General features: G+C 40.3%; 46 protein-coding genes. 14 read left to right on the top strand and 32 right to left on the bottom strand.

Annotated elements, in window-relative coordinates:
* Positions 1-368: 368 nt before the first annotated feature.
* The 6 genes from A9479_RS12745 (at position 369) to A9479_RS12720 (ending at position 7,626) form a co-directional block, all read left to right on the top strand.
* Positions 369-1,625, top strand: coding sequence for an efflux RND transporter periplasmic adaptor subunit (locus tag A9479_RS12745; protein ID WP_028835080.1), 1,257 nt, complete (start codon positions 369-371; stop codon positions 1,623-1,625).
* Positions 1,626-1,660: 35 nt separating this feature from the next.
* Entirely contained in the window at positions 1,661-2,371 is a 711-nt protein-coding gene (locus A9479_RS12740) for an ABC transporter ATP-binding protein (protein ID WP_013465175.1), read from the top strand.
* A gap of 3 nt (positions 2,372-2,374) precedes the next feature.
* A complete protein-coding gene (locus A9479_RS12735) occupies positions 2,375-3,688 on the top strand; it encodes an ABC transporter permease (RefSeq protein ID WP_064663592.1) in 1,314 nt (437 codons plus the stop codon).
* 14 nt (positions 3,689-3,702) lie between these two features.
* Positions 3,703-4,908, top strand: coding sequence for an ABC transporter permease (locus tag A9479_RS12730; RefSeq protein WP_028835078.1), 1,206 nt, complete (start codon positions 3,703-3,705; stop codon positions 4,906-4,908).
* An 85-nt stretch (positions 4,909-4,993) separates the two neighbouring features.
* A complete protein-coding gene (locus A9479_RS12725) occupies positions 4,994-6,322 on the top strand; it encodes a sigma-54 dependent transcriptional regulator (RefSeq protein ID WP_064663591.1) in 1,329 nt (442 codons plus the stop codon).
* Positions 6,322-7,626, top strand: a complete 1,305-nt coding sequence (locus A9479_RS12720) for a PAS domain-containing sensor histidine kinase (RefSeq protein ID WP_064663590.1) — start codon at positions 6,322-6,324, stop codon at positions 7,624-7,626. Before A9479_RS12725 ends, A9479_RS12720 begins: the two co-directional genes overlap by 1 nt.
* Before the next feature lie 201 nt (positions 7,627-7,827).
* Here A9479_RS12720 and A9479_RS12715 read toward each other — a convergent pair whose 3' ends face one another.
* Complete coding sequence (locus tag A9479_RS12715; RefSeq protein ID WP_008113155.1) at positions 7,828-8,166, bottom strand: Grx4 family monothiol glutaredoxin; 339 nt, start codon at positions 8,164-8,166, stop codon at positions 7,828-7,830.
* Between the two features lie 264 nt (positions 8,167-8,430).
* On the opposite strand from A9479_RS12715, the gene A9479_RS12710 reads away from it, so the two are divergent.
* From A9479_RS12710 to A9479_RS12690, 5 genes are all read left to right on the top strand, one after another.
* Positions 8,431-9,012 carry a superoxide dismutase gene (locus tag A9479_RS12710; protein ID WP_010388603.1) on the top strand — a complete coding sequence of 194 codons (582 nt, stop codon included), beginning with the start codon at positions 8,431-8,433 and terminating at the stop codon, positions 9,010-9,012.
* Between the two features lie 209 nt (positions 9,013-9,221).
* Entirely contained in the window at positions 9,222-11,144 is a 1,923-nt protein-coding gene (locus A9479_RS12705; protein WP_013465180.1) for a PrkA family serine protein kinase, read from the top strand.
* Positions 11,145-11,175: 31 nt separating this feature from the next.
* On the top strand, positions 11,176-12,459 hold the full coding sequence (locus A9479_RS12700) for a YeaH/YhbH family protein (RefSeq protein WP_064663589.1): 1,284 nt from the start codon (positions 11,176-11,178) through the stop codon (positions 12,457-12,459).
* 18 nt (positions 12,460-12,477) lie between these two features.
* Complete coding sequence (locus A9479_RS12695; RefSeq protein WP_028835074.1) at positions 12,478-13,992, top strand: SpoVR family protein; 1,515 nt, start codon at positions 12,478-12,480, stop codon at positions 13,990-13,992.
* A 5-nt stretch (positions 13,993-13,997) separates the two neighbouring features.
* A complete protein-coding gene (locus tag A9479_RS12690; protein WP_013465183.1) occupies positions 13,998-14,879 on the top strand; it encodes a universal stress protein in 882 nt (293 codons plus the stop codon).
* 10 nt (positions 14,880-14,889) lie between these two features.
* Here the strand turns inward: A9479_RS12690 and A9479_RS12685 are convergent, their stop codons facing one another.
* Positions 14,890-15,861: a diguanylate cyclase gene (locus tag A9479_RS12685; RefSeq protein WP_013465184.1), complete on the bottom strand. Its 972-nt coding sequence runs from the start codon at positions 15,859-15,861 to the stop codon at positions 14,890-14,892.
* 6 nt (positions 15,862-15,867) lie between these two features.
* The gene (locus A9479_RS12680) at positions 15,868-16,872 is read right to left on the bottom strand and encodes a response regulator (protein ID WP_013465185.1); all 1,005 of its coding nucleotides are present in this window, start codon (positions 16,870-16,872) and stop codon (positions 15,868-15,870) included.
* A 221-nt stretch (positions 16,873-17,093) separates the two neighbouring features.
* Here A9479_RS12680 and tpx point away from each other — a divergent pair, with 221 nt between their 5' ends.
* Positions 17,094-17,675 (top strand): thiol peroxidase, encoded by a 582-nt coding sequence (tpx, locus tag A9479_RS12675; RefSeq protein ID WP_064663588.1) that lies wholly within the window; start codon positions 17,094-17,096, stop codon positions 17,673-17,675.
* Positions 17,676-17,750: 75 nt separating this feature from the next.
* Here tpx and adk read toward each other — a convergent pair whose 3' ends face one another.
* The 21 genes from adk to A9479_RS12580 form a co-directional block, all read right to left on the bottom strand.
* A complete protein-coding gene (gene adk / locus A9479_RS12670) occupies positions 17,751-18,395 on the bottom strand; it encodes an adenylate kinase (protein ID WP_013465187.1) in 645 nt (214 codons plus the stop codon).
* A 362-nt stretch (positions 18,396-18,757) separates the two neighbouring features.
* Positions 18,758-20,671, bottom strand: a complete 1,914-nt coding sequence (gene htpG, locus A9479_RS12665; protein ID WP_028835071.1) for a molecular chaperone HtpG — start codon at positions 20,669-20,671, stop codon at positions 18,758-18,760.
* Positions 20,672-20,801: 130 nt separating this feature from the next.
* The gene (locus tag A9479_RS12660; RefSeq protein WP_064663587.1) at positions 20,802-21,515 is read right to left on the bottom strand and encodes an RluA family pseudouridine synthase; all 714 of its coding nucleotides are present in this window, start codon (positions 21,513-21,515) and stop codon (positions 20,802-20,804) included.
* A gap of 180 nt (positions 21,516-21,695) precedes the next feature.
* Positions 21,696-22,130, bottom strand: coding sequence for a hypothetical protein (locus tag A9479_RS12655; RefSeq protein WP_028835069.1), 435 nt, complete (start codon positions 22,128-22,130; stop codon positions 21,696-21,698).
* 91 nt (positions 22,131-22,221) lie between these two features.
* Positions 22,222-23,442: a magnesium/cobalt transporter CorA gene (corA, locus tag A9479_RS12650; RefSeq protein ID WP_231485819.1), complete on the bottom strand. Its 1,221-nt coding sequence runs from the start codon at positions 23,440-23,442 to the stop codon at positions 22,222-22,224.
* Positions 23,443-23,508: 66 nt separating this feature from the next.
* Positions 23,509-23,724: a hypothetical protein gene (locus tag A9479_RS12645; protein WP_197487256.1), complete on the bottom strand. Its 216-nt coding sequence runs from the start codon at positions 23,722-23,724 to the stop codon at positions 23,509-23,511.
* A gap of 271 nt (positions 23,725-23,995) precedes the next feature.
* Positions 23,996-24,391 carry a hypothetical protein gene (locus tag A9479_RS12640; protein WP_064663586.1) on the bottom strand — a complete coding sequence of 132 codons (396 nt, stop codon included), beginning with the start codon at positions 24,389-24,391 and terminating at the stop codon, positions 23,996-23,998.
* 248 nt (positions 24,392-24,639) lie between these two features.
* Positions 24,640-27,078 carry a phosphoenolpyruvate synthase gene (ppsA, locus tag A9479_RS12635; RefSeq protein WP_064663585.1) on the bottom strand — a complete coding sequence of 813 codons (2,439 nt, stop codon included), beginning with the start codon at positions 27,076-27,078 and terminating at the stop codon, positions 24,640-24,642.
* 183 nt (positions 27,079-27,261) lie between these two features.
* Positions 27,262-27,465 (bottom strand): DUF2892 domain-containing protein, encoded by a 204-nt coding sequence (locus tag A9479_RS12630; RefSeq protein WP_028835065.1) that lies wholly within the window; start codon positions 27,463-27,465, stop codon positions 27,262-27,264.
* A gap of 102 nt (positions 27,466-27,567) precedes the next feature.
* Entirely contained in the window at positions 27,568-30,216 is a 2,649-nt protein-coding gene (locus tag A9479_RS12625) for a cation-translocating P-type ATPase (protein ID WP_082918334.1), read from the bottom strand.
* Positions 30,217-30,331: 115 nt separating this feature from the next.
* Complete coding sequence (hflC, locus tag A9479_RS12620; protein ID WP_064663584.1) at positions 30,332-31,315, bottom strand: protease modulator HflC; 984 nt, start codon at positions 31,313-31,315, stop codon at positions 30,332-30,334.
* Positions 31,312-32,412: an FtsH protease activity modulator HflK gene (gene hflK / locus A9479_RS12615; RefSeq protein WP_064663583.1), complete on the bottom strand. Its 1,101-nt coding sequence runs from the start codon at positions 32,410-32,412 to the stop codon at positions 31,312-31,314. The genes hflC and hflK overlap by 4 nt, the downstream gene beginning before the upstream one ends.
* Positions 32,413-32,605: 193 nt before the next feature.
* Complete coding sequence (locus A9479_RS20185; RefSeq protein ID WP_268746942.1) at positions 32,606-32,740, bottom strand: hypothetical protein; 135 nt, start codon at positions 32,738-32,740, stop codon at positions 32,606-32,608.
* 290 nt (positions 32,741-33,030) lie between these two features.
* A complete protein-coding gene (gene recR / locus A9479_RS12610; protein ID WP_028835061.1) occupies positions 33,031-33,639 on the bottom strand; it encodes a recombination mediator RecR in 609 nt (202 codons plus the stop codon).
* Between the two features lie 6 nt (positions 33,640-33,645).
* A complete protein-coding gene (locus A9479_RS12605; protein ID WP_013465191.1) occupies positions 33,646-33,972 on the bottom strand; it encodes a YbaB/EbfC family nucleoid-associated protein in 327 nt (108 codons plus the stop codon).
* A gap of 60 nt (positions 33,973-34,032) precedes the next feature.
* Positions 34,033-36,366 (bottom strand): DNA polymerase III subunit gamma/tau, encoded by a 2,334-nt coding sequence (gene dnaX, locus A9479_RS12600; RefSeq protein ID WP_064663582.1) that lies wholly within the window; start codon positions 36,364-36,366, stop codon positions 34,033-34,035.
* Positions 36,367-36,369: 3 nt separating this feature from the next.
* The gene (gene apt, locus A9479_RS12595) at positions 36,370-36,915 is read right to left on the bottom strand and encodes an adenine phosphoribosyltransferase (protein WP_013465193.1); all 546 of its coding nucleotides are present in this window, start codon (positions 36,913-36,915) and stop codon (positions 36,370-36,372) included.
* Between the two features lie 162 nt (positions 36,916-37,077).
* Positions 37,078-37,200: a hypothetical protein gene (locus A9479_RS20180; protein ID WP_255314607.1), complete on the bottom strand. Its 123-nt coding sequence runs from the start codon at positions 37,198-37,200 to the stop codon at positions 37,078-37,080.
* Between the two features lie 72 nt (positions 37,201-37,272).
* Positions 37,273-38,025, bottom strand: a complete 753-nt coding sequence (locus A9479_RS12590) for a DUF2063 domain-containing protein (protein ID WP_036954349.1) — start codon at positions 38,023-38,025, stop codon at positions 37,273-37,275.
* 54 nt (positions 38,026-38,079) lie between these two features.
* Positions 38,080-38,937: a DUF692 domain-containing protein gene (locus tag A9479_RS12585; RefSeq protein ID WP_064663581.1), complete on the bottom strand. Its 858-nt coding sequence runs from the start codon at positions 38,935-38,937 to the stop codon at positions 38,080-38,082.
* A 68-nt stretch (positions 38,938-39,005) separates the two neighbouring features.
* Entirely contained in the window at positions 39,006-39,425 is a 420-nt protein-coding gene (locus tag A9479_RS12580; RefSeq protein WP_035113244.1) for a hypothetical protein, read from the bottom strand.
* A gap of 188 nt (positions 39,426-39,613) precedes the next feature.
* Between A9479_RS12580 and A9479_RS12575 the strand changes: the two genes are divergently transcribed.
* The gene (locus tag A9479_RS12575; protein WP_028835056.1) at positions 39,614-40,594 is read left to right on the top strand and encodes a tRNA-dihydrouridine synthase; all 981 of its coding nucleotides are present in this window, start codon (positions 39,614-39,616) and stop codon (positions 40,592-40,594) included.
* Positions 40,595-40,653: 59 nt separating this feature from the next.
* Positions 40,654-40,980, top strand: coding sequence for a TraR/DksA C4-type zinc finger protein (locus A9479_RS12570; RefSeq protein WP_013465198.1), 327 nt, complete (start codon positions 40,654-40,656; stop codon positions 40,978-40,980).
* A 14-nt stretch (positions 40,981-40,994) separates the two neighbouring features.
* Here A9479_RS12570 and A9479_RS12565 read toward each other — a convergent pair whose 3' ends face one another.
* The 8 genes from A9479_RS12565 to A9479_RS12530 all read right to left on the bottom strand — a co-directional run bounded on the left by A9479_RS12565 (position 40,995) and on the right by A9479_RS12530 (position 48,131).
* Positions 40,995-42,038 carry a hypothetical protein gene (locus tag A9479_RS12565; protein ID WP_028835055.1) on the bottom strand — a complete coding sequence of 348 codons (1,044 nt, stop codon included), beginning with the start codon at positions 42,036-42,038 and terminating at the stop codon, positions 40,995-40,997.
* Between the two features lie 61 nt (positions 42,039-42,099).
* Positions 42,100-43,359, bottom strand: coding sequence for a tetratricopeptide repeat protein (locus tag A9479_RS12560; RefSeq protein ID WP_028835054.1), 1,260 nt, complete (start codon positions 43,357-43,359; stop codon positions 42,100-42,102).
* 11 nt (positions 43,360-43,370) lie between these two features.
* Entirely contained in the window at positions 43,371-43,988 is a 618-nt protein-coding gene (locus A9479_RS12555) for an energy transducer TonB (protein ID WP_008109338.1), read from the bottom strand.
* Complete coding sequence (locus A9479_RS12550) at positions 43,988-44,392, bottom strand: biopolymer transporter ExbD (RefSeq protein WP_006792384.1); 405 nt, start codon at positions 44,390-44,392, stop codon at positions 43,988-43,990. The genes A9479_RS12555 and A9479_RS12550 overlap by 1 nt, the downstream gene beginning before the upstream one ends.
* Before the next feature lie 14 nt (positions 44,393-44,406).
* A complete protein-coding gene (locus A9479_RS12545; protein WP_008109346.1) occupies positions 44,407-44,931 on the bottom strand; it encodes a MotA/TolQ/ExbB proton channel family protein in 525 nt (174 codons plus the stop codon).
* Positions 44,931-46,295 (bottom strand): MotA/TolQ/ExbB proton channel family protein, encoded by a 1,365-nt coding sequence (locus A9479_RS12540; RefSeq protein ID WP_028835053.1) that lies wholly within the window; start codon positions 46,293-46,295, stop codon positions 44,931-44,933. The genes A9479_RS12545 and A9479_RS12540 overlap by 1 nt, the downstream gene beginning before the upstream one ends.
* A gap of 6 nt (positions 46,296-46,301) precedes the next feature.
* On the bottom strand, positions 46,302-47,072 hold the full coding sequence (locus A9479_RS12535) for a DUF3450 domain-containing protein (protein ID WP_013465204.1): 771 nt from the start codon (positions 47,070-47,072) through the stop codon (positions 46,302-46,304).
* An 855-nt stretch (positions 47,073-47,927) separates the two neighbouring features.
* On the bottom strand, positions 47,928-48,131 hold the full coding sequence (locus A9479_RS12530) for a cold-shock protein (protein ID WP_004588138.1): 204 nt from the start codon (positions 48,129-48,131) through the stop codon (positions 47,928-47,930).
* Positions 48,132-48,421 lie beyond the last annotated feature (290 nt).

Below are 48,421 nucleotides of genomic sequence, written 5' to 3'. Positions count from 1 at the left end.
TAAGCCACACCTTAATTTAACTGACGTAGAGCTCAACGCACTAGTTATCGCTTAAGCAGATCTCAGGTTAATTAACAACTTTCTTTGCTTTACGTTGAGGTAATCTCACCCCACAGCCAAATCAAAAAAGTGCCCGCAGCGGACACTTTTTATGTCCGCGGACACATAAAAAGAAAGTTTAAAAATAAAAAGTAATTAAATTCAACAAGATAAAAAATGGCACGCTATTCGAATATCCCATAACTATATAAATTTTGAGGGCATTTGAATGTTTACTATTGGCTTATTTTTAATTTCACCAATTATTCTGTTTATTGCCTCGCTAATGATTACTGTGTTTGAAAAACACTAAGCAAAGAGAACAAATAATGATTAAAGACACTAGCGGGCAAGACACGCAAATCTCACGACCTATAAATTTTAAAAAAAACATATGGCTGTTTATATTTACTGTGGGCTTAGTTGCTCTATGTGTATATGCATTATTAAATACTGATCAAGAAGGTACTATCTCGGTTGATAGAGTAAGCCTACAAATAGCCACAGTGGTGCGCCAATCACTAATACGTGATGTTGCAGCCAGCGGTAAAATTGTAGCCGCCAGAGCACCAAAAGTTTACAGCCCTGAACGAGGCTTTGTTTCATTGAAGGTAAATGCTGGTGACTCAGTCAAACTGAATGATGTAATAGCCATGGTTGAGAGCCCCGAGCTCACAAACGAATTAAAGCAGCAACAGTCTGTTTTAGCTCGTCTTGAGGGCGAGCTACAACGTAAACACCTTGAGGCACGCCGCCAATCATTAAGCTTAAATAAAGCGCTTGATCTAGCACAAGTAGAATTAAACGCTGCCGATAGAGAAAATCGCAGAGCGACTTTGTCAATGCAAAAAAATGTGATCAGTCAAATTGATCATGAAAAAGCCATTGATGAGCTTGCCCGTGCAAAACTTTCTTATAAACATGCAGAGCAAGAAGTTGAATTGTCCAAAGATACACTTGCTTTTGAACTACAGGCCGCTAAACGAGATGTCACTCGTCAACAACTGATTGTCGATGATCTACTTCGCAAAGTTAATAACTTAACAATTAAAGCCACTGTGTCAGGGATTGTAGGTAACTTACTAGTTCAACAAAGAGAAGTGGTAACACAAAGCCAACCATTAATGACTTTAGTTGATTTGAGTAATTTTGAAGCAGAACTACAAGTCCCTGAAAGTTATGCAAATGAGCTTGGTTTAGGTATGGACGTAGAGATAACAATGGGCGCTAGCAAAGTGATGGGTACCCTTTCTGCCATTTCACCAGAAGTCAATAATAGAGAAGTCACAACGCGTGTACGTTTTAACAAAGACATGACGGGCATCAGACAAAACCAACGATTAACCGCACGTATTTTATTAGAAAATCGTGACGATGTTTTACAGGTTAAGCGTGGGGCATTTTTACAACAAGGCGGCACACAGGTTTATAAAATTACCGGTGATACAGCTCAGCTCATTGATATTTCAATTGGTGCAACCAGCATTAATGCGGTTGAGTTAATTTCAGGGGTTCAAGCTGGCGATGAATTGATTATCTCAAGCTATAACAGTTTCAAACACACACACACGTTATTACTTCGCTAACAATCGCGTAGAACCAAATAATAAAAGGAAAAAGCATGTTAAAGATGAATAATATAAGTAAAGTATATCAAACTGAAATGGTGCAAACCCATGCATTACGTGACTTTAATCTGCACGTTGATGAAGGCGAATTTATTGCTGTAACAGGCCCTAGCGGGTCAGGAAAAACGACCTTTTTAAATATCGCTGGAATGTTAGAGCCCTTCTCCGCAGGTGAATACTTACTTGATGGAATTGATGTCGGTAAGTTAAACGATAACCAACGTGCAGATTGTCGAAATCAAAAAATAGGCTTTATCTTCCAAGGGTTTAATTTAATACCTGACTTAAACTTATATGAAAATATTGAAGTACCGCTACGCTATAGGGGTATTAAAGCCGCAGAGCGTAAACGTCGCATTGAAAAATGCTTAGAACAAGTTGGCCTTGCCTCTAGGGCAAAACATTTGCCTCAGCAACTCTCTGGCGGACAGCAACAACGAGTGGCCATAGCACGCGCGCTTGCTGGCGAGCCACGGTTTTTACTTGCCGATGAGCCAACCGGTAATCTCGACAGCCTTATGGCTCGTCAAGTAATGGAGCTGCTTGAACAAATAAATCGTGATGGCGCAACCATTGTCATGGTCACCCATGATGCAGAGCTTGCTCGGCGTGCCCCTCGGAACATTCAAGTTGTCGACGGTCAACTTGCCGATTTCACCTTGTACCAAGGTGCACAAAACCTTAAAAATGTTGCTGGAGCCTAAGCCATGCTATTACATTACCTCGATTTAAGTTGGCGCAGCTTCAAGCGCACGCCTTTAGTGAGCTTTTTAATGGTACTGGCGATTGCCATTGGTATTGGCATCACTATGACCAGTTTAAGCGTTTATCACATGATGTCGGCGGATCCCATTGCGCATAAAAGTAGCCAGCTCTATGCTGTGCAGCTGCAAATAATGGATGATGGCCACACTTGGTGGACGTCTGATAACCTCCCGCAACAACTAACTTATCAAGATGCTGCTAACCTATATAAATCAGAAATAGGTGGCCAGCGTTTAAAAATGGTGCGCAGTGGATTCTCTGTTTACATAGATTCTGACACAGTAAAACCATTTAGCCAAAGTGCAAGACTAACAACCCCAGAATTTTTTAATATGTTTGATCTTGAGTTTCTCTATGGTGAAAAATGGTCTCAGCAGCAAGAAGAAAACGCGGCTCCCGTTGTTGTGATCAGTGAAGAGTTAAATAATAAGCTTTTTGCTGGCGAAAATTCAGTGGGTAAAATTATTTACCTTGATGATGCGAGTTATGAAGTGGTTGGGGTTACTAGAAACTGGCCATTAACCATCAAATACTACGATTTAAATAATGGTTCATTTAATGACCCTGAACAACTTTTTATGCCATTTAGTCTTCTTGAAGCAAAACAGCTTGGTAATTGGGGGAATACCAATGGTTGGAAACATGAGGATGTTAGAAGCTTTAGTGCCAAGTTACAGTCAGAAATGGTGTGGATTCAATTCTGGGTTGAATTAACTAACGAACAACAAAAAAATGATTATGAAAATTATTTATTAGCCTACATGCAAGAGCAACAAAAGCTTGGTCGTTTTAATCGCAAAGAGTTAGCTTACAGTATTCGAGATGTTAACCAGTGGATGGCCTATAACAACGTGGTCAGTGAAGATAACAAAATTTTAGTCGCACTTAGTTTTATGTTTTTGGCTGTATGTTTGGCGAATATTCTCGGCTTATTACTTGCAAAATTTTTACGTCGAGCTCCAGAAGTCGGTGTACGCCGTGCACTTGGAGCCAGTAAGCGACAGATTTTTATGCAACATATTATCGAAGTCGCCATGCTAGGACTATTAGGTGGGCTACTTGGTATTGTCCTTGCCCAGTTTGGCTTATTGGGTGTTCGCCAAAGCTATAGCTACTACGAAAGCTTAGCGACCATGGATTTAACCATGTTATTGAGCGCCCCACTCATTGCAATTAGCACCTGCATAATAGCTTGGCTTTACCCTGCTTGGCTGGTATGTAAAACCAATCCTGCAATTTACCTAAAAAGCCAATAAGGACGAACACTATGATGTTAGAAATTAAACCTATTTTCCATGCACTGTGTCGATCTAAAGTTGGTGCGCTGCTGTTACTTATCCAAATAGCTATTACTACTGCTATTGTCAGTAACGCAGCGTTTATTATTCAAGATAGAATGACTTATCTTAATCAGGATACAGGATACCCCGAAGATGAAATACTTGCTTTTCATGTCATGCACTTTGGCAAAGATGTCAAAAGCCACCAACAATTTGAACTTGATGAAGCGATGTTAAGAGCTTTACCCGCAGTGAAAGACGCCGCCTATATAAACAACATCCCCTTATCGGGAAGTGGTAGCTCTTCTGACTTTAGTATAAATTCAGCCCCTGAGCCTGGGCTTTCTGCAAGAACTGCTTACTTTTTTACAGATGATCATGCAATTAACACGCTTGGGGTTGAACTTATTGCTGGACGCAATTTTAGAGAAGACGAAGTTGTTGTAACTAACGATAATGATCAGCGAGCCAATGTTACCATTGTGACACAGGCATTATTAAATGAGCTATTTCCTGATGAAGATGGATTAGGAAAAACAATATTCCTTGGTGATATTCCAATGAAAGTCATTGGTGTAATTAAACATGCAAAAGGCCCATGGCTCAAAGACAGCCGCCCAAATAATGTCGCATTAATTCCTTATATAAATCCTAATATCTCGGGGAATTTTTTAGTTCGCACAGCAGCCAATGAGCGGGCAAATATTGCTAAACGAATTGAAGACGAGATGCTAGAAAATTACAACAAACGTGTAATTATTCGAATTCGGGGCCTTGACCAAGATAAAGCCCAATACATGGCTGAAGACACATTGATGATGCGTATGTTAATTGTGCTCATAACCATACTGGTATTGGTAACCGCACTGGGCATTTTTGGTTTGACGCTATTTAATATAAATAAACGTACCAAGCAAATTGGAACCCGTCGTGCTTTAGGCGCTCGTAAATCTGCAATTGTTAATTATTTTTTAGTTGAAAATGCGCTGATTTGCATTGCTGGCTTATTTTTAGGTGCTATTTCAGCACTTTTACTCGGTCAGTTATTAATGCAACATTTTTCAATAGCGGCATTACCATCAAGTTATATTGCTGTCACGGCAATCATGGTGTTTACAATGAGTCTTTTGGCTGTATTTGGCCCAGCTAAACGCGCAGCAAATATTTCGCCGAGTATCGCAACCCGAACCATATAGCACAGCTCCCAACCTATGCTACACTGGCTAAACGCGGTGTAGCATTTTCAATATTTAAATAATAATAAACAGCGATTAAATTAACATGGAAAAAATACTTATCGTTGATGACAATCCTGCAATTTTAGATGCTCTGTCATTATTGCTAGAGATTCACGACTATAAAGTGGTTACTGCAAATAGCCCATTTGAAGCTATTCAAATTGTGCAATACCAGCGTATTGCACTTGTACTTCAAGATATGAACTTTAGTAACGACACAACTTCAGGAGAAGAGGGAAAGTTACTCTTTTATCAACTCAGAGAGCTAAATCCCCATCTGCCCATTATTCTGATCACTGCATGGACCGAGCTTGAAACAGCCGTTGAACTTGTCAAAGCCGGTGCGGCTGATTATTTACCAAAACCATGGGATGATGCCAAGCTTCTTACCTGTGTTAAAAACCTAATTGAACTAGGAAAGACAAAAAAACAAAATCAAACCTTATTGCGCCACCAGCAAGAGCGGGATGCATCTTTAGAAAATGCTAATTTAGTAGGTTTAATTTATCGCAGTACGGCCATGGAGCAATTAGTTAAAATGGCATTACAAGTCGCCAAATCTGATGTCTCAGTATTAATAACAGGCCCAAATGGCAGTAGTAAAGAGCGCATAGCACAAATTATTCAAGCAAACTCACCTCGCCAAAATGCTGCGTTTATTACGGTCAATGCAGGTGCCCTTCCCCATCAACTAATAGAAGCAGAATTATTTGGTGCAGAAGCAGGCGCTTTTACTGGGATCACAAAACAAAGGATTGGTCGATTTGAAGCAGCTGACGGTGGCACATTATTTTTAGATGAAATAGGTAATCTCCCTTTATCAGGGCAAATGAAGCTCCTACGGATTTTACAAACTGGAGAATTCGAGCGCTTAGGTTCAACCCAAACTCGAAAAGTTAATGTCCGTGTAATATCAGCGACCAATGAAAACCTAACAGATGCAATCAGTAAAGGGCTGTTTAGAGAAGACTTATACTACCGCTTAAATGTGATTGAACTTAACCTACCAAGTCTTAGCCAACGACCGGATGACATACTTCCTCTTATTCGTCATTTTTTAGAAGAACGTGAGCTGGATTTACAATGCGAAAACCTACTTTTAGCCCACCCATGGCCCGGTAATGTTCGTGAACTTGAAAATGCATGTAAACGTGTCAGTGTGCTCAAACCCAGCGGTGAGATAAGCATCGACGACTTTGGTTTAACTCCTATTACGTCTCAAACACACACTCAAAAAGTAGAGCCTAACAAACAACAAATTGAGGATGCTATGCGTTTACATAAAGGGGTGATTGCCAAAGTAGCACGTGAGTTTGGCCTTAGCAGACAAGCACTGTACCGTCGCCTTGATAAGTTTGAGATTGCCTACTGATGAAAAAATCAAGATACCGCTTCTCTTTAACGTCTAAAGTGATTTTAGTATGTGTATTTTCCTCTGTGATCCCTGTTTTTATCTGTTGTTGGCTGCTGGGTGTTGACGCTATAAAAACAGCACTAAGTGTTATTTTTACAGCCATTCTAAGTAGTTTATTGGCTCATCGACTCAGTGGTAAACTGGTTCAAGGTATTACTTCATTAGAAACTGGCTTATTAAATTTTAAGGATGGGGAACTATCGACTTTACTGGCCTATAACCATAATGATGAATTAGGTCATTTGTGCCTGCTTTATAACCAAACTGCAAAGCAATTAAGACAAGAAAAACAATGGGTTTACCAACGAGAGTTAATGCTTGATAAGGTATTACAAAACTCCCCTCAAGCTGTATTATTGGTTAATGATAATGATTTTATTGTTTATAGTAACCACAGTGCGAGAGATTTTTTTAATGCAAGTACAGCCCTTGAAGGCGAAAAAATCTCAGCATTATTGTCTAAAGCCCCTCAGCAAATAATTAATGCCGTTAATAAAGGCGTAGATGGTTTATTTATTCTTGATAAAACAGAACAAGAACCGCAAACATGGCACCTTTCAATGGGTCGCTTATTGCTTAACAACCAACACCATAGGTTGTTTGTTTTTAAACAATTGACCCGCGAATTGAGCCGCCAAGAAGTTGAAGTTTGGAAAAAGGTTATTAGGATCATTAGCCATGAACTCAATAACTCACTAGGGCCTATGTCATCCATGTTACATAGTGCACAACTGTTAACGCAAAAAGTGGATGAACCTCGTTTAAAGCGCGTTTTCACTACCATTGAAGAGCGAATAAAGCATTTAAACGAGTTCGTTCAAGGCTATGGTAGGTTTGCTAAACTTCCACCACCTAAAATAACAACGGTTGACTGGCATTCATTACTCGATCAATTACAAAGCCAATGGCAATTTAATTTCGACCTTCAAAAAGACATCACTACAAAAGCCGATCAAACCCAAATAGAACAATTGCTGATTAACCTGTTGAAAAACGCACATGAATCAGAGTCGCTAGCGGAGCATATCAGCTTAAAAGTAACACAAGATAGCCTCGGCACTCATATTAATGTGAGCGACAAAGGAAAAGGTATGAGTGAAACAGTTATGGCCAGTGCGCTTATCCCTTTTTATTCTACCAAGGTGGCAGGAAGTGGATTAGGTTTGGCACTGTGTCGAGAAATTGTTGAAGCCCATCATGGGCAAATTAGCCTACACAATCGAGACGTCGGCGGGATCAGTGTTTTTGTAAGTTTACCTTGAGAGTTGTTTAACTTTAAGGCTGAAAACTCATCCAATTTAGAAATGATACAATCGCGTTCTGAAGTTTATGACCTAGTGAGCTAAGTAAAAACCGCGAAAAGCTGCCTACTCATTCGGTACTGTCATCGTATAAGCAACTATGAGTAAATACTTTATAGACATAAAAAAAGCTGCAAATTGCAGCTTTTTTTACCTAAACGCTTATTCAGCGTCTGCAGGTTTATGCTTTGCAGCTGTTTCAGTGATCAGTGGTTGTAATTCACCACGTTGAAACATTTCAATGATAATGTCACAGCCACCAATTAACTCGCCTTCAACCCAAAGTTGCGGGAAGGTAGGCCAGTTAGCGTAAGCAGGAAGCTCTGCACGAATGTCTGGATTAAGTAAAATATCCACATATGCAAACGGTTCACCGCACGACATTAATGCTTGTGATGCTTGTGAAGAAAAACCACAATTAGGCAGTTTTGGTGATCCTTTCATGTATAAGATGATTGGGTTTTCAGCAATTTGCTGTTTAATTTTATCGATGGTTTCCATTTACAACCTCAAAATGACGATAGCGAACACATTAGGCCTTGAAAAAGTTTCACTGTGGCCTCAGATATATAGATTAACATAGGCAATAAAAGCCTCAATCTTAAATAGCTTTAGCAAGAGCATTGCTGTTTGCTAAAACTTGAGTAAAATACTCAACAATTATAGTAACACTATATTCCTGTTTGGTATAGATAAGTGCCCTGTTTGCGCAGGCATTACGTATTACTAAATAGACTATCAACCAAAAGAAGATGGAGATAAAAAATGGCATTTGAACTACCGTCACTACCGTATGCAATTGATGCACTTGAGCCACATATTTCGCAAGAAACGTTAGAGTTTCACCATGGTAAACACCACAACACTTATGTGACTAAACTTAACGGTTTAATCCCAGGCACTGAGTTTGAAGGTAAATCACTTGAAGAGATCGTATGTTCTTCAGAAGGCGGTGTATTTAACAACGCTGCTCAAATCTGGAACCACACTTTCTACTGGAACAGCCTATCTCCAAATGGCGGTGGCGCTCCAACAGGTGCAATTGCTGATGCAATTAACGCTAAATGGGGCTCATTTGACGCATTTAAAGACGCGTTAAACGACAAAGCAGTAAATAACTTTGGTTCAAGCTGGACTTGGTTAGTTAAACTAGCTGATGGTTCACTAGACATCGTTAATACATCTAACGCTGCAACACCATTAACAGATGCAGGTGTTACACCAATCCTAACCGTGGATTTATGGGAACACGCATACTACATTGATTACCGTAACGTGCGTCCAGATTACCTTAAAGGTTTCTGGTCACTCGTTAACTGGGAATTCGCGAACGCTAACTTCGCATAATTAGTTTTAAACTAATCTTTAAAAAGACGCTTAGGCGTCTTTTTTTATGTCCGCTACTTTATTTGATTAGGGTTATACGTAGGTTGTTTTCTAAAAGTGCATCATGATCATTTTTCATATAAATTTTTAATTTTATTGCACAAAAATTTAAATTCGTGACTAGACTTTAAATAGTGAATACATTTTCCAAGTAGGTTTCGGAGGTCATTATGACTATTTTTGATCACTACCAAGCACGTTATGAATCAACACAAGAAGAAGAGTACAGTGTTGCTGAGTTTCTAGAAATTTGTAAAACCGATAAGTCTGCTTATGCCAGTGCTCCTGAAAGATTACTGATGGCCATTGGCGAGCCTAAAATGGTAGATACCGCTACCGATACTCGTTTAAGTCGCTTATTTTCGAACCGTGTTGTTGCACGTTACCCTGCATTTGCCGATTTTTATGGTATGGAAGACGCCATTGAGCAAATTGTTTCTTATCTAAAACACGCCGCGCAAGGATTAGAAGAGTGTAAACAAGTGCTTTACTTGCTTGGTCCGGTGGGTGGCGGTAAGTCATCGATTGCTGAAAAGCTAAAGTATTTAATGCAACAAGTGCCTATTTATGCAATTAAGGGCTCCCCGGTTAATGACCATCCGCTGTCATTATTTGATCCCGTTGAAGATGCCAGCCTACTCGAAAAAGAATATGGAATTAAGTCTCGTTACCTCAAAACGGTAATGTCGCCATGGGCCGCAAAACGTTTACAAGAATTTAATGGTGATATTAGTCAATTTAGAGTGGTTAAACGCTTCCCATCAATTTTAAATCAAGTTGCGATTGCTAAAACAGAGCCCGGAGATGAAAACAATCAAGATATTTCTGCTCTTGTTGGTAAGGTCGATATTCGTCAACTTGAACACTTTGCACAAAATGATCCTGATGCTTATGCCTATTCAGGCGCATTATGTTTAGCCAACCAAGGCTTAATGGAATTTGTGGAAATGTTTAAAGCCCCCATAAAAGTGTTACATCCGCTTTTAACAGCTACCCAAGAAGGTAACTATAACGGCACAGAAGGCATAAGCGCCCTGCCATTTAACGGCATGATACTCGCCCACTCTAATGAATCAGAATGGCAAACCTTTAAAAACAATAAAAACAACGAAGCCTTTTTAGACCGTGTTTATATTGTTAAGGTCCCTTATTGCTTACGAGTGACCGAAGAAATTAAAATTTACGATAAGCTTATTGAACACAGTGAGCTTTACAACGCCCCCTGTGCGCCAGGTACACTTAAAATTTTAGCCCAATTTACCACTCTTTCGCGCTTAAAAGAGCCGGAAAACTCAAGTATTTACTCTAAGATGCGAGTTTACGATGGTGAAACCCTTAAAGACACCGATCCAAAAGCGAAGTCGTATCAAGAGTATCGTGATTATGCTGGTGTTGATGAGGGCATGACCGGTCTTTCAACCCGTTTTGCGTTTAAGATTTTATCGCGAGTATTCAACTTTGACACTACCGAAGTGGCCGCCAACCCTGTGCATTTGTTTTATGTGCTTGAGCAACAAATTGAGCGTGAACAATTTAGTGCCGAGGTTGAAGAACGTTATTTAAGCTTTTTAAAAGGCTATTTAATTCCACAATATGTTGAGTTTATAGGTAAAGAGCTACAAACCGCGTACTTAGAGTCATATTCAGAATATGGCCAAAATATTTTTGACCGCTACGTTATTTATGCTGATTTTTGGATTCAAGATCAAGAATACCGCGACCCTGATACAGGACAATTATTTGACCGTGATGCACTCAACGCTGAGCTTGAAAAAATAGAAAAGCCTGCAGGTATTTCAAACCCTAAAGATTTTAGAAATGAAATTGTTAACTTTGTACTGCGTGCTCGCGCTCATAACAATGGCAAAAATCCGCTGTGGACAAGTTATGAAAAACTACGCACGGTTATTGAGAAAAAAATGTTCTCAAACACGGAAGACTTACTCCCTGTTATTTCATTTAATGCAAAAACATCAGCTGAAGATCAGCAAAAGCATGAGGACTTTGTTAATCGTATGGTTGAAAAAGGCTACACGCAAAAACAAGTGCGCTTGCTATCTGAGTGGTATTTACGGGTTAGAAAATCGCAATAACCTTCATAATTGCAGTTTTTAGGAGGTCATTATGGCGCATTTTATCGACAGGCGTTTAAATGGCAAAAACAAAAGCACAGTTAACCGCCAGCGTTTTATTAGGCGTTATAAAAAGCAGATCAAAGAAGCGGTGTCTGATGCGATCAATAAACGCAGTGTCACTGATTCAAGCTCTGGAGAGAGTATCTCTATTCCGCAGCGTGATATTAGCGAACCTACTTTTCATCAAGGTAGAGGCGGCAATAGAGAGCAAATACACCCTGGGAACGATCAGTTCTCTACTGGCGACAAAATAGAACGCCCTAAAGGAGGCAAAGGCGGTGGCGCAGGCGAAGGTGAAGCAAGTGACTCTGGCGAAGGCCAAGATGAATTTGTTTTTTCTATCTCTAAAGATGAATACCTTGATTTGTTATTTGAGGATTTAGAACTCCCTAATTTGCAAGAAAATCAGCTTGATAAGCTAGTGCAAATGAAAACCCATCGCGCTGGGTTTTGCAGTGATGGTATGCCCAGTAATATTGATGTAGTGCGCTCATTACAAGGCTCTCTAGCTCGTCGTATTGCGATGACCGCAGGTAAAAAACGCCGCCTTAGCGAGCTTGAGGGGCAACTAGCACTGCTGCTTGAACAACCACACTGTGATAAAGCCGCTGTGGCCTTATTACAAAAAGAAATCGACACACTCAAACAGCAAATAAAAACCGTGCCCTTTATCGATAATTACGACTTACGTTTTCGTAACTACGACAAACAACCACACCCAACTAGTAAAGCGGTGATGTTTTGTATTATGGATGTGTCAGGTTCAATGGATCAAGCAACAAAAGACATGGCAAAACGCTTTTACATTTTGCTTTATCAGTTTTTAACTCGCAGCTACAAAGACATCGACGTTGTATATATTCGCCATCATACCCAGGCCAAAGAAGTTGATGAGCAAGAATTTTTTTATTCACAAGAAACAGGCGGTACCATTGTTTCAAGTGCACTAAAACTGATGAATGAAATAATAGCTGAGCGCTATAATGCTGATGAATGGAATATATACGCAGCACAAGCTTCTGATGGTGATAATTGGGCCGATGACACGCCCCAATGTGGACACATTTTACGTAATAAAATACTTAAAGCTGTTCGCTATTTTGCCTATATAGAAATTACCACACGTGCTCATCAAAGTTTATGGCGCGAGTATCAAAACATTAGTCAAACGAACAGTAATTTTGCCATCCAGCATATCCAAAGTGTTGAAGATATTTACCCTATATTTAGGGAGCTATTTAAAAAAGGTCGTCAACAGCAAGGGGCTGCATAGCCAAAGCGAGGTAGCATTATGAAAGATAATCGAATAAGTGATGGGCCCGATTGGACCTTTGAACTATTGCAACAATACCAAGACGAAATAGCGCGTGTGGCTGAGCACTATAAGCTAGACACCTACCCTAATCAAATTGAAGTGATCACCGCAGAACAAATGATGGATGCCTACTCAAGTGTAGGCATGCCCATTGGCTACACTCACTGGTCGTATGGTAAAAAATTTATTCAAACGGAGCAAAATTATAAACGCGGCCAAATGGGACTTGCGTATGAAATTGTGATTAATTCCAACCCTTGTATTGCTTACCTAATGGAAGAAAACACCCTTCCGATGCAGGCACTGGTTATGGCACATGCTTGCTATGGGCATAACTCATTTTTTAAAGGGAATTATTTATTTAAAACTTGGACTGATGCAGGCTCAATTATTGATTATTTATTGTTTGCTAAAAACTATATTAGCCGCTGTGAAGAAAAGTACGGTATTTCCGAAGTAGAAAGCATACTCGACTCATGTCATGCATTAATGAGTTACGGTGTTGATAGGTACAAACGTCCACAACGAATTTCGTTATTTGAAGAGCAAAAGCGTCAGCAAGAACGGGCTGAGTATTTGCAATCACAAGTTAACGAATTATGGCGTACCATTCCTTCTCAACAGCAAGAGTCAAAAAAACACGAACGCCACTTCCCTCAAGAGCCACAGGAAAATATTCTGTACTTTATTGAAAAAAATGCCCCTTTACTCGAGTCATGGCAGCGAGAAATCGTCAGGATAGTGCGAAAAATATCACAATACTTTTATCCGCAAAAACAAACCCAAGTAATGAATGAAGGTTGGGCCACTTTTTGGCACTATACTATTTTGAACCATTTATATGATGAGGGAAAACTAACCGACTCATTTATGTTGGAGTTTTTACAAAGCCATACTAATGTTGTGTACCAACCTCCATACAATAGCGATTATTACTCAGGTATTAACCCCTATGCACTGGGCTTTAATATGATGGTTGATATACGTCGTATTTGTGAAAACCCAACAGAAGAAGATAAACGCTGGTTCCCTGAGCATGCAGGCAGTGACTGGCTCGAGACACTGCACTTTGCAATGCAAAATTTCAAAGATGAGAGTTTTATTAGCCAATTTTTATCCCCTAAGCTGATTCGGGATTTTAAATTATTCACCATAGTCGACCATGCTAGTAACCCACATTTAGAAATAGGCGCTATTCACGACGATAATGGCTACAAAGCGGTTAGAGAAGCACTTTCTGCACAATATAACCTTAGTAATCATGAGCCTAACATACAAGTTTACGATGTTGACTTACGCGGCGACCGCTCTTTAACCCTACGATATGTACCTCATAATGCCGTTCCACTGGCTAACTCCCATGGGGAGGTATTAAAACACCTTTACAGACTATGGGGCTTTAAGGTAAAACTGGAACAGGAGTCAAATTCTGGTGAGATTTCAACCATTGGTCAATGTCCAATTGATGATTCACGCCATACAACAGAGTAAAAATAATGGACAAAAAAAAGCTTCTTGTACTGATTGATTCGGTTGAATTTGCAAAAACGTCATTGCAGCATGCTAAACAAAAAGCGCTGCAAGGCAATAAACATATTGATATTGTTGCATTTAGCTTTGAAGAAACCGGCAATATTTTATTTTCTCTGTCGCCAGAACAATTGCTTTCACTCCAAGATAAATGCCTTTCATCATTAAGGGCACAGTTGGAGCCACTGATTAGCGCAGAACTGGAGGGTTGCAGTTATACCTTTCAAACCGCATGGCATGAAGCCCCCGAGCAGTGGCTTAACGAAGATATTAATACTGATGATTACGAAATGGTGATAAAAACACGCCATATCGACAGCGACAGCCAATTTAGTGAACTTGATTGGCAACTTATCCGCTTTACGCCCATCGCTTTGTATTTAGCGGCAGATAACAAATGGCGCAAGCATACCAACATACTCGCCGCACTTGATTTAGCCAGCGAAAAAACCGCAAAACATAAACTTAATCAGTCAATTATTAAATATGGCCTAGCATACGCACAGCGAACAGACTGTGAATTTTATGCCGGCTACACAGTGTATATTTCTCCAATATTAAGAGATTTAGGCTTAGTATTTTCAGAAGAGCAACTAGTCAATGCCTTTGAGAAATTACCTCAATCACAGCAACAACTCATTATTGATAATAACTTACGCGACAAACTTTATATTAAAGCGGGTTTACCTGAGCAGGTGATCCCAAGCTTAGCGGCCAAGCTCAATGCTGATTTAGTGATTATAGGATCTGTTGGGAATGTAGGAATTAAAGCAAAACTCATTGGTAATACTGCAGAAAAAATAATGCGCTTACTTAAAACTGACTTGCTTATTTTACCCCCCAATTAAAAAATGATGCCTAAGCATCATTTTTTATATCAGCGTATACCGACACTTTATTTCGACCTGTTTCTTTTGAATGATAAAGCGCTTTATCGGCAGCTTCAATCCAGCGTTCGTGATCTTTAAACTGATCATCAAAACACGCAATACCCACACTAATGGCCATATGCACCGTGTGCTCATTGTATTTCGCCGGAGAGGTTTCAATTAATTGGCGTAAACGTTCAGCAAATACAATCGCCCCTTGTTTATCGGTATCTAATAAAGTAACAACAAACTCTTCACCGCCGTATCGCCCAGCAATGTCTGTTTCACGCAATGCAGTTTTCAGTAAACTCGCTATATGACGAAGTGCTTCATCTCCAGCACTGTGTCCAAAATCATCATTTACCTTTTTAAAGTGGTCAATATCAAAAATTAATAACGAGCAACAACCTTCGTTTCGCTTCGTTCGTAAAAATTCTTGGTGCAGTAAGTGCTCCCAATGCCCTCTATTGGCAAGCTGGGTTAAACTATCTGTTTGGCTTACTTGTTCTAGTTTTTTATTTAACTCTTCTAGTTCTTTTTTGTTAACCGCAATATCTGTCACATCGTAAATAATAATACAAATATGCTCGACTTCGCCTCGCACATTGGTAAGTGGAATAAACGTGGCATTTTGATACATATAGTCCGCTTTACCGGTAATTGGTCGGTAGTTTTTAAAACGAAAAATATACGGCTGCTGCTCCCAAATAGTAAATGAACGATTCTTTAATACAAACACTGACTCAGATTTACTTCTAAACCATTTTTCATCAATGGCCGGAAATAAATCAAATAAGTCTTTGTCTTTTACAGCGCTCGGTAACAAACCAGAATGATTTTCCATAAAACCATTCCATACATGCACTTTGTATTCTCGATCGAGTACAACAAGACCGACATCAACCGTATTAAACATATCCATTAACCAATGGATTTCATTCAAATCTAAATCAGCTGGCATAAATATTTAATCTTCTAGTAGATAAGCAACTTTGTATTTCAAAGTTTTCAGTGAATCTTCAGTAAAGAGCAACATTAAATCACAACTAATATCATGATTTTCAATACCGTAACTTATTTCTATGGCTAGAGTCCGTTGCCAGCGCGACTTATTCGACTGAACAAGTTCAGAAACGTCCCGATGCTGCCCCAAAACTATTGGATGCCCTTGGCTAAAGGTCATGTCGAGCTGTTTTGACAAGCCGGTTAAAATAGCGCCAATTAAAATGTTACTTACATCCATTAGCAACTCTAACTCAACCTTGTCGTTTAGTTCACCTTCGTAATTCATCAGTGAGGCTATTTCTTTAAAACTAGAGTCATTTAAAAGTAATAATGCCTCGCCAGATACTCCGCCGCCTATAAAGCCTTGGCAAATACCCGATGTAGTATCATTGGTATCAACAGAGCTTAACGCCATGTTGAGCTCACTGACTTCTAAAACATTAACATTAGGAATGGGTAACTTAACAAAGACATTAAGCAGTCTTGCCAGTAAATCTCCCGCCTGACCCATGGCAACATTAGTCAGCTCTTGATATATATCACGAACATCAGGGTCAACTTGTTCACCTAACGAGTGAGACATGCGTTCACGCAGTGCTCTATCTCTAATACCATGATGTTCAATAATGGCAGCAAGCTTTTCGGGGGAACACGGTTTTTGAATAAAATCTATGGCGCCAAGCTCAAGCACACGTTGATGCGCACTCGGTTGAATATCGCCTGATACCACAACGGTGAGGACGTCGAGCCCTTGCTCTTTCATTGCAGCAAGCACGCCATAACCGTCCATTTCTGGCATATTTAAATCAAGGAAAAGAATTTCAGGCTGGGCTTTAGTTATTTGTTTTATGCAGTCTACACCGTCACATGCAAATTCAACTTTAATATCCCAATCATCGGGTAAAGAGCGAGCTAATTGACGTCTAGCTAGTTTTGAATCATCACAAATTAAAACCGATGTTGACATATTATCTCTCTATTTTAAAACTTGTTGTACGCTGACACCGCAAAAAATAAAGGCACGGATATTATTAATTAATACCTATTTCTTATATACACATAGTAATCAAAGTATTGCTTATTTACAATTTTAGGGAAAAATAAACGCGTCAATTATTCTGCTTGGTAACTCCATCACAGTATAATACACTCACCACTATTACGTTAATTCTTAAAAGGAAAAAATCCATGCGTCGTTCATTAGCCTTTGCATTGAGCCTGTTTTGTTGCACTAGTTTTGCATCAGAGTTACCTGAAAACACCTTAGATGCAGGAAAAGTAACAGCGCAAGGTAAACCTGTTACGTTACTAGGCCAAGGCCTTAAAATCGGTGCTGATGCGCCAAATTTTAAAGTGGTCGACGACAGTTTTACTGCCATTACATTAGAAAATTACCAAGGGCAAGCTGTATTGATAAGCGTAGTACCAAGCTTAGATACTGGCATTTGTAGCCTGCAAACAAAACATTTTAATGAAAAAGTAGCGCAACAGTTTCCTGGCGTAGCCATGTTAACGATTAGTGCCGACCTACCTTTTGCACAAAAACGTTTTTGCAAAGCAGAAAATATCGATAAAGTTACGACACTTTCTGATTCTGTATGGCGTGATTTTGGCCAAAAGTATGGGTTAATAATTAAAGATATGGGGTTACTTACTCGCGCTGTTTTTATTCTCGATAAAAGCCATAAAGTTATATATAAACAATTAGTTAGTAGCTTATCAACCGAGCCTGAATACGATAGCGTTATTGAAAAGCTTAAAACGCTTTAAAGGTCGAATTTCAGATAATAAAAAACCGCTATGAAGCGGTTTTTTTTTAATTATGCTTTTAATTTTAGATAAAAATTAACCTAAAAGCTCAGCTAGTTGCTTGCTTACTGCTTCAACCGCTTGAGTACCGTCTAATTTATGGTACTGCGTATTACCAGCTTGCGCTTCTGCTTGATAGTAGTCAACCAATGGCATTGTTTGCTCATGGTAAATACCTAAGCGTTTACGAACTGTCTCTTCTGTGTCATCCGCACGGATAATAAGCTCTTCGCCTGTTTCGTTGTCTTTACCTTCCTCTTTTGGTGGATTGTAAACAACATGGTACACACGACCAGAACCAGGATGAACACGACGGCCACCCATACGCTCAACAATCACTTCATCAGCAACATCAAACTCAATAACGTGATCAACGACAACGCCATTATCTTTCATTGCATCAGCTTGTGGAATGGTACGTGGGAAGCCATCAAGTAAAAAGCCTTTCTCACAATCAGGTTTTGCAATGCGCTCTTTAACAAGGCCAATGATGATGTCATCAGAAATTAACTGACCTGCGTCCATTACTTTTTTTGCTTCAAGGCCAAGTGGTGTGCCCTCTTTAATTGCAGCTCGTAGCATATCACCGGTAGAAATTTGTGGAATACCGTATCTATCCATTAAAAACTGAGCTTGAGTACCTTTACCTGCACCCGGCGCGCCCAAAAGAATAATGCGCATATCATTGTCCCCTAATATGAGAGTTTATTTTAAAGTCTGAATTCTTCCACAAGCGCCGCAGATACTCAAGTAACTTATACTAATTGTCTAGAGTCTATTGGCCTTTGCGGATTAATATTTGTGCAAACTAGGGGCACTTTAATCGCGGCGCAAGGTTTGCAACTTAGTAGGCTGAGTAAAAATCGAGCAAAGCTTCTGCGTCCTGCTCACGCCATTTGCCACCATCCATGTAGGCAGACAGACCCCTTCGGGCAGCGCCTATGCAGCAAATTTAACCTTTAAAAATCAATAAACTCTATGCTCCAGCGCATAAAAAAAGGGAACAAACGTTCCCTTTTTACTCAATCATTGATTTTTAATACTTATTTGCTTAAATCAAGCATAAGTTTATTTAAGCGAGTGACAAATCCAGTTGGATCTTTAAGCGTACCGCGCTCAGCTAGTAATGCTTGATCTAGCAATACATGTGACCACTGCGCAAATTTATCTTCGTCTTGCTCATCATTTAAATGCTTAACAATCTGGTGCTCAGGGTTTAGCTCAAACACAGGTTTAGCTTCTGGCACTGCTTGACCTACTGACTCCATCAACTTTTGCATTTGCGAGCTCATATCATTGTCATCGCTCACCACACAGGCTGGCGAATCGGTTAAACGATGTGTAAAGCGTACTTCTTTAACATCATCACCTAATGCGGTTTTAATACGCTCAATAAGGCCTGCAACTTCTTTTTCAGACTCTTCTTGTGCTTTTTTAGTTTCTTCGTCGTCTAAGTCACCTAAATCTAAATCACCGCGAGTAATTGATTGAAATTGCTTGTCTGCAAATTCAGTTAAGTGGCTCATCATCCACTCATCAACACGGTCACTTAGTAGTAAAACTTCAATGCCTTTTTTGCGGAAAATTTCTAAATGCGGTGAGTTTTTAGCTGCAATAAATGAGTCAGCAACAACATAGTAAATTTTATCTTGGCTGTCTTTCATACGCTCAATGTATTGTTCAAGCGATACATCTTGAGTGTCTGAATCGGTATGCGTTGAAGCAAAACGTAATAGCTTAGCAATGCTCTCTTTGTTAGCCGCATCTTCTGCTGGGCCTTCTTTCATTACTTGACCAAATTCATTCCAAAACGTTTGGTAATCATCGGCTTTGTTTTTCGCCATACGCTCAAGCATTTTAATAATACGCGACGTACACCCCTTGCGGATAGCTTGGGTCACTTTGTTATCTTGAAGTATTTCACGCGATACGTTTAGTGGTAAATCATTTGAATCTAATAGACCTTTAACGAAACGCAGGTAGCTTGGCATAAACTGCTCAGCATCATCCATAATGAATACACGTTGCACGTATAATTTTAAGCCACTTTGGCGCTCGCGGTTCCATAAATCAAACGGCGCTTTTTTCGGAATGTATAACAAACTGGTGTATTCAGTTTTACCTTCAACTTTGTTATGTCCCCAACTAAGTGGATCTTCCCAGTCATGGCTTACATGCTTGTAAAATTCTTTGTATTCATCTTCAGAGATTTCAGACTTATCACGCGTCCACAATGCCGTAGCGCGGTTAATGCTTTCCCACTCACCAGGAACTGCTGGAATTTTTTCACCGTCTTCGCCTTCAGACTCTGGTACTTCTGCTTTGTACATTTGTACTGGTGTAGAGATATGATCAGAGTATTTAGTCACGATGCTACGAAGGCGCCATTCGTCTGCGTACTCTTTTTCTTCTTCACGTAGGTGTAGAATAATGTCTGTACCACGGCCTTCTTTTTCAATTTCTTGCAGCGTGTATTCACCTTCACCTTTTGATTGCCACTCTACAGCCGTTGTCTCCCCTGCTTTACGGGTACGCACTGTCACTTCATCAGCAACAATAAACGCTGAGTAAAAGCCCACACCAAATTGGCCAATAAGTTGTGAGTCTTTGCTTTGGTCGCCCGTTAAGTTTTTGAAAAACTCTGCGGTACCCGACTTTGCAATTGTACCTAAAGAGCTGATCACTTCATCACGTGTCATACCAATACCATTATCAGAAATGGTTATCGTATTGGCTTCTTTATCAGCACTAATACGTACACGTAAATCAGCATCACCTTGATATAAGTCGCCGTTTGATAACGCTAAAAAGCGTAATTTATCGGCTGCATCAGATGCGTTTGATACAAGCTCACGTAAAAATATTTCTTTATTAGAATAAAGCGAGTGAATCATTAAGTTTAGTAATTGTTTTACTTCTGTTTGAAAGCCTAATGTTTCTTTTTGTGCTGCAGTCATTTATGTATCTCCAATTTGCAAAGTGTCTGCGTTATGCACTTAATATGGGGGGAGGTGTCAGAACTTCAAGGGAAAAAAGTAAAAAAAGCTGCCAGCAAAAAACAACAATATTATAAAAAACAATATCTGTTCAAAATGGGCTAGCACAGTGTAAATGCATCGGCTTTTGAGTGCTTGGATGATGAAAGTATATATCGCTGGCATGTAACTGCAAACGCGACGCCATCTGCTCACTCTGTTCACTTTTATACAAATCGCAGCCTAAAATAGGATGCCCAATTGCATGACTATGAATACGTAATTGATGCGTTCGACCAGTAACGGGGGTAAATTGCACTAACGTCTTGATTGGTTGTATAAAACGCTTGAGTACTGTGTAGTGTGTTAAGGCCGCTTTGCCTGTGGTGTTACATAACTTAACACGAGGAAAATAGAGTTTGTCTTTAGCAATCGGGTAATTTATTTGTCCGTGGTTATCGCACACTTTTCCTTGCAACATAGCGACATAGCGTTTGCTTATGGTGTGACTTTGAAATTGTTGATTGAGGTTTTTTGCCGACTCACTATTGAGTGCCACCAGCATGATCCCTGAGGTACCAAAATCTAATCGATGAGGTAACTTTGCTTCTGCAAAGGCGGCTGTTTTACCCTGTTGACCATTGACTAAGCGATAATGAACGGAATCCCAATTTAGTGGGTTTTTACCCGACAAACTCAATAAACCGCTAGGTTTATTGATCACTAAAAGCGCCTCATCTTGATAGATTATTTCCACTTCGCCCTGACAAACAGGCGCAACAAAATCATCAATAATGTCATTAGCCGATGGGCTAAAATCAGACATACACTATTCCTTGATAAACACTCAAAATGATTAAATTAACCATTTTTTTACTAGGAAAAACTTTGTAGCCTTGCCTGATGATCATTTTAATCATTTTTTAAGAATACGTCATGGTAATTCTCTAGCCCATATAAGGCAACGTTGCTCAGCACAGCAATATAACCTTATCTAGCCACCTGTTCATTTCGGGTTGTCTGTTGTTTGAGCTCGCACATTGCTGTAATTACTATGGTGTAGCATTTGCTCCATCATCAACTGCATCACCTTAGTACGCTCTTCCATCATTTGCATGCGCTCACTTATCTGGGCTGATGACATATCTTCAATATCGTCACTGTATTGGCTGGTATCGTTAATCAGTTGCATATTTTCACGCATTAATTTCATGTGCTTTTGCATCAGTAAATCACGTGATTGCTGATTATTTTCACTGCCAATTTGTTTCATCACTAACATCATTTCTTGCATTCTAGGCTCCATATTAAGGTGGCCACGGTGTTTCATCATCTCACCCATCATCATCTGACGATTACTTTCTCGGTTTTCATTTTCATGTGCCATAACCGTAAAAGAACTCAAGGTAATTATAAGTATTAGTGCAAAATACGTTTTCATGATTATTTCCTCTTTACATATTTAAGGTGTAGCGCTATTGGTAATTTTTAGCTCTACCAACGCTGTGTATTTGTTCAGGTTATTTATTAAGTTACGCCTTGCTTAACCATCCTTTTCGCCAAAAATAAAACACCATGACGATAGTTAACAAAACAAAAATCCCCCAAATAGCGGGATAAGCCCAATACCACGTTAACTCCGGCATATATTTAAAGTTCATACCGTAAATACCCGCAATAAAAGTTAATGGAATAAAAACCGATGACATAATGGTAAGTAGCTTCATAATTTCATTCATTCGGTTAGACATTGCAGACATGTATAAGTCTGTTAAACCACTGGCCATTTCACGATATGACTCGATAATTTCAACTATCTGAATATTATGTTCATACACATCCCTTAAATAAGGACGTGTAGCATCATCAATTCTGCCTCCCTCTTCACGATATAATTGATCGATAACTTCTCGCATCGGCCATACAATACGTCGTAACAAGGCAAGTTCACGTTTGATCCGATGAATTTGGTGCAACACTTGCGGTGTGGGCTTTTCAAGCGTGACAAGCTCTAAGTCTTCAAGTCGCTCACCATATTGTTCCAACACCGGAAAGCAGTGATCAACAACAGCATCAAGCAACGCATACAGTAGGTACCCCGTATTATTTTTTCGGATACGCCGACTTTGTGTTTTTAAACGCTCTCGAATCGGTTGCCATACATCTCCTGGCTCTTCTTGAAAGGTAAGCACTACGCCGTCGTATAAAAACAAACTCACCTGCTCAATGTTAAGAGTAGGATTAATTAAATCATCTTCTTTTGTGTCATTTCCCAGTGTTAACATCCGCAACACTACAAATAAATGATCATCAAAAAACTCAATGCGGGGACGCTGAGGAACGTGTAATACGTCTTCGGCTGTTAGGGTATGAAAACCAAAGTGTTGCTGAAATAGCCTTACAACATAAGGATGTGTGTTACTTACATTCAGCCACCTTACTTTAACCCAGTCAGGCTGAGGCACTTTTAAAAATGCTTCAATATCACTAATGTCGCCGGTTTTTATTTGGGCTTCACTGTAGTCAGTATAGGTAATATCAACACTGCCTATTGCTGGCGGTGTCATAATATCGCCAATATGCTCAATGCCTGCTAATTGCCCGGGAACAACCTTGCGCTTATGCTTTTTTGATGCAGTAACATGAGATATACCCGTGGTTGCTCTTTGGTGTTTAGCGCTTTGCTTTGATACCGAACCATTGAGTACCCTGACACGCTTTATGGCTTGCATAACATCGTTAAGTACTTTCATAATCAGCTCAGTTTTTACATTGTTAGATGCCGATACGCACCTTAATTAAGTTATTAAGCACTTAATTTAGCGGTTTATCTGCGAAATCTTAGTGCCTTCAATACTCACTTCAAGCATGAAGCTTTGTTGATCAAAAATGAACGCGTATGCATAAGTATCATCTTTGAACGTAGACGAAGAGAGGTTTTTAGCAGCGCCTTCATTTATAACAACCATTGTTGGCCCAACCCCAATTTCCCAACCTCGGGAGTCCTCAAGGTACTTTGTCGCTTTATCTGTCATTAATAAAATCGCATAGCTATATGATTGTGCCCCGGCTTGGGGGCCCCAAGGCCCACCTACTGAGTTGTAATAACCAATATATTCGCCTTTTTAATTAGGGTCTGTTGATCTTTTCGGATTAAAATTTGTTCAAACTAGGGGCTGTTTAATCGCGGCGCGAGGTTTGTAACCTAGTGGGCTAAGTCAAAACCGAGCAACAAAGAGTAAATAGCCCCTAGGAAGAACCCTGTGAGCAGCGCCTGTTTGGCATTGATGCTACGTTATCGCCTATTTATGGGGAATAACCACACCACATAGGCTCTGCCTTGCCTAAATACCAAACAAACTGCTGCAAATTCAACCTTGAAAGATCAACAGACCCTAATACTCCTTCCCCATAACTACCATCAAATATTAAACCCGCTTTAATAATATTTGGAAAAACTAAAACCGCGACCGCTCTTTTTGATAACTCATCAGCAACCTTGTTGGATTTATATAAATTAGCTAATGCCTGGCTAGCATCTTTATTAATATCGTTTGCTGTTTCAGCAAATGCACTGTTAATACTCAATAACAAACTAGCCATAACGATGATTTTGATAAACGCTAAAATACGACGCTTTAAATAAGCTTTAAAAAACACGCTTACGGTCTGTAAAGCCAAATACGGTATATCACTGTTCATGATAAAATCCCTGTCGATTAAAGCTCATCATTTAAAATAAGTCGCTTAGTTATTACGTTATATTCAAAAGGCAATGCTTTAACTTACAGCCGTTCATTTACTTGGTCGGTGCGCTAACACGCTCACGAGGTATTATTTATTGTTAATTTTGAATATTGGCTAACTGTATTTATCGTTTTTAGCTGAGCCATGTTTATAAGCTGAGAACAGCAAGCAATTGCGCCCGCAAAAGCTCAGCAATAAAAGCCTTATGCTTTACTTTTATTCATCTGTTGCTCTATTTTTAGTACGCGCTCAATCGTACTAAGAACACTATCTGGAGTAAGGCTAATTGAGTCTATGCCTAACGTTACTAAAAACTCGGTAATTTCAGGGAAGTCAGATGGCGCTTGGCCACAAATTCCTGAATGTTTACCATTACGCTTTGCTCCTTCAACGGCTAACTTAATCATTTGCTTTACACCTGCGTCGCGTTCATCAAAATCAAAAGCAACCACTTCTGAATCTCTGTCGACCCCTAAAGTAAGCTGCGTTAAGTCATTTGAGCCAATCGAGAAACCGTCAAATAACTTGGCAAACTCGTCAATTAAAATGACGTTATTAGGTATTTCGCACATTACATAAATGGCCAGATCATTTTCCCCACGAACAAGACCTTGTTTTGCCATTGTCGCTATTACCTTCTCCCCTTCTGCTATTCGTCGACAAAATGGGATCATTAAAATCACATTAGTGAACCCCATTTCGTCACGCACTCGTTTCATTGCGGCGCATTCTAAAGCGAAACCTTCTGCATAATCCGGATGACTATAACGAGACGCTCCTCGAAAACCTATCATCGGATTTGATTCGACCGGTTCGAAAGGTTTGCCGCCTAACAATGTGGCGTACTCATTGGTTTTAAAATCACTCATTCTTACCACACATGGCTTTGGATACACCGATGCAGCAAGGGTAGCAACCCCCTCTGAAAGCGTTTTAATGAAAAAATCAACGGGGGTTTTAAAGGCACCACTGAGTGTATTGATGGCTTGACGAGCCTGCTCATCTACTTTTTGTGGGTGAATAAGCGCCATGGGGTGCGCTTTTATAAATTCAGTAATAATAAATTCCATCCGCGCTAACCCTATCCCTGCGACAGGTAAAGAGGCGAGCGCAAAAGCCTGATCTGGATTACCTAAGTTCATCATTATTTTGGTTTTAGGTGAGGCTAAATGACTCAGATCGGTTTCCTCTACGTTAAACTGTAAAATACCCTCGTATACGTAGCCAATTTCACCTTGTGCACAGCTTACTGTAATTGCTTGGCCATTGGTGAGTACATCTGCACCGTTATCTGTACCCACAATTGCAGGGATCCCCAGTTCACGAGAAACAATAGCTGCATGACAAGTACGTCCGCCATGGTTAGTAACAATAGCGGCAGCGGTTTTCATTACCGGCTCCCAGTCGGGAGTGGTGGTTTCGGTAACCAGTATTTCTCCTGGTTTAAATTCACTTAAGTTTTTAACATCATTAATAATACGCACAGTCCCTGCGCCAATGCGGGTGCCCACTGCCTGCCCTTTAGTAATAATAGAGGATTGATTTTTAAGGTGATATATTTTTAAAACATGATCGGTTTTGCGGGATTCAACAGTTTCAGGCCTTGCCTGTACCATATAAATATGACCATCGAGTCCATCTTTTGCCCACTCCATATCCATAGGCTTGTACTGCCCTTTTTGTTTGGAATAATGGTTTTCTACCTTAATAGCGTAGTCAGCAAGGATCATGACATCGTCATCCGTTATACAAAAATGGCGTTGCTCACTCTCATTGGTATTAATGTTGCGGGTATATTCAACGGCAATATTGTCCTTATTGAGCGTATCGGTAAAAATCATTTTTTGCTCTTTTTTACCTAATCGGCGCTTTAAAACAGCCCTATAGCCTTTATTATAGGTCGGTTTGTGGACATAAAAACTATCTGGATCAATGGTGCCTTGTACTATATTTTCGCCTAAACCGAGTGCCGCATTAATAAATACAACATCCTTAAAGCCTGTCTCTGTATCAAGAGAAAACATCACCCCACTGGCACTCATATCACTGCGCACCATTTTCATTATTACGACACACAAGTCGACTTTAAAGTAGTCAAATTGATTATCATATTTATAGTGAATTGAGCGATCTGTAAAATTTGAGACTAAGCAGCGTAAATAAGCATCTAGTAGGGTCTGCTCACCACTGATATTTAAATAACTATCATTTTGCCCTGCAAATGATGCCTCAGGAGAATCTTCTGCAGTCGCCGATGAGCGCACCGCAAGTGATAGGTCATCCCCATATTGTTGTTTAAGTTTTTTATAGTGACCAAGTATTTCTAATTTAAGATCATTGGGTAATTTACACGCAGCAATGATAGCGCGAGCTTTTGCGCCGCGCTGTTGCAGGTCTTGAACGTCGTCTGGTTTAAGGTCATCTAGTACGCTATGCAAAGCTTGCCACGCGTTGTTATCGTCAAGCACATAGCGATAAGCCTCTGCAGTTACAGCAAAACCGTTAGGCACTCTCACCCCTTGAGCGGTCAATTGTTGATACATTTCGCCAAGAGACGCATTTTTACCTCCCACATGAGCAACATCGCCCATAGCAACTTCTTCAAACCAGCGAATGTATTTGTTTGACGTGATATTACTCATAACGAATTCCCTATTAAAAAATTAACTTCATCGTTTTTGCAACTACAGCTATTGTTTTTTCAACGATACGAAACTCTCTTTTTAATAGCTAAATAAGAGGTAACAGAGCAAAAATAGGCGGCTATAAATTGCAACAATAAAAAGGGTTTAAACCAGAAAAATGACAAACGAATGGTAAGATAATTACTCAAAGGCGGGCTTGGCGTGACCCCCCATTTTTTTCAAGGCAATAGCCAAAGGACAAAAACCAGTAAATGATGACTGCAGCAGGTTAAAGCCAACAAATGCAGTTAACCATAACCAATAAACACTACTGAGTAGTGATAACAATAAACTTAGTAACACGACAAATCCGGCAATTCGCAGTACCCAGCGATCAATATTCATCAGTAATATCTCCTTAATAAGCTAATTTCATTATCCAGTATGCAATACCCTATGAGTGTAGGAGAGTTATCAATTAGCTTCCGTGCGCTAACTAACATAAGGTTAATCGATGATGTGTGCCTTATTCCACAGCAGGCTAATACGACGAGCAGCTTCAAGCCATAAGGCCATTAAAAGCAATACACTCACTGCTACTACATAGTCTTCAGCAATGGGGTAAACTAAGCCCATTAACGAGTGTAACCAGGGGATAAACAAAAATGCTAACAGCAACAATATAATAGCGCCCGCTGTTTTTAAAACCCAAGGGTTCGCACTAAACAGCCCCATAATGGCGGGTCGAGTTAAATCGCGGTTAGCGAGAATCAATAAATACACACTTAAGATCAGCATGATCACAACAAGACTGCCACTACGGTTGGTATCCCAGCTCTGTGCATTCATCCAAACATACGCGCTTAGTAACAAAGCCGCGATGCCAAGCCCTTGCACTATTGCGCTTAGTAGGTGTTTAAATCCAAAAGGCGAGTCTGTCGTTTTACGTGGTGGGCAATCCATTAATCGACTTGATTGTGGCTCGGCCTCAAATATGATGGAGCAGGCAGGGTTAATAATCAGTTCAAGTAAAACAATATGTACGGGCAATAAAAGTGCAGACCAATGCATTACCCCTGGTAACAACGCTAAGACTATAATCGGCACATGCACCGCAAAAGTAAACCGAATCGCTTTACGAATATTTTCATAAATACGACGACCTTGGCCTATCGCACTCACAATGCGAGTAAAACTGTCATCAAGTAACACTAAAGCAGCCGCTTCACGTGCCACATCAGTTCCACGCTCACCCATGGCAATACCAATATCGGCGGCTTTAAGTGCAGGCCCATCATTAACCCCATCGCCGGTCATTGCCACAACGTCACCATGGGCTTTGAGTATATTCACTAAACGCAATTTATGCTGTGGCTGTAACCGCGCACATATATCCACGTTGTTTAATCGCTTCAGCAAAGCGGCATCATCTAAGCTATTCATTTCATTGCCACTAATAACCTCTGCCCGCGCTGATAGGCCAACTTGTTTAGCTATCGCTTTGGCCGTATCTGAGTGATCGCCAGTCATCATCATGACTCGAATACCTGCACGTCGACACTGTGCAATTGCATGTGGAACTTCGGGGCGCGGCGGATCCGCCAATGCAACCAGTCCTAAAAAAGTAAAATTAAAATCATGCTGCGAGCTTGGCCAATCCGGTTCATTATCATTGGTTGAATGCCAATTTCCTCGCGCGACTCCTAATACCCGTAAGCCACGTTTCGCCATGGTTTTTATTTGCTGTGTAATTATGGCTCGTTGCGCTGAGTTTAAGTGGCATAAATCAGCTATGGCTTCGGGCGCCCCCTTGGTGGCTAATATATGCGAATGCTTTTGTGTACTTTGAAACACTTTAGTCATCGCTAAAATATCAGCGGTGAGCGGGTATTCAAATTCAGGTTGGCGTCCATCTCGTTCATGTTCAGTGCCAGCTAACCAGCGTTGACTAAACTCTTTTATCGCTTCTTCCATTGGATCAAAGGGGTCGCCTGGTGTTGCTAACATGGCAAATTCACTCAACTGGTGAAAAGTCTCGGGAAGCTGCTCGGCTCCCTCGGGATTGAAAACATCCCCATCACCATTTAAAGACGAGGTCGCCAGCTCAACAACTTGCATACGGTTAAGTGTTAATGTGCCTGTTTTATCTACGGCTAAAACGGTAATAGCCCCTAAGGATTCAACGGCGGACACTTTTCGGGTAAGTACTTTTTGCTGTGCAATACGCCAAGCGCCCATAGCCAAAAATACCGTTAAGATCACCGGTATTTCTTCTGGCAAGGTTGCCATAGCCAAGGCCACACCAGATAACAAACTTGTTAGAATAGGTTGATTATTCCACCACCAAAGCAAAAATATTTGCCCACATGCAATTAATAAGGCCAAAGCCCCTAACCATCGCACCAGTTTACTTGATGCTTGTTGCAATGCAGAAGGTGACTCTTTGGTTGCGGCTAAATCGTTACCAATGCGCCCCACCGCAGTTTTTGCACCGGTGGCTATTACTTCAGCTTGCCCAATGCCGCTGGTTACTATGGTACTGGCAAATAGCGCGCTGGGGTGGTCTTTGTTGGGTTCGAGACACACATCACTGTGCTTACTTTTTGCTTGCGGCGTTTTTTGTACTGGTACCGCTTCGCCAGTGAGCAATGATTCATTAACCGCTAAACGCCCTTCAACCAGCATGACATCGGCCCCTATCCTATCACCCTCTTTGAGTATGATCAGATCGCCACACACTAACTCATTTGCAGCAATTCGGTGCTGTTGACCATCACGAATAACCAGTGCTCGCGGAGCTGATAAATCTTTTAAAGATTCAAGTGCACGCTGAGTCTTACGCTGTTCTATTAATGTGATGGCAATAATGACAAACACAAACCCCAGTAATAACAAAGCTTCGGTTCTATCTCCAAGGGTAAGGTAAATGCCCCCTGCAATTAACAGCATTAAAAACATTGGCTCTGTGAGTATTTTAACAATCATAGCCAAACTAGATTCAGGTTCACTGCCAGGTAATACATTAGGGCCATTGGCTGCGAGACGCTCAGCCGCTTGCTTAGCTGTTAAACCTTGCTGTGACGTTTTGTCATTTTGTGGCGTGCTGATATATGCTTTATTTTTAGTTGCTGAATGTATTTGTTTTGCTTGCTTCATGGCCCGTCGCCTTGTTGCTAGTGACGATACATTCACTGCAACTTTATTTATTGTAAATAACAAAAACGCTGGTTAAGTATATAAATTAGCTTAAAAGTGCTTAATAACCTTATTTTTACTTTTTTACGGGTGCTTCACTTACTTGTGTGTTTTGTAAATACCTAAATAATTCGCTTTGGCTTGATAAAACCAGTGTCGTATTTTTGCTAAGAGCAAGCTCATAGGCCTTCAAGGAACGAGTAAATGCATAAAATGCCACCGCTTGATCACTTTGATTATAAGCCGATGCGTAAATAGCAGCTGCTTTGGCATCAGCTAACCCGCGAATTTCTTCAACTTGACGGTATGCTTCTGATTGAATTTTATTTAAATCGCGCTCACGGTTGCCGCGTATTCGCGCGGCTTCTCCTTTTCCTTCTGACAAAAAGCGTTCGGCTATTTGGCGACGTTCGCTGATCATCCGCTCATAAATTTTAGGCCTCACACTTTCATTGTAATTAATTCGTTTAAAACGAATATCTAAAAGCGCAATGCCAAATACTTTGACCTTTTTAGTCGCTGCATTAAATATATCCTCTTCGATGAGCAAGCGGCCTATTTTTATAGGCACTAAGCTGCCAATGTTTTGTGCTTTTTCAGCCTCTGTTAGCAATTTATCTCGCAGCGGTTGGCGATTTTTAGTCGTACGAATAATCTCAATTAATTCATGCTTAGCAACTGCATTACGCGTTTCACTGCCAAAAATATCATCAAGTCTCGATTGCGCACTGCGCTCATCCCCTAAACGCAAAAAATATTGCAGTGCATCTGTTACCTGCCAACGAGCAAACAAGCTAACTGAAATATAGAGCTTGTCTTTGGTAGGCATATCAGAGGGTGTTCCCTCCCACTCTAATACCCGTTTATCAATAATATTAACTTGCTGAATAAAAGGCAGTTTAATTTTAATTCCCGCATCAGTTACCGGCTCGCCAACAGGGCGACCAAACTGAGTGATGATCACTTGCTCAACCTCATTCACCGTATATAACGCATTATTTAACGCCGCTAATAAAAAAGCGATTACAATACCAAGAATAAACAATAAAAAATGTCTCATGGTTGTTCACCTTTTAATGGCGTCAGGTTTAACAGCGGTAATACGTCGATAGCATTACTATCAATAATAATTTTATTATTAACTGTTGGCAGAACGTGTTGCATAGTCTCTAGATAAATTCGCCGACGAGTCACTTCGGGAGCTTGCATAAACTCTGCAAATAATGCATTAAAACGCAGTGTGTCGCCTTTTGCCTCGTTAATTCGTTTAATTCGATAACCATCGGCTTCGCGTATTCGCTGATCTCGCTCTCCTTCAGCCAAAGGAATAATGCGGTTATAGTCACGACGCGCTTCGTTGATCAGTTTTTCTTTTTCTTGTTGCGCCTGATTTACTTCGTTAAATGACGCTTGAACGGCTTTAGGCGGATTAATATTTTTTAATTGTACTTGGTCAATACTAATGCCCATCACGTACTTACTTGCCAGTGCTTGCATTTTGCGAAGCGCTTCAACTTCGATTTCTTGGCGACCAATAGTAATGACTTCATCCACAGTGCGATCGCCCACCACTTCTCGCATTACGGATTCCGACACATAACGTAACGTGCCCGCCGGATCGCGCACTTCAAATAAATATTTTTTAGGATCGGCTATCCGGTACTGAATAACCCACTCAACTAGCGCCGTATTTAAGTCACCGGTTACCATTTGGGTTTCCCCAATTTGGTTTCGTAGTATTACCGATTGACGCTGACGGAAAAAAACACTCTGGTTACCAATCGCCATATTTTGATTTGGATCGGTGGCGCCTGGGGTAGAAAAGCCAAACTCCTGTTTGAGCTGCCGTTTAGTGGGCACGATAGTTACCCTGTCAATCCCTAGGGGCAATTTGAAGTGTAAACCTGATGGTAAAACAGTAGAAAATTTACCAAATCTGAGTATCACGGCAACCGAGTCACTCGGCACAGTAAATAAAGCGGTATATATACTCATAATTAAAAATAATATAAACAATACGCTGAGTATGGCTTTATATTTTGCGTTAGCGAATAGCTGTTGATACTGATTTATAAAACGATTTATTACGTTAGCAAAGTCGCTGGGGCCGCGCTTGATGGCATGATGCTTGTCGTTATTTTCGCTGATAGGAGGCATAGCGTTCTCATAATGATTGAGAAATAGGGTCTAACAAAACATCATCAGGCCCTATTAGTATGAGGTATTATTGTCGCCGACGTCCTTGTTTAAACCTTATACTCCTTTAATTTGCGACAATAATGACTGTCGTTTTTAACACACAAAGAAAAATAAGACAGTGTTAGCTCAATATTAAATTGTTCAGACTCAATTACTTTTTCTCTGGTTTGATCGTCGATTTTTGCTTATCAGACTTTTGAGCCGGGTGCTTATTTGCCGCTTCTTTTTTGAGTGTTTCAGCAGACTTTTTATCGCCCGCGTTTTTATCATGAGTTGGATTTTGCATAATAACCTCTGAGTTCTCGCCAATTACGTGCATGTAAAAAGCCGAGACTTATAACTTACTGTAAAAAAAGCATAGGCTCTGTTCGTTACAGCACTTAAGGCTACTTTTTTAGTTTATAAAGCGGTTATTTAATTTAAATCAGGAAGGCGTAGCGTGGTAGCTACATCTAATTTAATGAGTATTGATTTTATATTCAACAGTTTAAAACGGGGACTTTGCGCTTTTTAAGCTACAAAAAAACCTGCACAACATAAGTAAATGCAGGTTTATTTAATAACTAACAAATAGCTTTATTCTTGAGCCACTAATCGCCTACCGCTAAATGCATGCATAAGCGTCATTCCATCGACTAAATCAAGCTCACCACCAACAGGAATACCATGAGCAATACGCGATGCACCCACATTGTTTTTGTGGCAAAGCTGAGCAATATAATGCGCCGTTGTTTCGCCTTCAACCGAAGGATTTGTGGCTAAAATGACTTCATTAATACCGCCTTGCGCAAGCTTTTGCTCGAGTACATCAAGGCCAATTTCTTTAGGCCCTATGCCATCAATCGGTGATAAATGCCCCATTAATACAAAGTAAAGCCCTTTGTATTGACCTGTTTGCTCAATGGCGAGTACATCCGTTGGCGATTCAACAACACATAAAATACCACTGTCTTGGCGTTTAGTGCTTAAGCAAATATCACACTGCGCCTGCTCGGTAAATGTGCGGCACGATTGGCAATGACCTACAGCGCTCATTGCTTTAGTCAAGGCATTACCAAGTTGAGCACCGCCTTTACGGTCGCGCTCTAACAAATGAAACGCAATACGCTGGGCAGACTTCGGACCGATGCCGGGCTGACAACGCAGTGCTTCAATAAGCGATGTTAAACTATCTGAAAGTTGCATAGTTGCTTAGAACGGCATTTTCATACCAGGTGGTAACTGCATACCGCCTGTCACTTTACCCATGCGTTCTTGCGTTTCATCGGCAACACGGCGCACAGCATCGTTACATGCTGCAGCTAATAAATCTTCAATCATGTCTTTGTCGTCTTCCATTAAGCTTTCATCAAGCTCAACACGGCGCACGTTGTGGTTACCAAGCATGGTTACTTTAACTAAACCGGCACCAGCTTCACCAACGACTTCCATTGTTGCGATTTCTTCTTGGGCTTTTTGCATGCGCTCTTGCATTTGCTGCGCTTGCTTCATCATGTTACCCATTCCACCTTTAAACATAATCGTCTCTCTTTCTTTTAATACATTAACTGAAGTATAAATAAGGGCACTGATAGTTAATTACAATGCCTGAATACTGTTTTCGTCAATTTCAGCGCTAAATAGCTGTTGAAATTGTACTATATTTTCATCGCTTGTGATCACATCAATCGCTTGCTGGTGACGACCTGCATCAATTTTTTGTTGAATTAGATAAGGCGAGTCAATCACCCCACTGGCAAAGTCGATATTTAGCTCAACGTTATGCCCATAAATAGTCGATAACGCCACATTTAACTTTTGGCGCAGCATAGGCGTATCTAAATGCTTTTGCGATTCATCGACTTCAATATGAAAATGATTGTCTTGCTTGGTAAAAATTGAATGCAAGGCAAACTGGCGCATGCGCCCGCCAAGCCCCATTCGCTTAATTAAATAAGCCCATTCATCTTGTTGATGGGCAAATCTAATTTCACTGATGGGGCTTTGAAAATCATCCGGCACCGGAATACTTGGTGCTTGTTCAACAACAGGAGCCGGTTTTTGCGGATTAATTTGCTCTAATAGCTCAGGTGCAAGATTTTCGGTAATTGTTTGATGCTTTGCTTTAAAGTCAACTTTATTTGCAGGTTTAGTGCTTACCTGTGGCTTGCTCCCTGACATGGGGAGCGCTGGCTTTTTTGGTAACTCATCACCCGCCTCACTATCCCATGGAGGCGGCTCCTGCGCTACAGCTTGAGGTGTATTGCTAATAGGTTTATCGACGGGCCTAGCAGGGGTCGATTTTGGCACAACAGGTTTTTCGGTTGCTGCGCTTGACAGTTTACCCGCACCGGAAATATTTCTGTCACGTAAAATACGCGCTATTGCAGACTGTGCACGTGCTTCTTGCTCGCCCATTGTTGGCGCTGAATGCTCAGTGCTACTAGGTACGTTTGATAGCTCAGGATTAAATCCTTGGTCAACCGCGCTACTCATTACATCATCGTATTGCGCTGCAATGGTTTGTTCTACATCGCTGTGCTGCATGTAGGCATCATCTTCGCTTTGACGCTGCGCTTGTTCATCGCTCATTGGCGTTGTATCAGACACGTTTGGCAGACTTTGCGTTGACTCTTGCTCAATGTGAGTCCGGCTATTATCAGAGCGCGAAACCTCAGGCTCAGCAGCCTCTATTGGCTGTGGATTATGTATTGATGGCTGACTTTCAGTGCTATTGCTCTGCGCTGGTTTATTTTTATTTAAAATATCACGCAATGCATTGGTACGCCCTGTGGCATTTTGCTCTGGCGCGGGTTGCGAGCTAGGTGCTGAATGCGTCGTTTGTGAGTGCTCAGGTTGAAATGCTAACAATCGTAGCATAATCATCTCAAACCCTAAGCGTGGCTCAGGCGCCCACTGTAAATCTTTTTTGCCATTCAGTAATAACTGATAATACACTTGAATTTGCTGAGCATGAGTGTGCGCTGCAACATGCTTAATGTAGTCAGCATTATTGCTATCAAGTGCTGCCGCTTCAGGCACTAATTGGCTTAATTGAATAATATGCGTAAGTGCAATTAAGTCATCAAGTAGTGCAATGTAATTAGGATTTCTGCTCGCGACTTGGGCAACTTCAGCCATTAAGGCTGCGCCATCCTGCGCGAGTAATGCAGCGAGTAAACTCTGACTATAATGGGTATCCATTAAACCAAGCATGGCTTGAACAGCTTGATTATTAATATCGCCATTTGTTTGGGCAATAGCCTGATCGGTCAGGCTCAGCGCATCTCGCATACTGCCATCGGCTGCTTTAGCAATAATACTTAGGGCATCATTATCAAAATTGAGATGCTCTTGTGTAAGAACATGCTCAAGCTGTTGCTTAATTTCAGCTTGCGACAAGGCATTTAAATTAAACTGTAAACAGCGCGATAAAATAGTTACCGGTAATTTTTGTGGATCGGTGGTCGCCAGTAAAAACTTTACATGCTCAGGTGGCTCTTCGAGCGTTTTTAATAAGGCATTAAAGCTGTGCTTTGACAACATGTGTACTTCATCAATTAAGTACACTTTATAGCGTCCGCGGGTTGGCGCATATTGAACGTTATCGAGTATTTCGCGAGTATCTTCAACTTTTGTGCGTGAGGCCGCATCTATTTCGAGTAAATCAATGTAGCGCCCTGCTTCTATATCAACACAGCTACTACATTGACCACATGGTGTGGCAGAAATGCCCTCATCACAATTTAAGCTTTTAGCAAAAATACGCGCAATGGTCGTTTTACCAACACCACGGGTTCCAGTGAATAAATAAGCGTGATGCAGTCTATTTTGACTCAGCGCATTAACCAGCGCTTGTTTAACATGAGACTGCCCAACCAATTCATGAAAGGTTTGAGGACGCCATTTTCTCGCTAGAACCTGATAACTCATCGATTATTCGCCTTCGAATTCAACCAATTTTAGGATTTTAATACCCATTTTTTCAACACGCTGCTCCCCACCTAGTTCAGGTAACGATACGACGAATGCTGCATCTGTGGCGTTGCCGCCTAATTTTGCAACCAACTTGGCTGTTGCTTCAATTGTACCACCGGTCGCCAACAAGTCGTCAACTAGCAATACTTTATCACCGGCTACAATCGCATCAGTATGAAGCTCTAATGTATCTTCACCATATTCGAGTTGGTAATCTTGGCGAATAACTTCGCGCGGTAATTTACCAGGTTTGCGAACAGGGATAAAAGGAATTCCCAAGGCATAAGATAGCGGTGCACCAAAAATAAAGCCACGCGATTCTGTGCCAATAATTTTAGTAAAACCTTGATCTTTATAGGCGTTAATAAATGCATCTATGGTTGCTTTAAACGCTTCAGGGTTTGCCATTAGGGTTGTTACATCGCGAAACATAATGCCCGCTTTAGGGTAATCAGCAATTGTAGTAATGCTGTTTTTGATAATTGCTGGTGTTACTTGAGTCATAATTTTAACTGCTCAATGGTTCATATTACAAAGCAGGTGATTATAACCTTAAGTGAGCGTAAATTGCGAGTTTGCGGTAGTTATAAAAATTCAGGAAGGGTAAACAAGATAAAAAAAATATAAGGCTGATGAAAACAACAGCCTTATGAAATAAAGCAAAAATTACGTCAAGCTGGTGATCCAACCTAAAATAGCATTTAAACACCCTATTCCAGCAAACACGGCTAAAAATGCAAAAAAGTAAGCCGCATTAAACGGGTCTTTAAACTCTTTATCATCTGACATCGGTACAACCTTTTATTAAGCACAACAAATAAAGGCGTTATAATAGACGATGTGAAATAATCTATAAAGAGCTTAATCTTGATTTTTTGTCACTATAATTTGACGCTGTGCCATAGCCGTTAGGGTACTTAATGCGCCTTGAGTTATTTGCTCAAGGCTAAATTGAGGTGCATTTTCACTGACTTGCTGGCAAACATGCGCAAATGTGCTTCCTGCGTTATTGTCAATAATAGACAACAGCATGGCGGTCATCGCATTAGTTGCTAAAAATTGTACTTCATCGTCTTTATCTCTGTACACCACAAAATAATGTGGCTGCTCAGAGGGCTGTTGCGGTTGAAACGCTTCGCTAATATGTTGTACGGGGAATTCATAGCTTAAGTTACGTGCCGTTTTAGATAAATATAAAGGGCTTTGGGTTAATTGATTCGTTACCAGTTCGCTCTCATCCAAGTCAGCCTGAGTTACCGATACATCAAGCTCAATCCATTCATAATGCGCCAGCGCTAGCATAAACACAGGGTCGCACTCTTTGGGCACATAACTTGTCATTAAATACGTTATAAACTCTTCAGCAATATCTAAAAAGTAAGGAGACTGGCAATCATGTTCACTAAAAAATTGACGTACCAGTAATAGCCACTGTTGCTCACTATAGAGTGTTTTTAAAACTGGAAATGCTGATGAAACAAACCCATTAATATTATTAAAAAAAAGCTCCCGATAAATAGCCATACGTCTGTCTTCAACATCTGCTGGGCAAGGGTTCGTGTTGGGCTGGCGAATATGAGCCATAAACTCATTTTGAATATCGATAAAACTCATAGTTAATACTCTTTTAAAACCATGCTGTTGTTATTACTAGCTGCATAGGACTGTTTAAGCACTTTGCTCAGTGGATAACAGCTGCAGGTGCTTTGCTTGTAATTGATGAATTATATCCAGCTCTTTGGTTAACACGTTAATAGGTGGAATATTAAAGTCCCGCTCTAACAGCGTCGGAAATACACCATGTGTTTCATAAGCGCTATCAAGCAACTGCCATACGGGATCAATAACATCGGCGCCATGAGTATCTATAATCAAGTCCTCGGCTTCGTTGTAATGCCCTGCAACATGGGCATAAGCAATTCGGTTAGTTGGCAATGCAGCTAAAAAGGCATGTGCATCGTAGCCATGATTAACTGAATTAACATAAATATTATTTACATCTAGTAGTAACTGGCAATCAGCCTGTTCTAAAATAGCGTTTGTAAATTCAAGCTCAGTTAACTGTTGTCCAGGCGCGCCATAATAAGACACATTTTCGAGCACAAGTGGTCGCTCTAATATATCTTGTACCTGTTTAACCCGAGAAACAACATGGTTAACCGCCTCCTCAGTGAAAGGGATCGGCATTAAGTCATACATGTGTCCTTTTCCTGAACAATAACTTAAATGCTCGCTGTATACTTTAATATTATGAGTATCAAAAAACGGTTTTAACGACTTTACAAATTCAAGGTCTAATGGCTCAGGCGAGCCAATGGAAAGTGACAAACCATGGCAAACAAAATAATTAGTATTGGTTAACTGTTTGAACTGCTTTTCAAAGCGTCCACCTAACTTTAACCAGTTTTCTGGGGCCACTTCCATAAACTCAATTTGTTTTGGTACAGCACCGTCTAGCTCATCTAGCATTTCTCTTCGCAAACCTAAACCGACCATGCCAAAGTTAGGCGTTTGAATGTGAGCCATAATAATACCTCCCGTTAAATAAAAAGGGCCTAATAGGCCCTATAGCTTAACGTATTTAAAAGAAAAGTTTAGTGACCACCGCATTTACCTTCGCCACATTTACCTTCTTTTTTGGTTTTAGCTTCACCGCATTTACCTTCGCCGCACTTGCCTTCTTTTTTGGCCTTAGCTTCGCCGCATTTACCTTCGCCGCACTTACCTTCTTTTTTGGCCTTAGCTTCACCGCATTTGCCTTCGCCGCACTTACCTTCTTTTTTGGCCTTCGCTTCGCCGCATTTACCTTCGCCGCACTTTCCTTCTTTTTTGGTTTTAGCTTCACCGCATTTACCTTCGCCGCACTTGCCTTCACCTGCGTCTAACTGGTAACCAGCAACCATTTGCTGAAATTCAAATGGGTTAGCTTGTACATCTGCACTGGCCATACTTGCACTACCAACAACCACTGCGCCGAGTGTTAATGCAATTGAATTTTTCTTTATTGTATTCATTTTTTATTACCTTCTAAACTTGTTGAACATCATTATACAAGTAGACCTGCATAAAACTAAAAACTTTCACATTATCTATTTTTTCAAAAATAACTTAGTAAACTAACTATGAACCCTAATAAGCGTTTTATCAATTTATGATTTACAGGTAAACTGGCGCTCTTTTTCAGTAATAAATTAATCACACTATGAAACTTGTTTTAGCACCTATGGAAGGTGTCGTTGACTTTAAAATGCGCCAACTACTCACCGACATAGGTGGCTTTGATCTTTGTGTGACTGAATTTATCCGCGTTGTAGATACTTGCTTGCCTGATAAAGTATTTCACCGTTATTGCCCTGAACTAAAAAATGCAGGGCTAACTCGATGTGGCACGCCAGTTCGAATTCAGTTATTGGGCCAAGTGGCTGACGTCCTAGCTGAAAATGCAGTAAAAGCAGTTGGCTTAGGCTCCCATGGTGTTGACTTAAACTTTGGCTGCCCGGCAAAAACGGTGAATAAAAGCAAAGGGGGCGCTGTTTTACTCAAAGACCCTGAACATATGTATTCAATAATTAAAACTGTAAGGGATGCCGTAGACGCTGAACACGAGGTAAGTGCAAAAATTCGCTTAGGTTTTGATGATGATAGTAATAGCCAAGAGATTGTCGATGCCGTTGTCAGTGCAGGTGCGAGCAGTATCGCCATTCATGCGCGAACTAAACGCGATGGCTATAACCCGCCTGCCTATTGGGAAAAAATCCCTCCTTTAGTTAAAGATAAACAAATTGCGGTGGTCGCCAATGGGGAGATTTGGCAGGTAGAAGATGCCCTTTTATGCCAAAAGCGCAGCGGTTGCACTGACTTAATGATTGGCCGTGGCGCCCTTTCACATCCTGATTTAGCTCGTAAAATTAAAGCTCATATTAATAATGAAGATTATAGTGAGTTAACGTGGGAAAATATTTTACACCATATTATTTACTCATCCATGCACCAAACCGCCAGTAAAGATACCAAGTACTTTGCCTCACGCACAAAACAATGGCTTGGTTATTTAAAACGTCAGTACCCACAAGCAGGACTATTATTTGACGAAATACGTCGTTTAAAAGCCAAAGATGAAGTGGCAGAGGTATTAAAAAAATATGCGAAAGCGCCACAATTTGATACAAATCATAACATCTAAGATAATCTAACTAGATAATAGCAGTATCACTGAGGACTAATTTAAGGGTTATACTGCTAATGCATCATCAGCAACGACTAAACGATGAAATTGAAAGTGTTAAAGCGACTATATTAGGCTTGCTATCACAATCTACACACCCTACACATCAAAATTTGCTTTGTATACTAACCCGTACCTCAAATGAAGAGTGGCTTGATATAGCAGCTCAGCAATTAGGCACCGAGTATAATCCCTTGATTGAGCGTATGAATAAGCTTGAAGCGGCAATAAGCCAAATTGACATTGGCCAGTATGGTTACTGTTGTGACTGTGAGGAAAAAATATCAGCGCAGCGCTTAGAGCAAGACCCTGCAGCGCAGCGATGTGATCAGTGCGCTAGTTAATAGCGCACTAAAGTTTAATTAAGTAGTTGTGGAGCAAAACTAAACGCTTGCCCTGGATAAAAAAGAATATCTTCAACTAATAAAGTCGCTTCCTCTTCACTTATGTTTAATCGTTTAAGTAAATTTAAGCGTGCTTGTGACAATGTCCAAGCGTGATAATGCACCCCTAGATCAGTCTCCATCATAGCCATATAGAGCAGTTCATCGGCTGGTTCTAATTGTGAAGCGTTAGCCCTCAGAGGTAATAGCGTATAACCCGTTAACCAGTCTAAACCCGCTATTTTCGAATCAGTTAAAAGTAATGTGGTAAGCTGTGAGGCATTTGAGGCTTCTACCGTTGTTTGCTGTTTTTGACTCTGCATTGATTTGAATTTGCTATCAATACGACTTAGCCACTCAAGCGGTGAGAGCACAGCATTTGCAAAATAATTTAATTTACTTTGATACCACTGACTGCCATTAGCAAGGCCTGATAAACCAATGCTGCCTCTTGGCTTATAGTCCGCCAAATAATTGTTTAACTCACTCAACGCTGCATTAAGTTCAACCGGTGTGTTAGTGCGATTTATGGCTTGTTGCACGTACTTTTTTAAATAACTATGTTCAACTTTATTTAGCTTTAAATTACTTTGCTCGGCAGCTTCTAGCTGAGATTTTACAAACCTTAACCATTGCTCAATATTTTTATACTGGGCATCATTTTTCGCCATAGTGAGCATATTAGCCAAAACATTTGTTTGTACAGGCCATGCAAAATAGCGCTCTGGGAATCGCTCAGCAATAACTAAATAATTAACTTGATTGGTTTGCTCTGCTGATAACTGCATTTGCATTAGCTGCTGATAAATCGCGTGGCGACGCTCTAAATAATCATCTGTAAAAGGGAGCTGCTCATTACTGAGCTGTGTAACCTGTGAATTCGGTTGCGCACTTAAAGCCGTATTAAGTGATATTAACGCGCTTTGCGCTTCTTCATAAGATGAAAATATATCTGTAGGCTTAGAGCAAGACGTTAACAGCAAACAAAATAGCAGTGAAATAATAGGCGTTTTTTTCATGTCAATTCCAATAAAAAAAGCCCCAATGGGGCTTTTTAAAAATACTAGAGTACATTAAATACTAAATTTTAACACCGTTGCGAGCGGCTTTATCTTTAATATATGTAGCCCAACCTTTAGCAAACCTACGTGTGCTTGGGTCGTCCATGGCTTTAGTAATAGCAGCATAAGCTTGCTTATACTTACCTTGGTAGTAAAACGCTTCAGCTAAATCTGAATAAATAGTGCCTTTTTTATCAGAGCCAAGCTCTAATGCTTTGTTCAAACGAACAACAGCAGCGCTGAATTTTTCAGATTGTAAAAGTAATGAACCTGCTTTGCGGTAGAGCTCAGCGTCGTCATCAAATTTAGCAGCTTCTTCGTAATACTTAGCAGCTTTCTCTATATCTTTCGAACGATGGTAGTTACTAGCAATCGCGCTAATATTTTGCTTAGTGCGTTTTACTTTCTCTTCTTTAACAGCCTTTTCAAGCGTTACTGCTGCTTTGTAAGGAATTTCGTTTAAAGAATAAAAGTTAGCCAGTACTTTGTATTCAACTTCGTTTTCGAAGTAACCATTCTTGTATGCAACTTCCATAGTTGCTAGACCTTTTTGGTAGTCTTCGGTTTGTAAATAATACTTACCTAAACCTACCCAAGACTTTTTGTCTTCAGGCCATACACGAACAATTTCTTCTGCAACTTTAACCATATCTTGATATTGCTTTTTCTCAAAATAGGCAGCTAATTTAAGTTGATAAGGAGCTTTATTTGGCTCTTCAGATAACTTAATTGCTTTGTTTGCCGGTTCAAGAACCTGATCAAATTGTTTAAGCTCATAGCTTGCTTGCGCAATACGAGTGTAAACTTTCGGGTCCTCTTCACCTGTGAAGTCCATCCAATCAGAATATGCTTGCTTGGCAGCACTGTATTGTTCAGTACCCGCATACATATCGCCCAAAGTTTTTAAACCTTGAGCCTGATCAGCAAAGTTCAATACATCCGGTGCAATCGCTGCTTTCATATACTTAATTGCAACTTTGTATTGCTCTTTTTGAGCGTACATGCTGCCTAAGTAACGATTAACAGTTGCTTTATCAAAGTCATTAGACGGATCTAACTCTTTCAATAACGCTATTGCACCATCAACATCATCTTCGTTATACAAATCAAACGCTTTAATTACTTTTTTACCAGTACGTTCGCCCATGATTTTAGTTTTTGCTTTCTTACGCTCTTCAATTTTCGCGTAATCTGGCGCCGCTAAAACAGGTGCAGTTAATGATGCACCTGACACAGACATAAGAATTGCAAGTGCAGTTACTTTAGAAAAATTTCTCATTACTCGCCTCCTTAGTTGCCTTGGTTAAGTTTAAAGTCTAGTTGAACTTGTAAACCAACTTGCTTTTGTGGTTTCCCGTCAATGATCTTAGGACGGTATTTCCACTTACGCAATGCACGTTTAGCTTCACGGTCAAAGATACGTTTTGGATCTGCGTCGATAACATCAACGTCAATCACGCCACCTAACTCATCAATTGTGAACGAAAGTTGAACCCAACCTTCTTTACCATCACGTGCTGCTTGTGTTGGATATTTTGGTTCAATACGAACGATAGGTGTCGCATCACCATCTCGTCCAAATGCACCTGGACCACTTAGTCCACCGGCCGTGCTTCCCACATCGATACTTGGCATATTAAATGACAAGCCACCAGTATTTGGGTTGCTATTTTCCGGCTGTGGCGGCTGCGGTTTAGGCGGCTGCTTTGGCGGTGGCGGAGGCGGAGGCGGTACACGCTTCCTCTCCTGCACCTTAGATTCAGGCGGATTCGTCATAATTTCGACTATGATCTGCTCTTTTTGTTCCGTATTACGGTCAGCCCCACCAGAGATGAGGTATGCCATGAAGTAGAACAAGCCGAAAGTAACTGCCCCACCTGCAATCAGTGAAAACAGAAAACGAATCATTACTGATCTCCAGCTATTGAAATTCTCAGGTTATCACCCGTCGCTTTAATCTGGTCCATCACTTTAACCACTGTGCCGTGTTTTGCTTCTTTATCAGCTTGCAAAATTACAACATCAGTAGGTTGTTCTGCTAATAAACTTTCGATTTTTGCTGAAACACGTTCAACATCAACTTGCTGTTTATCAATCCAGATTGCACCGTCACTGCGAATTGCAATAAAAATGTTAGCATTTTTTTGCTTCGTAGCTTGGGCAGCTTTTGGTTTATTGACCTCGATACCAGCCTCTTTAACGAACGATGTAGTTACGATAAAGAAAATAAGCATGATAAATACGATGTCAAGCATTGGCGTCATATCTACCGCTGCTTCTTCTTCTTCACGAAAACGTTGTTTACGTGCCATATTTAATTCTCTCTCTAGTGATGAGGCATACTATCTACAAGCTTGGCTTTCACCATTCTCGCTCTTGCCTCAAGGCGTGAGCTAAAGAATACCCCAGATAGTGCCGCAACCATTCCAGCCATTGTTGGGATTGTTGCCATTGATATGCCTGATGCCATTAAACGTGCATTACCTGTACCTTGGGTTGCCATGGTTTCAAAAACCGCGATCATACCAGTAACAGTACCAAGTAAGCCTATTAAAGGACATATAGCTACTAATGTTTTAATCAACAACATACGCTGATCTAATTTTTCAGACGCTTCAGAAATCCATGCTTCACGGATTCTGTGTGCGTACCAAGACGTAGTGTCTTGGCGGGCATCCCACTTAGCTACAATTTCCTTCGTTAAACGAGGAAACTCAGCAAGTAAGAACCAATAGCGCTCAATCATTAAAACCCACATAAGAAAGAGTGCTATCGCGACCACGTATAAAACCTGGCCGCCTGTGCCAACAAAATCCCTGATAGATTCCCAGATCTCCATCAGGACTAGCATTAGGCTTTCTCCTTCTCCGCGTGAGTCGCGATGATACCCGCGCTTTGCTCATCAAGGATATGTAGTACCGACTTACTACGACTTGCAACAATAGAGTGAAGTAGAATAAGTGGTAGAGCTGCAATTAGACCTAGCGCTGTAGTTACAAGTGCTAGAGAGATGTTACCAGCCATGATCTTCGGATCGCCCGTACCGAACAATGTGATTGTTTGGAACGTTAGGATCATACCGATTACCGTACCTAGTAGACCTAGTAATGGTGCGATAGCAGCAAGGATCTTGATGATGTTAATACCCGCTTCGATGCGTGGCGTTTCACGTAGAATCGCTTCATCAAGTTTAAGCTCAAGGTTTTCAACATCTTGGTTTTTGTTGTCAGAGTACACTTTAAGAATACGACCCAGTGGGTTATTTGTATTCGGTGTAGACAAGTTCTTAAGCTGACCTTTGATCTTAGAAGTAGTAAGCGCTAAATCAGCGAAACGTACTAAGAAGATTAAAAGACCTACAGCAAGTAATACAGTGATGATGTAACCAACTGTATCACCCTGATGGTAGTATTCCATAAGAGACTTTTTCTGCGTGTTGATACGTAAAATTGCACCACGTGTAGGATCCACGAATACGCCAGCGTAGTTATCAGCTGAAGTACCTTCTAGATCAGAAATACCTTTTAAGATATAGCTGTCAGGTTGCTTACCTAGAGGCTGGATAGATTTAGTCTCTGGTGAGTAGATTAAGTAGCCGTCGTCTGTAACTAAGTTGAAGTTACCGATACGTGTTACTTTTTTCATTGACGGGTTACCGTCAAGACCTGCAACTTCAGTTTCAAACGTTGAAACTTTTGCTGATTCAGTCATTTCTGTTTGAAGTGAAATCCAAAGTTCTTCTAACTCACGAACTGTTGGAAGTTCTTTAGCTGCTGCTAATGAACGAAGTACTTCAGCACGACCTGGTTTTTCAGCACTTACTAAAGATGCTTCAATTGAACCAATCGCGTCAGCTGCTGCACGACGAACAACACCAAACATTTCACCTAACGTACCTTGCGCGTTTTGAAGAGCTTGCTCTTTTTCCGCTAAAGTATTTTCGTTTTGTGCATATTCTTTGCTAAGACGATCACCACGTGCTTTTTCAGCAGCTAATTGGCTTTTCGCTTTGTTAAGTAACGCTTGCTTATCAGCACGATCTGATAAGAACTCTTGTTCACGTTGCTTATTGATTTTCCCTTCAGAAATACGCTCTTGCTTTACTTGCTCAAGAATTTTATCTAAAGCATCAGTATTTGCATGTGCATTAAGCGCGGTACCGGCAGAAACAGACAGTACTGCTGCAACAGCAAAACCTTTAAATAGTTTCTTCATTATTGATTACTCCGCGCCAAAAATTGGTAGTTTAACAAGTTCTAGTGTGGCTTGCTTACGCGCCATACGGATCACTTCTTTAACAGGTTTTAGGTATTCTTCACCTAATTCTTTCCACTGTTTAGTGTTGTTATCCCACACCCAAGCGTGTTTTAGATCGAATGATTGCGCTACATAAGTGATACGACCTAAACGACCGATATCAACGTTAATGCTACGACCATCAACATCTAAAGTACCTTGAGAAGCAGTTACAGCTGAACTGTATGCTGTTTCAACAGTGTACGCTTCAAGTACCTGACGGAACTTCTCAGACGTTGTTACAGATGCAGATGCCATGATCTCACGTAATCTTTCAACACGTCCAAGACGAGTTTCAAGGTTAAATGGAACGTCCGCTTTGATGAATTGCTCAAGCGTATCGATCATGCGATACATCAAAGGCACAACGTTTTGTTTAGTGTTATCGATAGTCGCGATTTGACGATCGAACGATGCGATAGACGCATTTTGGTCAGCGACCAAACGTGCTACGTGATCGTTGTACACTTTCATAAGTTCAGTCTCATCAACGATGCTACGGTACTCAGCGATTAGCTCCTGAGTTTGACCATATACATTGTCAATTTTAGTTTGAGACTTAACCGCAGCCTTTTGAATTGTTTGACCTGCTTTTTGCACGTCATTCAAAGGATCTGCAATCACATTGCTGCTTGCAAATGCAAAAGCGCCAACCAACGCAGTTGCTACAAGACTCTTTCTGATTTTAACAGACATAGTTCCCAACCAATTAAGTAATGTTACTTTTATAATTTAATTATCAACCCGCAAGGGGAAGACAACCCTGATATCTTTTAATAGATATCAACTTACCAATAATGCTAAATGCATTAAGTCATGTCAACTTCATGTTTCGCATAACCTATAAATAAATCAGCTTGTTTGTAAGATATTTAAAGGGCTCACACAAAAAAATTAACATTATCGTAACTAACGTGACAAATGCAATTTCAGCAAAGCCAGATATAGTAAGAATACTGATAAACCACCTAGTTAAAGTAAACAAAAATATAACATTTAAAATTAACTTAATCGTGGCTGAAAAAAAATTAAAAATAAGCTTATTTTCTGTCCCGAATATTCTTTTTTAGTGGTTTTTGAGACTTTTTAAGCTAAAAATACAGCTAATCGTTATTATTCGCGCATTCGTCGCATAGTAATAAGGACGTGCCGATTATCTAAAAAGCAATACAAAGGAGGGGAAATAGATTACAAAGAATCATTTTTATTAACACCTGTGTTTTTTGTTTCTACTGATCATTAATATCCTGCCGATTTTTTATATTTCTCCATGGAGAAATATCAATCTTACGCACTTTTATGAACTCAATATAATTAAACTCACATCAAGCAGTAGACTAAATTTAAATCGCAAGGCGATCATTGGCCAACAACGGACTAGCGCATAAAGGTTTACGTTTAATTTGGTATATCGGAGTTAAAAATATGAATAACGGATATCAGAAATGAAAGGCAATACAGAGAGATTAAAAATAGAGTTGAAAATTATTTAAGAATTATGGTGAAACAGGTTAGTGTTTCACCACGATGAACTTAGGTTCACATAATAAATTATGCTACTTCTACGTTCTCAGCTTCAGGGCCTTTTTGACCTTGCTTGATGCTGAAAGTCACTGCTTGACCTTCGCTAAGAGTGCGAAAACCAGAACCAGTGATTGCGCTGAAATGTACAAACACGTCAGGACCATTTTCTTGTTCAATGAAACCAAAGCCTTTAGCTTCGTTGAAAAATTTTACTTTACCAGTAACCGACATACTAAATTTTCCTGTAAGTCAATAATTAAAATTCAGCCATATAATTATGGCAATATCCTCCCTGAGTCAATGCCCAAAAAACTGGAGGTGATAGTACAGGAAGAAGTAATAACCAAACCGGTAACCTTAAACGCAGCACAATACCGTAATTCAATACGCAAAAACTCAAAGCCAATTAAGATTAACACATTAAAATTTTTTTAGCTCTATTAATTAGGATTTATTTTTGAAGTTTCATTGTTTTACTAACAACGGTGTAACCTTTTAATTTTTATAGAAAATAACAAGCA

Source organism: Pseudoalteromonas sp. MQS005, assembly GCF_001661605.1.
Taxonomy (GTDB): Bacteria; Pseudomonadota; Gammaproteobacteria; order Enterobacterales; family Alteromonadaceae; genus Pseudoalteromonas; species Pseudoalteromonas tetraodonis.
This window is presented reverse-complemented; position numbering and strand designations above follow the sequence as displayed.

Bases quoted from the DNA above. Each gene is read 5' to 3' on its own strand.
- A9479_RS12745 (WP_028835080.1), top strand. From the start codon at position 369: ATGATTAAAGACACTAGCGGGCAAGACACGCAAATCTCACGACCTATA.
- A9479_RS12740 (WP_013465175.1), top strand. From the start codon at position 1,661: ATGTTAAAGATGAATAATATAAGTAAAGTATATCAAACTGAAATGGTG.
- A9479_RS12735 (WP_064663592.1), top strand. From the start codon at position 2,375: ATGCTATTACATTACCTCGATTTAAGTTGGCGCAGCTTCAAGCGCACG.
- A9479_RS12730 (WP_028835078.1), top strand. From the start codon at position 3,703: ATGTTAGAAATTAAACCTATTTTCCATGCACTGTGTCGATCTAAAGTT.
- A9479_RS12725 (WP_064663591.1), top strand. From the start codon at position 4,994: ATGGAAAAAATACTTATCGTTGATGACAATCCTGCAATTTTAGATGCT.
- A9479_RS12720 (WP_064663590.1), top strand. From the start codon at position 6,322: ATGAAAAAATCAAGATACCGCTTCTCTTTAACGTCTAAAGTGATTTTA.
- A9479_RS12715 (WP_008113155.1), bottom strand. From the start codon at position 8,166: ATGGAAACCATCGATAAAATTAAACAGCAAATTGCTGAAAACCCAATC.
- A9479_RS12710 (WP_010388603.1), top strand. From the start codon at position 8,431: ATGGCATTTGAACTACCGTCACTACCGTATGCAATTGATGCACTTGAG.
- A9479_RS12705 (WP_013465180.1), top strand. From the start codon at position 9,222: ATGACTATTTTTGATCACTACCAAGCACGTTATGAATCAACACAAGAA.
- A9479_RS12700 (WP_064663589.1), top strand. From the start codon at position 11,176: ATGGCGCATTTTATCGACAGGCGTTTAAATGGCAAAAACAAAAGCACA.
- A9479_RS12695 (WP_028835074.1), top strand. From the start codon at position 12,478: ATGAAAGATAATCGAATAAGTGATGGGCCCGATTGGACCTTTGAACTA.
- A9479_RS12690 (WP_013465183.1), top strand. From the start codon at position 13,998: ATGGACAAAAAAAAGCTTCTTGTACTGATTGATTCGGTTGAATTTGCA.
- A9479_RS12685 (WP_013465184.1), bottom strand. From the start codon at position 15,861: ATGCCAGCTGATTTAGATTTGAATGAAATCCATTGGTTAATGGATATG.
- A9479_RS12680 (WP_013465185.1), bottom strand. From the start codon at position 16,872: ATGTCAACATCGGTTTTAATTTGTGATGATTCAAAACTAGCTAGACGT.
- tpx (WP_064663588.1), top strand. From the start codon at position 17,094: ATGCGTCGTTCATTAGCCTTTGCATTGAGCCTGTTTTGTTGCACTAGT.
- adk (WP_013465187.1), bottom strand. From the start codon at position 18,395: ATGCGCATTATTCTTTTGGGCGCGCCGGGTGCAGGTAAAGGTACTCAA.
- htpG (WP_028835071.1), bottom strand. From the start codon at position 20,671: ATGACTGCAGCACAAAAAGAAACATTAGGCTTTCAAACAGAAGTAAAA.
- A9479_RS12660 (WP_064663587.1), bottom strand. From the start codon at position 21,515: ATGTCTGATTTTAGCCCATCGGCTAATGACATTATTGATGATTTTGTT.
- A9479_RS12655 (WP_028835069.1), bottom strand. From the start codon at position 22,130: ATGAAAACGTATTTTGCACTAATACTTATAATTACCTTGAGTTCTTTT.
- corA (WP_231485819.1), bottom strand. From the start codon at position 23,442: ATGAAAGTACTTAACGATGTTATGCAAGCCATAAAGCGTGTCAGGGTA.
- A9479_RS12645 (WP_197487256.1), bottom strand. From the start codon at position 23,724: ATGACAGATAAAGCGACAAAGTACCTTGAGGACTCCCGAGGTTGGGAA.
- A9479_RS12640 (WP_064663586.1), bottom strand. From the start codon at position 24,391: ATGAACAGTGATATACCGTATTTGGCTTTACAGACCGTAAGCGTGTTT.
- ppsA (WP_064663585.1), bottom strand. From the start codon at position 27,078: ATGAGTAATATCACGTCAAACAAATACATTCGCTGGTTTGAAGAAGTT.
- A9479_RS12630 (WP_028835065.1), bottom strand. From the start codon at position 27,465: ATGAATATTGATCGCTGGGTACTGCGAATTGCCGGATTTGTCGTGTTA.
- A9479_RS12625 (WP_082918334.1), bottom strand. From the start codon at position 30,216: ATGAAGCAAGCAAAACAAATACATTCAGCAACTAAAAATAAAGCATAT.
- hflC (WP_064663584.1), bottom strand. From the start codon at position 31,315: ATGAGACATTTTTTATTGTTTATTCTTGGTATTGTAATCGCTTTTTTA.
- hflK (WP_064663583.1), bottom strand. From the start codon at position 32,412: ATGCCTCCTATCAGCGAAAATAACGACAAGCATCATGCCATCAAGCGC.
- A9479_RS20185 (WP_268746942.1), bottom strand. From the start codon at position 32,740: ATGCAAAATCCAACTCATGATAAAAACGCGGGCGATAAAAAGTCTGCT.
- recR (WP_028835061.1), bottom strand. From the start codon at position 33,639: ATGCAACTTTCAGATAGTTTAACATCGCTTATTGAAGCACTGCGTTGT.
- A9479_RS12605 (WP_013465191.1), bottom strand. From the start codon at position 33,972: ATGTTTAAAGGTGGAATGGGTAACATGATGAAGCAAGCGCAGCAAATG.
- dnaX (WP_064663582.1), bottom strand. From the start codon at position 36,366: ATGAGTTATCAGGTTCTAGCGAGAAAATGGCGTCCTCAAACCTTTCAT.
- apt (WP_013465193.1), bottom strand. From the start codon at position 36,915: ATGACTCAAGTAACACCAGCAATTATCAAAAACAGCATTACTACAATT.
- A9479_RS20180 (WP_255314607.1), bottom strand. From the start codon at position 37,200: ATGTCAGATGATAAAGAGTTTAAAGACCCGTTTAATGCGGCTTACTTT.
- A9479_RS12590 (WP_036954349.1), bottom strand. From the start codon at position 38,025: ATGAGTTTTATCGATATTCAAAATGAGTTTATGGCTCATATTCGCCAG.
- A9479_RS12585 (WP_064663581.1), bottom strand. From the start codon at position 38,937: ATGGCTCACATTCAAACGCCTAACTTTGGCATGGTCGGTTTAGGTTTG.
- A9479_RS12580 (WP_035113244.1), bottom strand. From the start codon at position 39,425: ATGAATACAATAAAGAAAAATTCAATTGCATTAACACTCGGCGCAGTG.
- A9479_RS12575 (WP_028835056.1), top strand. From the start codon at position 39,614: ATGAAACTTGTTTTAGCACCTATGGAAGGTGTCGTTGACTTTAAAATG.
- A9479_RS12570 (WP_013465198.1), top strand. From the start codon at position 40,654: ATGCATCATCAGCAACGACTAAACGATGAAATTGAAAGTGTTAAAGCG.
- A9479_RS12565 (WP_028835055.1), bottom strand. From the start codon at position 42,038: ATGAAAAAAACGCCTATTATTTCACTGCTATTTTGTTTGCTGTTAACG.
- A9479_RS12560 (WP_028835054.1), bottom strand. From the start codon at position 43,359: ATGAGAAATTTTTCTAAAGTAACTGCACTTGCAATTCTTATGTCTGTG.
- A9479_RS12555 (WP_008109338.1), bottom strand. From the start codon at position 43,988: ATGATTCGTTTTCTGTTTTCACTGATTGCAGGTGGGGCAGTTACTTTC.
- A9479_RS12550 (WP_006792384.1), bottom strand. From the start codon at position 44,392: ATGGCACGTAAACAACGTTTTCGTGAAGAAGAAGAAGCAGCGGTAGAT.
- A9479_RS12545 (WP_008109346.1), bottom strand. From the start codon at position 44,931: ATGCTAGTCCTGATGGAGATCTGGGAATCTATCAGGGATTTTGTTGGC.
- A9479_RS12540 (WP_028835053.1), bottom strand. From the start codon at position 46,295: ATGAAGAAACTATTTAAAGGTTTTGCTGTTGCAGCAGTACTGTCTGTT.
- A9479_RS12535 (WP_013465204.1), bottom strand. From the start codon at position 47,072: ATGTCTGTTAAAATCAGAAAGAGTCTTGTAGCAACTGCGTTGGTTGGC.
- A9479_RS12530 (WP_004588138.1), bottom strand. From the start codon at position 48,131: ATGTCGGTTACTGGTAAAGTAAAATTTTTCAACGAAGCTAAAGGCTTT.